Here is a 56170-nt window from a genome sequence, read left to right as displayed (position 1 = left end):
GAGTACGGGGACGACGCGGTGGCCGGATACGAAATCCTCGACGCCACCGAAACGGTCGAGGTCGTCGAGGATGAAGATGTCGAGGCCAACGTGCACGAAGTGACCATCCACGACGACGGCGTCGAAGTGATCGTCGATTTCGACGACACCGATGACAGCGACGACGACCAGGCCGTCGGCACCCCCGACGGCGGCGCCGGCTCCTGACATGACCGGGCCCGGCAGCGCCGACCCGCACATGCGCCGCGTGCCGGGCGGCGCGGTCGCCATCGACACCGCCGACGAGGCGGTGGCCATCACCACCGCCCTGGTCGATCGCGCCCGCCGCCAGCTGTGGCTGCACAGCCGCGTGCTCGACCCCGGCCTGCTCGATGCACCACCGGTGCTGGAGGCGCTGCGCCGCTTCGCCACCGCCCGCCACGACAAGCAGGTGCACCTGATCGTCCACGACGCCACGGCGATCGCCCAGGCCGGCTCACCCCTCCTGGGCCTGGTCCAGCGCCTGCCCACCGTGTTCCGCGTGCGCCAGGTGACCGACCCGATTGACCGCGCCCTGGCTTCGGCCTGCCTGCTCAACGATGCCGGCGACTACTACTTTCGTCTGAGTGGGCTGCGCTTCAACGGCGAAGCCGGGCTTGCCATGCCGGCACGTTCGCGACCGTTGCAGGACGGTTTACAGCGCGTATGGGAACGTTCGCGCGATTGCAGCGAACTGCGCGCGCTCGGCCTGTAGTCCACTTCCCGGCCCCGAACCTGTCTGGGAATGACACCACGGCCCCGCCGCGGGCCGTTCCGGTGCCCCTTCCTGTCTCGATGGGGGTACAATTTGGACCGTTAGATACCGCCCGTGCAGGGCTATTCATTTTCCCTGCCGGATCATCGAAGCCTTACCCCACAAGCGAATCCGACCCTCCATCGTGGACAATCTACTGAAGCAGTTTGCGCAGTCTTCGCAGCTCGCCGGCGGCAACGCCTCCTATATCGAGGATCTGTACGAGCAGTACCTCGTTTCTCCGGACAGTGTCGATCCCAAATGGAAGACCTACTTCGACGGCTTCAAGGGCCGCGAAGCCGGTGACATTCCGCATTCGGCCGTCATCGCCCATATCGCCGACGCTGCCAAAAACGCCGTCAAGGGCGGCGGCAACTCCGGTGCCAGCGACGAACGTGAGCGCAATGTCGGTCGCCTGATCACCGCGTACCGTTCGCGCGGCCACCTGGATGCCCGCCTGGACCCGCTGGGCCTGGCCCAGGCGGTCAATTCGCCGGACCTTGGCCTGCCGTTCCACAGCCTGTCGGAAGGTGACCTCAACGCCGAGTTCAGCACCGGCGGTGTCGGTGGCCAGCCGCGGATGAAGCTGCGCGACCTGCTGGAGCGTCTGAAGAAGACCTACACCGGCTCGATCGGTGCGGAATTCATGCACATTTCCGAGGTCGAGCAGCGCCAGTGGATCTACCAGCGCCTGGAACTGGCCGGTGGCAACTACAGCCTGGACGCGGATACCCAGCGCCGCACGCTGGAGCGCCTGACCGCCGCCGAAGGCCTGGAACGCTACCTGCATACCAAGTACGTCGGCCAGAAGCGCTTCTCGCTCGAAGGCGGCGATTCGCTGATCCCGATGATGGATACCATCATCCGTGACGCCGGCAAGGATGGCGTCAAGGACGTGGTGATCGGCATGGCCCACCGCGGCCGCCTCAACGTGCTGGTCAACACCCTCGGCAAGAACCCGCGCAAGCTGTTTGACGAGTTCGAAGGCAAGTTCGAGCACGACGAGCACGCCTCCGCCGGCGACGTGAAGTACCACATGGGCTTCTCGGCCGACGTGGCCACCGACGGTGGCCCGGTCCACCTGGCGCTGGCGTTCAACCCGTCGCACCTGGAAATCGCCGACCCGGTCGTGGCCGGTTCGGTGCGTTCGCGCCAGGAGCGCCGCAAGGACACTGCCCGCAAGCAGGTCATGCCGATCCTGATCCACGGCGACGCGGCCTTCTCCGGCCAGGGCGTGGTCATGGAACTGTTCCAGATGTCGCAGGCCCGCGGCTTCGCCGTCGGTGGCACCGTGCACATCGTGGTCAACAACCAGGTGGGCTTCACGACCTCGAACCCGGAAGACACCCGCTCGACCCGTTACGCCACCGACGTCGCCAAGATGATCGCCGCGCCCGTGCTGCACGTGAACGGTGACGATCCCGAGGCCGTGGTGTTCGCCGCGAAGCTGGCCTTCGAGTTCCGCCAGAAGTTCGCCAAGGACGTGGTCATCGACCTGATGTGCTATCGCCGTTGGGGCCACAACGAGGCCGACGAACCGGCGATCACCCAGCCGCTGATGTACCAGGTGATCCGCAAGCACCAGACCACCCGCGAGCTGTACGCCGCGCAGCTGGAACAGGCCGGCGTGATCGCCGCCGGTGCCGGCAAGGCGATGGTCGATGCCTACCGCGAGAAGCTGGACGCCGGTGAAGTCACCACCGAACTGGCCAAGGTCGAGAAGACGCCGCCCAGCAGCGCGCTGTTTGTCGATTGGCCCAAGCTGCTGGAAGGCAAGCTGTCCGACCCGGTTTCCACCAAGGTGGACCCGGCGAAGCTGAAGCAGCTGGCCGAGCTGATCAACACCGTGCCGGCCGAAGTGGAACTGCACTCACGCGTGGCCAAGGTGTACGACGACCGCCGCAAGATGGCCGCCGGCGAGATCCCGGGCGACTGGGGCTTTGCCGAGAACCTCGCCTACGCCACCCTGCTTGACGAAGGCCACGCGCTGCGCCTGGTCGGACAGGACGTCGGCCGCGGTACGTTCACCCACCGCCACGCGATCCTGCACGACCAGAAGACCGACAACTACTACCTGCCGCTGCGTCAGCTGGTGGATTCGCCGGAAAAGGCCACCGTCATTGATTCGCTGCTCAGCGAAGAAGCGGTGATGGCCTATGAGTACGGGTTCTCGACCACCGATCCCAACACCCTGTGCATCTGGGAAGGCCAGTTCGGCGATTTCGCCAACGGCGCCCAGGTGGTGATCGACCAGTTCATCGCGGCCGGCGAAGCCAAGTGGGGCCGTATCTCCGGCCTGACCCTGCTGTTGCCGCACGGGTATGAAGGGCAAGGCCCGGAACACAGCTCGGCACGTCTGGAGCGGTTCCTGCAGCTGTGCGCGCTGGAAAACATGCTGGTGGTGGTCCCGTCGACCCCGGCGCAGGCGTTCCACATGCTGCGCCGCCAGCTGCACCTCACCACCCGCAAGCCGCTGGTGGTGATGTCGCCCAAGTCGCTGCTGCGCCACAAGCTGGCCGTGTCGACCCTGGACGAGCTGGCCAACGGCGAATTCCAGCACCTGATCGGCGATGCCAAGGCGGAGGCGAAGAAGGTCAAGCGCGTGGTGCTGTGCTCGGGCAAGGTCTACTACGACCTGCTGGAAGACCAGACCAAGCGCGGCCAGGACGACGTTGCCATCATCCGCGTGGAACAGCTGTACCCGTTCCCGCGCGCGCTGCTGGCGGCCGAACTGAAAAAGTACGGCAAGGCCACCGACGTGGTGTGGACGCAGGAAGAACCGCAGAACCAGGGCGCGTGGTACCAGATCCGCCACCACCTGCAGTTCTGCCTGGCCGATGGCCAGAGCCTGCACTACGCCGGTCGCGCCCGGTCCGCCTCGCCGGCTGCCGGTCACATGGCCGACCACATCATCGAGCAGCAGAAGCTGGTCGCCGATGCACTGGTCAACCCGTTCAACGACGCGGTCGCTGAATAACTTTCCCCTCATTCCAGAAAAGACAAACCAGGAAGCCCCCGCATGGCCACCGAAGTCAAAGCCCCGGTACTGCCCGAATCCGTCGCCGACGGCACCATCGCCACCTGGCACAAGAAGGTCGGCGATGCCGTCAAGCGTGACGAAAACCTGCTCGACCTGGAAACCGACAAGGTCGTGCTGGAAGTGCCGTCGCCGGTTGATGGCGTGCTGAAGGAAATCAAGTTCGAGGTCGGCGCCACCGTGACCTCGAGCCAGGTCGTGGCGATCATCGAGGAAGGCGCCGCTGCTGCGGCTCCGGCGGCTGAAGCCAAGCCGGCGGCTGCCGCTCCGGCTCCGGCTGCTGCCCCGGCCGCTGCTGCCGCGCCGGCCCCGGCCGCGAAGTCCGCTGCCGATGCCCTGCCCCCGGGCGCGCGCTTCACCGCGATCACCGAAGGCGTGAACCCCGCTGATGTGGACGGCACCGGCCGTCGCGGTGCGGTGACCAAGGAAGACATCGTCAACTTCGCCCGCAACGGCGGTGCCGGCAAGGCCGGTGGCGCACGTCCGGAAGAACGCGTGCCGATGACCCGCATCCGCAAGCGCATCGCCGAACGCCTGATGGAGTCCAAGAACTCCACCGCCATGCTGACCACCTTCAACGAAGTCGACCTGTCCAAGGTGTCGGCTGCGCGCAAGGACCTGCAGGACGAGTTCGTCAAGGCGCACGGCATCAAGCTGGGCTTCATGAGCTTCTTCGTGAAGGCCGCCGCCAACGCGCTGCAGCGCTTCCCGCTGGTCAACGCCTCGATCGACGGCGACGACATCATCTACCACGGCTACTCGGACATCTCCATCGCGGTCTCGACCGAAAAGGGCCTGGTCACGCCGGTGCTGCGCAACGTCGAGCGCATGTCCTTCGCCGACATCGAGAAGACCATTGCCGACTACGCCAAGAAGGCCCGTGACGGCAAGCTGAGCCTGGAAGAACTGCAGGGCGGCACCTTCACCGTGACCAACGGCGGCACCTTCGGTTCGCTGCTGTCCACCCCGATCATCAACCCGCCGCAGAGCGCCATCCTGGGCATGCACGCGATCAAGGAACGTCCGATCGCCCAGAACGGCCAGGTCGTGATCGCGCCGATGATGTACCTGGCGCTGTCCTATGACCACCGCATCATCGACGGCAAGGATTCGGTGCAGTTCCTGGTGGACATCAAGAACCAGCTGGAAAACCCGGGCCGCATGCTGTTCGGCCTGTAAGACCTCCCGCCCCTCCGCGCCTGCGCGGAGGGGTTCTGGTAAAGCATCAAGGAATTTTCAATGGCTGAACAATTCGACGTTGTCGTCATCGGTGCCGGCCCGGCCGGCTACCACGCTGCCATCCGCGCCGCGCAGCTGGGTCTGAAGACCGCCTGCATCGACGCTGCCCTGGGCAAGGATGGCAAGCCGGCGCTGGGCGGGACCTGCCTGCGCGTGGGCTGCATTCCGTCCAAGGCGCTGCTGGACTCCTCGCGCCAGTTCTGGAACATGGGCCACATCTTTGGCGACCACGGCATCAGCTTCAAGGATGCCAAGATGGACGTCGAGGCGATGATTGGCCGCAAGGACAAGATCGTCAAGCAGTTCACCGGTGGCATCGGCATGCTGTTCAAGGCCAACAAGGTTGCCGCCTACTACGGTTTCGGTGAGCTGCAGCCGGGCAACGTGGTCAAGGTCACCCAGCACGACGGTTCCATCGTCGAGCTCAAGGGCACCAACGTGATCATCGCCGCCGGGTCGGATTCGATCGAACTGCCGTTCGCCAGATTCGACGGCGAAACCATCGTCGACAACGTCGGCGGCTTGGACTTCACCGAAGTCCCGGCCCGCCTGGCCGTGATCGGCGCCGGCGTGATCGGCCTGGAACTGGGCAGCGTGTGGAAGCGCCTGGGTTCGGAAGTGACCATCCTGGAAGCCCTGCCGGACTTCCTGGCCGCCGCCGATACGGAAGTGGCCAAGGTCGCCGCCAAGGAATTCAAGAAGCAGGGCCTGGACATCCGCCTGGGGGCCAAGGTCTCGAAGGCTGAAGTGACCGGCAAGGGCAAGAAGAAGGAAGTTGCCCTGACCTACACCGACGCCGAAGGCGAAAAGAGCCTGGTGGTGGACAAGCTGCTGGTGGCCGTGGGCCGCCGTGCCGCGACCAAGGGCCTGCTGGCCGAAGGGACCGGGGTCAGGATCAACGAACGCGGCCAGATCGAAGTGGACGACCACTGCCACACCGGCGTGGACGGTGTGTGGGCGGTCGGTGACTGCGTGCGCGGCCCGATGCTGGCGCACAAGGGCTTCGAAGAAGGCATCGCGGTGGCTGAACTGATCGCGGGCCTGCCGGGCCACGTGAACTTCGACACCATCCCGTGGGTCATCTACACCGAGCCGGAACTGGCTTGGGTGGGCAAGACCGAGCAGCAGCTGAAGGCCGAAGGCATCCCGTACAAGGCCGGCAGCTTCCCGTTCGCCGCCAACGGCCGTGCCGTGGCGATGATCGAGCCGGCTGGCTTCGTCAAGGTCCTGGCCCACGCCGAGACCGACCGCATCCTGGGCATGCACCTGGTCGGCGCCAACGTGTCCGAGCTGGTCCACGAAGGCGTGCTGACCATGGAGTTCAGTGGTTCGGCCGACGACCTGGCCCGCATCTGCCACGCCCACCCGTCCCTGTCGGAGGTCGTCCACGACGCCGCCATGGCCGTGAGCAAGCGCGCGATCCACAAGGCCAACTGACCGGCCCCGTGGTGATGCAACGAAAAACCCCGCCTTGGCGGGGTTTTTTGTGGGCTGCCGGGTGACCGCATCGGTAGAGTCGGTTCCCAAACGACTACCGATACCGCTGCAACGTTCGGTAACGCATGACCTCAGACGAAGGCGCCTCTCCGGCACAGGTCATGCGTCCCAGCACCGATCACCGTCCATGGCAGTCGTTTGGCAACCGACGCTACCAGGCCGGATCACGCTGCCACTCGCCCGCCGCCGAGCAGGCGGGCCGGCAGCATGAACACTGCGCCCAGGAAGGCGAACAGTGCGGAGAAGGTGATGCCGACCAGGCGCAACGGCAGGCTCAGCAGCCACACCAACGGCCAGGCCAACAGCGCCAGGATCGCCAGCGGCCAACACAGCACGAACAGCAGGCACCACACGCCGAGCGCGAACAGGGTCTTCATGACGGGTCTCCAGGCGGCACCTTGCCGCTGCGGGACCACATTGGCGCCCTCCCCAGCCGTGTTCAACCGGTTTGCGACGAAACCCCGGATCCGCCGACGAAACGCGTACCGACCAACGGTCGGTACCTACCGGCGCCCACCAACGGGCGCCCACGCGGTAGCGCACGACCGTTGGTCGTGCGCACTTCCTTCATTCGAACGAGCCGACTGAGTCATGCGATAGGTTGTCGAAGCGGGTGTACTCACCGAAGAACTTGAGCTTGCACGAGCCGGTCGGGCCGCCTCGGTGTTTGCCGATGATGATCTCGGCCAAGCCCTTGTCCGGGGAATTTTCCTTGTTGTAGTAATCGTCGCGGTAGATGAACACGATCATGTCCGCGTCCTGCTCGATTGCGCCGGATTCGCGAAGGTCGGCCATCACCGGGCGCTTGTCGGTTCGGGTTTCCAGCGAGCGGTTGAGCTGCGACAGCGCGATCACCGGCACGTTCAGTTCCTTGGCCAGGCCCTTGAGCGAACGCGAGATTTCCGAGATTTCGGTGGCGCGGTTCTCGCTGTTGCCCGGCACGCTCATCAGCTGCAGGTAGTCGATCACGATCAACCCCAGGTCGTGCTCGCGCTTGAGGCGGCGGCACTTGGACCGCAGGATCTCCGGCGACACGCCCGGCGTGTCGTCGATGAAGATCTTGGTTTCCTTCAGCATGCGGATCGCGCCGGTGACCCGGCTCCAGTCCTCGTCTTCCAGCTGGCCGGTACGCAGGCGCTGGGCATTGATGCGGCCGTTGGAGGAAATCAGGCGCATGGCCAGCTGCGATGCCGACATTTCCATCGAGAACACCGCCACGCCCTTCTTGGACTTGATGGCGGCGTACTCGGCAATGTTCAGCGCGAACGTGGTCTTGCCCATGGCCGGTCGCGCGGCCAGGATGATCAGGTCGGTCGGCTGCAGGCCGGCGGTCATCGCGTCGAAGTCCGCGTAGCCGGTGGGCAGGCCGGTGATGTTGCCGCCGTTCTCGAAGCGGTTGCGCAGCTCTTCGAAGGCGTCCTTGAGCGCGCCGGGCATCGCCACGAAATCGGTCCGGCCGCGGGCGCCCTGTTCGGCGATGGCGAACACGGACTTTTCCGCCGCCGACAGCAGTTCGCTGCTCTCGCGGCCTTCCGGCTGGAAACCATCGTTGACGATGTCGGTCCCGACTTGGATCAGCTGCCGCAGCACCGCCTTGTCGCGCACGATCTCGGCATAGGCCGAGATGTTGGCCGCCGACGGGGTGGTGCTGGCCAGCTCGATCAAATAGGCGCCATCGCCCACCAGCTCCATCTTGCCCTGCGATTCGAACCACTCGCCCAGGGTCACCGCATCGAACGGGCGGTCGCGTTCGGACAGCTCGCGGATCGCCCGGTAGATGGTCTGGTGGTCGCGTCGGTAGAAGTCGCTTTCGGTCAGCTGATCGTTGATCCGGTCGTAACTTTCCGGGGCCAGCATCAAGCCGCCCAGCACCGCCTGTTCGGCCTCGATCGAATGCGGAGGCACGCGCAGCGCGTCGATGCGCATCTCGTCGCGATCAAAGCGGTCGCCGCGGTCTTTGCGGTCGGAACGGAAGCCAGAGCGGGCGGACATGAGGGGGTGTTCTTCCTGCAGAGTGGAGCGTGGGACATGGTAGGCACGGAGCGGCCGCCACAGCCATGCACAACCCTGTGGATAAGCGGTGGATAGCGGTGGGCACCGGGCGAGGGTGGCACGACCAACGGTCGTGCCCTACCGGTTGCGGTTCCGGACGAATACCGACCATGCCGGGTAGCGCACGACCGTTGGTCGTGCGCCGGTATCCCATTATCGCAGAACCGTCCGGTTCAATGCTGACCGCCGTGGGTGGCGATCCAGGCCAGGAATTTATCGACGAAGCCCTGCAGGAAATCGCGGGTGCCTTCATTGCTGATGGTGCCGTGCCCGTCGATCAGGCCTTCCTTGAAATGAATGAACGCCTCCGGCTGGCCCAGCACCGGCATGTCCAGGTAGGCCAGGATGTTGCGCAGGTGCTGCTGGGCCAGCGCGGTGCCAATCACGCCGACGGAGGCGCCGATCACCGCAGCGGGCTTGCCGGCGAAGGCGCTGTGGCCGTAGGGGCGCGAGCCCAGGTCAATGGCGTTCTTGAGCACGCCCGGCACCGAGCGGTTGTATTCAGGGGTGACGAACAGCACCGCATCGGCCTTGCGGATCTGCTCCTTCAGGCGCAGGCCTTCGGCCGGGTAGTCCTTGTCGAAGTCCTGGTTGTACAGCGGCAGGTCGCCGATCTGCACGTACTCGAAGCTGGCCTTGCCGGCGGCCAGCTTCTCCAGCGCATGGGCCAGGGCCTGGTTGTGCGAGCCGGTACGCAGGCTGCCGACCAGCACGGCGATGGTGGGTTGGGCCATGACAGGGTCTCCGTTGGGGGAAGAGCCAGCCTAGGCCGCAGCAGCGTTGTATCGGGTGAAGGCACGATGGCGCCCGACACCCGGCGGTAGGTTCGGTTCCCAAACGAACGCACGTGATGTTGATCGGCACGGGGACGCATGACCTCGGCCGGAGAGGCGATTCCGTTCGGGGGTCATGCCCCATCGAATGCAACCACCACCACGTGCAGTCGATCGGGATGCGACCCTACCGGTGCGCGGTCAGGCGTTCACCACCGCTGCCCGCACCTGCTTCCAATGCGCCTGCCAGGCCTGGAACATCAATACGTTCCACAGGTGGGTATGCCATTTGCGCTCACCCTGCTGGAACTGCTTCCACAGCGGAACGATGGCATCCACATGGAACACCCCTTCGGCCTGCAGCCGTGCCGGATCCAGCAGTTCATCGGCCCAACCGCGCAGGTCGCCCTTCAGCCACGCGCTGACCGGCGCGCCGAAGCCGCGCTTGGGCCGGTGCACCATCTCCTGGGGCACATAACGGCCCAGCACCCGCTTCAGCATGTACTTGCTCACCCCATCGCGCTGCTTCATCGACAGCGGCAGCGACCAGGCGAATTCGGCCACGCGCCAGTCCAGCAGCGGCGCGCGCGCCTCCAGGCTGACCGCCATGCTGGTACGGTCCACCTTGCACAGCAGGTCATCGGGCAGGTAGGTGCTGAAATCGGCCAGCATCATCGCGTCGGCCGGGGAGCCGGCGCCGTGCAGCGGGTCGGCCAGGTCATAGAAGCTGCCCGCGCCGCGCGCGCCGATCACTGCCGATACCGGGTCACGCCAGCGCGAAATACGGTTGCGGTACACATCACCGATGCCGCGCGCCCCGGTTTCGGCCAGCAGCGCAGCCAATCCGCCCGTGCGTGACGCCTCGCCCTGGGTCTGCGAATGGGCCGCCATCCAGCGCCGCAGCGGTGCCGGCACCCGGCCCAGCAGCGTCCAGTTGCGCAGCGCGCGCTGGTAGCGGCTGTAGCCGAAGAACAGTTCATCGCCGCCATCGCCGGACAGCGCCACGGTCACCGCACTGCGCGCCAGTCGTGCCACCAGCGCGGTGGGCACCTGCGACGCATCGGCGAACGGCTCGTCAAACATCGCCGGCAGTTCGGGCACCACCGCCAGCGCATCGGCGCCGCTGACATACAGCTCGGTGTGGTCGGTGCCCAGGTGCGTGGCCAGGGCCTTGGCCAGCGGCGCCTCGTCGTGGTCAGAACCCTGGAACCCGATACTGAAACTGTGGACCGGCGTGGACGACTGCGACTGCATCAGCGCCGCCACCACCGATGAATCGGTACCGCCAGAGAGGAACACGCCCACCGGCACATCCGCCACCATGCGCAGCCCGACCGCATCTCGCAGCAGGGCATCGAGCTGGTTCTCGGCGTCCTCGTCGGTGCCCACGAACGGCGAGGCCAGCGCCTGCTGCATGCGCTCACGCGCGTTCCAGAACGGCAGCTGCTGCTGGTCGGGGCGGTGCGTGGCTGCACCGGCGGCCACTGCGGCGGCATCCAGGCGCAGTACCCGGCCCGGCATCAGCTTGAAACAGCGTTCGTGGATGCAGTGCGGCGCGGGAATGTAGTCCAGCCGCATCAGCAGCGTGAGCGCATCGCGGTCAATGTCGTTGTCGAACGCGGGGTGCTGCCACAGCGCCTTCAGCTCCGAACCGAACACCAGCGTGTCGCCGGCCCAGCCGTAGTACAGCGGTTTCTTGCCGACCCGGTCGCGGGCCAGCCACAGGCACTGCTCGGCGCGGTCCCACAGGGCGATGGCGAACATGCCGTTGGCGCGCTGCAGGGTCTCGTCCAGGCCCCAGGCCACGAACGCGGCCAGCAGCACTTCGGTGTCGGAATGCCCGCGGAACGCATGGCCGCGTTCCTCCAGCTCCAGGCGCAGCGCGGCAAAGTTGTAGATCTCGCCGTTGTAGGCCAGCACGTAACGGCCATCGTCGGACGCCATCGGCTGGTGGCCCAGCGGCGACAGGTCCAGGATGCTCAGCCGGCGGTGCGCCAGCGCGATCCCGCTGGCCGCGTCGGCCCACACTCCGCTGTCATCCGGCCCACGGTGTACCAGCGCATCGCCCATGCGGCGCGCCTGCTGTTCCAACGCGGCCTGCTCCCGTATCGGGGCGGCCAGCAACATTCCTGCCAGTCCACACATGCGTCAATGGTCCTGCGCCAACATCCGCGCGGCGCTTGTTACCGCATTGTCGCTTGGAAGCACGCACATTGCTGCCCCCGCCAGCGGCGTATACGTGTCGGCGCCGCAGACGCGCTGCAGCGGCAGGTGGCCCAGCCCCGCCTCGACCAGCGCGGTGATCACGCCCTCGCCCACCCCGGCGCTGTGCCGGCCCTCGTCCACCACCAGCACCCGCTGGGCGTCGGCCCCCTGTTCGGCGATGAAGCCGGCGTTGAGCGGCACCAGCCAGCGCAGGTCGACCACCCGCACCTGCCAGCCCAGTTCGGCCTCAAGAGTGCGCGCAGCACGCAGACTCATCGGCACGCCGTTGCCGTAGGTGAAGATCACCAGGTCGTTGGCCTCTGGTGCATACACGCGCCCTTCCCCGAGCACCAGCGCCTGGTCCGGCGCGGGATACGGGAACAGCCACTGGCCGTCGCCCGGCGCATGCAGGTCCTTGGTCATGTACAGCGCGATGGGCTCCAGGAACACCGCCACCCGCCCATCGACCTGGGCCAGCGCCGACAGCGTGCGCAGCATCATGGCCGCGTCATCGCCGCGCGAGGCGCAGCCGACCACCAGCCCGGGAATGTCGCGCAGCGCGGCGATCGAGTTGTCGTTGTGGAAGTGGCCGCCGAAGCCCTTCTGGTAGCCCAGCCCGGCAATGCGCACCAGCATCGGGTTGCGGTATTGGTCGTTGGAGAAGAACTGCAGCGAACAGGCCTCTCCGCGCAGCTGGTCGGCGGCGTTGTGCAGGTAGGCCAGGTACTGGATTTCCGGAACCGGCAGCATGCCCAGGTTGGCCAGGCCCTGGGCCATGCCCAGGATCATGGTTTCATCCAGCAGCGTGTTGAACACCCGACTCGGGCCGAATGCCTTCAGCAGGCCCTTGCTGACCGTGTACACCCCGCCCTTCTGCGCGACATCCTCCCCGAACAGCAGTGACGAGGGGTACTTGCACAGCAGGTCGTGCAGCGCCTGATTGATCTGGATCGCCAGGTGTCGCGGCGGCTGCCGTTCCGGCAGCTGCGCCGCGCTGCCGAACACCGCCTCGCGCGCCTCCGCCGCCGGCACGCGGCGGGCTTCGGCATGCACGGCAGCGGGCGTGTACGGCGCCAGCGGCGCCATGATCTCGGCCAGGCCGCCCAGCTTGGGCCGCTGGTCGGCCGCGTCGGCGGCGGCAAAACAGCGCGCGCGCATCGCCTCATAACGCGCCAGCACCTGGGCCGGCGTCATCCAACCGGACTCCAACGCAATCTGCGCCGAGCGCAGCAGTGGATCGGCCGCCTCTGCCGCGCACAGCTCCGGCAGCGGCCGCCATTCGATCTCGAAATCGGTCCCTGCATGGCCCATCAACCGCGTGGTGCGCAGGTGCAGGAAGGTCGGGCGTCGGGTGCGGCGGCAGTGGTCCAGCGCGCGTTGCACCTGCGCGTGGCCGCTGGCCAGGTCCAGGCCATCGGCGAAGAAGTAGTCCAGTCCGGGCCGGTGACTGAAGCTGTCGGCAATCCACCCGTCCGGCGTCTTCACCGAAATGCCGATGCCATTGTCCTCGCACACGAACAGCACCGGAGCCGGCAGGCGCTGGTAGGCGGCCCAGGCGGCGGTGTTGAACGCGGTCTGCGCGGTGGCGTGGTTGGCCGAGGCATCGCCGAAGGAGCAGATCACCACGCTGTCGTCGGGAATCGGCAGGCCATGGCCGATGCGGCGGGCGGTTTCGATGGCCAGCGCGGTGCCCAGCGCCTTCGGCAGGTGCGAGGCGATGGTCGAGGTCTGCGGCAGCACCCACAGCGGCTTGCTGCCCCATACCTTGTGGCGCCCGCCGCTGGCCGGATCGTCGCGGCTGGCGGCGAAGGACAGCGCCCCGTCCATCACCGGGTCCATGCCCGGCAGCTGGCGGAAGCGCTCGGCCATGAACGCGCCGGAGCGGTAATGCAGGAACGCCGGATCGGTGTGCCGGGCCAGCCGCGCTACCAACGCATTGCCTTCGTGGCCGGATGATCCGATGGTGTAGAAGACCTTGTTCTGCACGCGCAGCACGCGCGCCATCAGGTCCAGGTGGCGGCTGACCAGCTGCGACTCGAACAGCGCATCGAAGCCCTGCGCGTCCAGCGTGCTGCCCGGCAGGATCGGCGCATCGTCGGCGGGGCGTGGCGCAGCGTGGCCATCCCAGTGCTGCACGAAGTCGATGAAGTTGGCGTCGCAGATCTCGGCCCGGTTCAGGCCCTTCATGCGCGCGGGAATCGGATCGGGAACCACGGCAACCATGCACACCCTCCAGCTGAGCCGAACGGACGACCGCGCCGAGCATCGCCGCAATCGGCGCCGCTTGCCAAGCGCAGGTGCACAAAACAGGGCCTAGCGGCGTCTGCTTCTCCACTGGTCCCGCGACTGCCCCCAGATCTCGATCGGCTTGCCATCGTGCGGTGGCGGCAGTTCACCCATGCGCAGCAGCGTGCTGCCGAGCTTGCGCGCGACGGCCTTGGAGTTCTCATTGGCCGCGTCGATGGTGTGGATCACCTCGTCCCAGCCGAGCGTATCGAACGCCCAGTCGATCGCCGCCACCGCCGCCTCCGGTGCGTAGCCCCTGCCCCAGCTGGCGTGGCGCACGCTCCAGCCGACTTCAGTGCCCGGCCAGTCCAGCGGTTGCCACGGCCCCATGCGCCCCACCCAGTCGCCGCTGCTTTTCTCGATCACCGAAAACATCGAGAAGCCATACAGGTGCCAACTGCCCGCCAGGCAGCTGAAACTGCGCCAGGCCTGCGACGGCGCCTGCACGCCGCCCAGGTGCTGCATCACCTGCGGATCGGTGCAGAACTGCAGGAAGGCGTTGAAGTCCTCCGCGCGCGGCGGGCGCAGGATCAGCCGGTCGGTTTCCAGGCGCAGGTCGAAAATGCTCATCGGGTACCCCGTTGGTAAGCCGGGTGCCATCTTCGCAGAACGAAAGAGGCCGGCAACATGCCGGCCTCTTCGTATGTACTGCACAGCGCCCCGATTACTGGCGGGCGGTATCCAGCGCAGCGGTCTGGGTCACCAGCTGGCCATCCACGACCGGCAGACGGTCGCTGCTGGGCTTGTTGGCCATCTTGACGGTCTTTTCAACGCCGTCATAGCGGTAGGTCACGTTGTAACCGGTGACGTTGTTGGTGGTGCCCATGGCGATGCGGTTGCCCGGCTTGCTGGCCATGCGCATGGTGCCGGTGGTGCCGTCTTCATTGCGGTAGGTCACGTTATAGCCGGTGACCCTGGTCGATTCGGAAGTGGCCGTCTCGGTGTGGCACTGGCGCTCGGTGCGGTTGACCACGCGGCCACCGACGTGGCGCTTGTCCACCTGGTTGCCGATCATGCCGCCTGCGACGGCGCCGGCGGCGGTGGCGGCCTTGCGGCCGTTGCCGCCGCCCACCTGGTTGCCCAGCAGGCCACCAATGACTGCGCCGGCTACGGTGCCGCCGACGTTGCCGTCGCGTTCCGGCAGGCGCTCCTGCACCACCACGTCGTTGCAGACCTCGTGCGGGGTCTGGGTGGTGGACGTCTCGCGCACCGGCTCAGTGCCGATCACGGTGGCGTAGGCCTTTTCCTTCTGGGTCAGCGGATCAACCTTGACCACGTCGGCGTATTCCAGGCGTCCGGCCTTGTCCACGGCGAGTTCGTCGGTGCGTACACCGTCGTCGGCCAGCGGGGTGGTGTCGAGGTTCGGGCGGGTCTGGGCGGCGGTAACCGGGTCGGCGGAATTACCGCTTTTCATGAAGGCGGCGGTGGCGATGCCGCCAACCAGCAGGGCGCCTGCAGCGACCAGGGCAGTAGTAGTTGTGCTGTTCATATCCGACTCCCTGCGGACGATCCGCAACGTTCTTGATGCGGATTCCAGCATGCGCACCCTGAACGGTATCTCCACATGACGCTTACGACCCGCCTCCCCATTCAGGTTCTGTCGTTGCAGGGCTCGTGATAGCGTTTACACCACTTGTCGAGGAGAGTGCGATGCCCGGTCCCCTGCTGCTACCCGTCATGAAATGGGCGCGCGGACTGCGTTACCCCACGCTGTTCAAGATCACCGCCGCGCTGTTCGCGGTAACGCTCTTCATTCCAGACCCGATTCCGTTCGTGGATGAAATCCTGTTCGGGCTGGGCACGCTGCTGCTGGCCAACTGGAAGCGGCGCAGCGATACCCTGCCGCCGCGCTTGGACCGGCGCGACGCGTGAGCCTGGTCGACAGCCACTGCCACCTGGACGCGGACGAGTTCGACCCCGACCGCGCCCAGGTGATCGCGCGCGCGCAGGCTGCTGGCGTGCGCACCCAGCTGCTGCCGGCAGTTACCGCAGCCAGCTGGCCGAAGCTGCGCGATACCTGCCAGCTGGCGGAAGGGCTGTACCCGGCCTACGGGCTGCACCCGATGTTCCTGGACGAGCACCGGCCGGAGCACCTTGAGCAGCTGCGGGAGTGGATCGTGCGCGAGCAACCGTGCGCGGTGGGCGAATGCGGGCTGGATTTCTTCGTGGACGGGCTGGATGCCGAACTGCAGAAGTTCTACTTCGACGGCCAGTTGCGGATCGCGCGGGAGTTCGACCTGCCGGTGATCGTGCACGCCCGGCGCGCGGTGGACGCGGTGATCGCGGCAATCAAACAGGTCGGCGGATTACGCGGCGTGATCCACAGCTTCCCGGGCAGCCCGGAACAGGCCGCGCAGCTGCACAAGCTGGGTTTCCTGGTCGGGCTGGGCGGCCCGCTGACCTATGACCGCGCCCAGCGCCTGCAGCGGCTGGTGGCCCAGCTGCCGATCGAGCAGCTGCTGCTGGAAACCGATGCGCCAGACCAGCCGGACGCCGGCATCCGCGGCGAGCGCAACGAGCCGGCACGATTGACGGTGATTGCAGAAACCGTGGCGAAGTTGCGCGGAGAAACGGTGGCCGGGATTGCCGAGCAGACCTCCGCCAACGCACGCCGGCTGTTCGCCATCAGGTAGAGCCGCGCCCTGCGTGGCTTTGACCCAGGCCGACCACACGAAGAAGCTTCAGTCCTGATGTGTAGGACGCGACGGCTTTTCAGGGGTTGGACCTCCGACGGTAACGCTGCCCGTGTAACCGCCCCCACCATAACTGCCTCCGCCGATGGGTCCGGTGTAACCACCGCCTCCGGAGCCTCCGCCACCACTGCCGTTGCCGCCACCGGGTCTCGCGCCCGTAATACTCTTTCGGTCGATGGCATTCCAGTCCCTGCTGTCGGTCATCTGGTAGGTTGTACAAACCTCTCCGTTGCAGATGATGATCTTATCGCCGGGGTTTTGCTTGTAGAACGTTTTTCCATATGCCTGGTAGGCGTTTGCATTCACATAATGTCTGAGGAATGCGTCGGTCGCTACATCAGGAATCGGGCCCTGCCCCCAGCAGGTATTGCAATGCAAAGGCCCGAAGGTACTCGTTCCGGATCCGATGGACCATGCAGCGACTGCAACCGGAATCAGGCAGACTGAAACAGCAAGGACCGCGATTTTCCAAAGCTTCATGCAACTTTCCTCCATTAGATGCAGCACGTTTTCCTTAGTTCCTTCGCAGCAACCTCGGCTGACGAGATTTCAGCCGGAGTAAGGACGCTGCGAAGCTCAGCCAGCTCCGCACTTCGGGAGGGCTTGGCATCAATCTGCTGAAGTGCGAGCTTATGTGCATACGCGGCGGAGAAGTCCTTGGGCGCAAGGATGCCGCGCTGGTAGATGTTGCCAAGCGCATCCAGTGCATCCAGGCTTCCTGACTGCAGAGCGCGCTGGAGGAGGGAGACCGCCAATCTGCGGTACTCAAGTGCTCGCTCAGGGTCTGCCAAGAGGTCACCCAACGTTCCAAGCGTTGCGGCGGGATCCCGCGCATACAGCAGCTGCGCTTCAACTTCGCCTTGCTGGGCAGCCTGTTCGAGCCAGTTTTCATCCACCAGATCGCCGCTGGATAGAAGCTTGGCGCAGTTCTGAAGCTCCTTTTCCACACCGCGCATGTATTGCTGACCAAGGCCTTCCCGCGCATAGGCAAGATAGACGCCCTGGTCGCCGGGCTTCATTACCCTCCTGCATGAATCGGTGCGCAGGTGAATTTCATAGCTGGCAAGACCGCTTCCGCCTCGAGCTGCCGCCAGCCTCTGGCTGACGAACTCCAAGGCATCACCTTCAAGATCCAACGGTGGGGACTTGATGTAATAGGCACGACCCTGGATCAACTGCCTGCGCGTTGCCGACTGCGTGGACGCCGGGTTGCTGCGGTAACTGTGGCGCACCTGCGTCGCTTCTGCAGGCGCGCCGATCCGCACGGACTTGAATGATGCATCCACGACTGATTCGGAAGCTCGGAGCCAGAGATAACCGGCCCCACTTCCCACCAGCAACAACAGTGCCGCGCAAAGGACGCGCATCAGACCCTCCTTGACCACAAACAAAGCGACTCCAGATCGCTTCCAATGCCGTCAATTGTGTCTGCTTTAATCGTTAGCCTGCATCATCGAAAACCGGGCACACAGGTGAGGAATCGCCCCGCCAATTCGTAAGGCGAATACGGGGGCGAAAACGCAAGGCAGTAGCTCGATGCGCTAGACCCCGGCAGGCTTGCTCTTCAAAAGCATCTCCAGCGCCTTGCCCACCGCTGCGAACGCGAACGCACCAGTGATATGCGTGGCCGCGCCCAGCCCGGCGCCGCAGTCCAGCTTCAATGCGGCATCGGCGCCCAGCTGCGGGCGCACGCCGCACACGCTGCCATCGGCCTGCGGGTACTTCACGTTCTCCAGCGAATACACCGCCGGCACGCCGAAGTAGCGCGAGGCGTTCTTCGGGAAGTTGAAATCGCTGCGCAGCTTCTTGCGGATCAGGGCCAGCATGGCGTCGTGCTCGGTGCGCGAGACGTCACGGATGCGCACCAGGGTCGGGTCGGTGCGGCCACCGGCCGCGCCCACGGTGAGGATCGGCAATTTGCGGCGGCGGCACCAGGCAATGGTTTCCACCTTGACCCGGAAGCTGTCGCAGGCATCGATCACCAGGTCGAAATCACGGTCCAGCAGCTCGACCATGTTCGACACGGTCAGGAACGAGGCAACCGGATCAACGCTGATGTCGGGGTTGATCGCAAGGCAGCGCTCGGCCATCGCCTCGGCCTTGTTGCGCCCGTACTGCCCGGCAAGGGCCGGCAGCTGGCGGTTGGTGTTGGACACGCAGATGTCGTCGGCGTCGATCAGGGTCAGGTGCCCCACCGCCGTGCGCGCCAAGGCTTCCACCACCCACGAGCCCACCCCGCCCATGCCGACCACCGCCACCCGGCGCTGCGACAGCTGGTCTACGGTGCCCACCCCATACAACCGGTCGATGCCGGCAAAGCGTTCGCGCAATACGTCGTTCATGCCGCCTATTTTAGACGGCGCGGCGCCCGCCACGTACGTTCGTGATGCGGCCAGCGGTAGGATGCAGCGAGCCACCCACAAGGAAGCCACCCGCATGAACGCCCCCGTCCCTGCCCGACGCCCGTCCGCCGCTTACCGCTATCTGTTTGTCGCAGGCCTGGGGCTGGTGATCGGCCTGGTCGCCACGGTGATGGTGTCTCGGGCGATCCAGGCCCGCCAGGACCCGTTTCCCGGCAGCCTGATGCACGTGATGGAGCGCCAGGTGGCGCTGTTGCGCGATGCGCAGGCGCAGAACCGCTGCAGCCTGGCCGACAGCGTGCCGCGCCTGCAGACCCTGCGCTCGCTGTCCAACGATCTGGACCTGGCCTTCCCTGACCTGAAGGACAGTGCGCGGTTCCAGCAGCACGCCAGCGGCCTGCGCGCCACGCTCAATACCGCGCTCGCCGCGCCGCCCACCGACTGCGTGGCCATGGGCCAGCTGGTCGAAAAGATCCAGACCGACTGCAAGGCCTGCCACCAGGATTTCCGCTGATTCATCTGGCAGCCACGAAGCAGGCGCCGGATTGGCACGCTGTTCACGCAGCACACGACAGGATCTGCGCCATGCGCCCCAGACGCATTCACTACCACCCCTTCTGGCCAGGAGAACCACCATGAAGATCCAACTCATTGCTGCCGCTGCCGTTGCCACCGTCGCGCTGGCCGGCTGCGCCACCACCTCGCCTGGCTACGGTGGCGGTGGCGGTTACAACAGTGGCTACGGCAACAGCGCCGGTTACAACACCAACCGCTGTGCCGATTGCGGCATCGTCACCCGGATCAACCAGGTCGCTTCCGGCCGCACCGCGCCAAGCGCTACCGGCGCGATCCTCGGCGGCCTGGTCGGCGCGGTGGCGGGTCATGAAATCTCCGACCACACCGGCGGCAGCAAGGGCAACCAGAACATCGCCGCAGCCGCAGGCGCGGTCGGTGGTGCGCTGGCCGGCAACCAGATCCAGAAGAATGTGACCAGCGATACGTTCGACATCACCGTGCGCATGGATGATGGCCGGACGGTGGTGGTCAACCAGCGCGACCTGGGTGGGATCCGCGAGAATACCTACGTGCGCGTGGTCAACGGCCGGGTAGTGCTGCGCTGATCGGCTGCGTCGCCCGCTGCCGCTTCAAAGCAAAGGGCCCGCTTGCGCGGGCCCTTTCCATGTTTCGTTGACTCCGAAACAGTGAGCGCTTAGAGCGGCTTCACCTTGTCGGCCTGCAGGCCCTTCTGGCCATTGACCACTTCGAATTCAACCGCTTGGCCTTCCTTCAGGCTCTTGAAGCCCTGGGATTCAATTGCACGGAAGTGCACGAACACGTCCTCGCCGCTTTCACGGCTGATGAACCCGAAACCCTTCGCGTCATTGAACCACTTGACGGTGCCCCTCTCTGACATCTTCCTTACTCCCTGACTGACTTGTAGTTGGTTACGCCTTGTGGGCGGCTGACAAGCAAGGGGGAAGCGAGGTGCATCGATGGAGCGGATCGGAAGATCTACCATCATCAGGCCACGATCCACGGTGACCTTGCCAAGCTCAGCGCCTGCAACTTAACCCGGGCCAAACGAAAAAGCAACTGCCTTATTTCACATATGTCAACCCCAAACAGGCCACCATACTGGACAGCATGGACCCTTCATTCATCTTTTACCTGATCGCCGCGCTGCTGGTCCTGGTGGGGATCGCCGGCATCGTTCTGCCTGCCCTCCCCGGCATCCCACTGGTATTCGCAGGCCTGCTGGTGGCAGCCTGGGCTGACGGCTTCGTGCACGTGGGCTGGGTGCCGCTGACCGTGCTGGGTCTGCTCACCCTGACCTCATTCGCGGTGGACGTGCTGGCTACGGTGGTCGGCGCCAGGCGGGTGGGTGCCAGCCGCAAGGCGCTGTGGGGCACCTTCGTGGGCAGCATCGTCGGGCTGCTCTTCATGCCGATCGGGCTGTTCGTCGGCCCACTGGTTGGCGCGCTGCTCGGTGAGTACTGGCATACCCGTGAACTGGGGCGCTCGACCAAAGTGGGCCTTGCCACCTGGCTGGGTATCCTGCTGGGCCTGGCGCTCAAGCTGGCGCTGGTGATCGCCATGCTGGGCATCTTCGCATTCGCGTGGTTCTTCTGAGCCCGACCGGCTTCACGTCGCGCGCACGGGGGACACCGGCATAAACGCGCTGATCCCGTCAGTGCGGAATGTTGCGCTGGCAGGAACGTCGGGCAGCCGCCACACTGTCCGCGCTCCCCTCCATTCATCGGCCTGCCACCATGACCCACCGCCCCCGTTCGGCCCTGCTCTCTGCCCTGGCGCTGGCTACCGCCAGCCTGCCGCTGGCGGCCCAGGAAGCCGCACCGACGCCGGCATCGCCGGAAGCCTGCGCGCTGGTAGGTACCGACGTGGCCCGCCTGGCCTGCTACGACAAGCTGTTCCGGCCCACGACCGAAACCACCCAGGCGGCCGATGCCGCGGCTACCGCCGCCAAGCAGGAACGCCGGGAGGAGCGCCAGGCCGCGCGCATGCCGGATGCCCCCGCCACCGAGCGGGTCAAGCAGCGCTTGGGCGAGGTGTTCAAGAATGACGGGCACGACGCCGCACTGGCCAATGCCGGCAAGGGGTCGCTGCTGGACAGCCGCTGGGAGCTGGCCCAGGACTCCAAGCTGGGGGCGTTCCAGTTGCGTGCCTACAAGCCGGTGTACCTGCTTCCCGCGTTCTGGACCAGCGACAAGAACCAGATGCCGCAGTCGCCCAATCCGGACAATACGGTAGCCACGCCGCAGCAGCTGGACAGCAACGAGCTCAAGTTCCAGCTGAGCTTCAAGACCAAGGTCTGGGAGAACGTGTTCGGCGACAACGGCGACATCTGGGCCGGCTACACCCAGAGTTCGCGCTGGCAGGCCTATAACGCCGACAACTCGCGCCCGTTCCGCGAAACCAATTACGAGCCGGAGATCATGATGGTCTTCCGCAACGGCTATTCCATCGGCGGCTGGCGCGGGCGCATGAGCGGGATCAGCCTTACCCACATGTCCAACGGTCGCGCCGATCCGCTGTCGCGCAGCTGGAACCGGGTGATCGCCAACATCGGCCTGGACCGCGAGAACTGGGCGCTGGTGCTGCGCCCGTGGTACCGCCTGCCCGAAGACCGCGAAGACGACAACAACCCTGACATCGAGGATTACATGGGACGCGGCGATGCGACCCTGACCTGGAACCGCAACGGCCACGAGGTCTCGCTGATGGCGCGCCATTCGCTGCGCGGTGGCGATCGTTCGCACGGGGCGCTGCAGCTCGATTACGGCTTCCCGATCAGCAACCTGCTGCGCGGGCACGTGCAGGTGTTCGATGGATACGGCGAGAGCATGATCGATTACAACCACAAGGCGACATACATCGGCTTGGGTGTGTCGTTGCTGGAATGGTACTGAGTCGATCTACGGAGCCGCCTCCAGGGATGCCGATGCCGGTAGGGTCGCATCCCGATCGACGACGTGCACGGATGCACGAGTGGTGCGGCCGCAGGACGCGGAGGAGCACCACCGCCGATCGCGGCGGGTACCTCATTGGGTTATGACCTCCAACGAAGGCACGTCTCCGCCAGAGGCCAATGCGTCAAAGCACTGATTGCCTGTATCGGCAGTCGTTTGGGAACCGACCCTACGCCATTGGGTTACCGCCAGTCGGTGATGCCTTCGCGGCGGTAGACTTCGGCGAACGCCGGGCGCGCTTTGACGCGCTCGGCGTACGCCTTCAGCTCCGGCCAGGTATCACTGGGCCGGGGCATGTTGCGCGACCACCGCATCAGCATCACCAGCATGAAATCGACCACGCTGATGCGCTCGCCCAGCACATAGGGCCCCGCCTGTCGCAGATGCCCGGTGAACTGCGCCCACCCCGCTTCAAGCTGCTGGCGCGCGCCCTCACGTACCGCATCGACATTGGCGGCACCCGCCACTTCATCGGCATAGAACCAGGCTCGGTAAGCAGGTTGCAGGGTGTTGGCGCACCAGAACATCCAGCGGTAGGCCTGCGCGCGCTCAGGCGAGGCCGGCGCCGGCAGCAGCCCGGCCTCGGGATGCAGGTCGGCCAGGTGCAACGCGATAGCTGCCGCCTCGGTCAGCACCTGGTTGCCCATCACCAGCGTGGGCACGCGCCCGGCTGGGTTGAGGGCAAGGTAGTCGGCCGACTTCTGTTCGCGGGTGTCGAAATCGAGCAACACCAGCGTGTGCTCGATGCCCAGCTCGATCAGCAGCCAGTGCACCACAAGTGACGCAGTACTGGAGGATCCATACAACGTGGTGGCCATGCCCGGAACCTGCGGAAGGAGAGGTCGTGATTATGCCCGCGCAGCAGCCACCGGCAATGGATACAGATGAGCGCTGCATTGCCGTGCGCCTGTGGCTGTCGAGCCGCACGGCCGCAGCCTAGCATGCAGCGCATCTTCTGCCGCCCGATGCCGCGCCGCCATGCCCGATCCTTCCCAACTGCTCGCCTTCAGTCTGATCGCACTGGGCATGGTGCTCACCCCGGGGCCGAACATGATCTACCTGGTGTCACGATCGATCTGCCAGGGCCGCGTGGCCGGGCTGGTGTCGTTGGGCGGCATCGCGGTGGGGTTGCTGGTGTACCTGCTGTGCGCGGTGCTGGGCATCAGCGCGCTGTTCATGGCGGTGCCACATGCCTATGACACGCTGCGCGTGACCGGCGCACTGTACCTGCTGTACCTGGCCTGGCAGGCGCTGCGCCCAGGCGGGCGCTCGCCGTTCGAGCTGCGTGCGTTACCGCAGGACAGCCCGCGTCGGTTGTTTGCAATGGGCCTGTTCACCGCGCTGCTCAATCCGAAGATCGCGGTGCTGTACCTGTCGCTGCTGCCGCAGTTCATCCAGCCGCACGACCATGGCAGCGTCATGACCCAGTCGTTGTTGCTGGGCTCGCTGCAGATCGCCACCAGCATCAGCGTCAATGCCGTGATCGTGCTGGCCGCAGGCAGCATTGCCGCGTCCCTGGCCGGTCGCCCGCGCTGGCAGGTGGTGCAGCGTGCGCTGATGGGCACGGTGCTGGGAGGACTGGCGGTGCGGATGCTGGTGCGCTGAGGCGGTACCGACCCACGGTCGGTACCTGCCAGGGGGCGGTACCGACCAGGCCAAGGGTCAGGCCACTACTACTGGAAACTTGCCGATCTTCGCCTGCCATTCGCGCGGGCCGGTGATGTGCACTGATTCGCCGGTGGAATCCACCGCCACGGTCACCGGCATGTCCTGCACGGTGAATTCGTAGATTGCTTCCATGCCCAGGTCGGCGAAGCCGACCACCTTGGCCGCCTTGATCGCCTTGGAGACCAGGTAGGCCGAACCGCCCACTGCCATCAGGTAGGCCGACTTGTTGTCACGGATCGCCTCGATTGCGGCCGGGCCGCGCTCGGCCTTGCCGACCATGCCCAGCAGGCCGGTCTGTTCCAGCACCTGGCGGGTGAACTTGTCCATGCGGGTGGCAGTGGTCGGGCCGGCCGGGCCCACCACTTCGTCGCGCACCGGATCGACCGGGCCGACGTAATAGATGAAGCGGCCCTTGAGGTCGACCGGCAGCGGCTCGCCCTTGTTGAGCATGTCCACCATGCGCTTGTGCGCGGCATCGCGGCCGGTGAGCAGCTTGCCGTTGAGCAGCAGGGTCTGGCCCGGCTTCCAGCTGGCCACGTCTTCCGGGGTGATGGTATCCAGGTCGACGCGGATGCCCTTGGAGGCGTCGTAGGTGATCTGCGGCCAGTCTTCCAGCGACGGCGGGTCCAGCATCACCGGGCCGCTGCCGTCCAGGGTGAAGTGGGCGTGGCGGGTGGCGGCGCAGTTGGGGATCATCGCCACCGGCAGGTTGGCCGCATGGGTCGGGAAGTCCTTGACCTTGATGTCCAGCACCGTGGTCAGGCCGCCCAGGCCCTGCGCGCCGATGCCCAGCGCGTTGACCTTGTCGTACAGCTCCAGGCGCAGTTCTTCGGCGCGGTTGGAGGCGCCACGGGCCTTGAGTTCGTTGATGTCGATCGGCTCCATCAGCGACTCCTTGGCCAGCAGCATCGCCTTTTCAGCGGTGCCACCGATGCCGATCCCGAGCATGCCCGGCGGGCACCACCCGGCGCCCATGGTCGGCACGGTCTTGAGCACCCAGTCAACGATCGAATCGGACGGGTTGAGCATGGCGAACTTGCTCTTGGCTTCCGAACCGCCGCCCTTGGCCGCCACGATCACCTCGACGGTATCGCCCGGCACCACCTTGACGTTGACCACGCCCGGGGTGTTGTCCTTGGTGTTGGTACGCTTGCCGGCCGGGTCGGCCAGCACCGAGGCGCGCAGCTTGTTGTCCGGGTGGTTGTAGGCCCGGCGCACGCCTTCGTTGGCCATGTCTTCCACGCCCATGGTGGCGTCGTCCCAGCGCACGTTCATGCCGATTTCCAGGAACACGGTGACGATGCCGGTGTCCTGGCAGATCGGCCGGTGGCCTTCGGCGCACATCCGGGAATTGATCAGGATCTGGGCCATCGCTTCCTTCGCGGCGGGCGACTCTTCGCGCTCGTAGGCGGCGGTGAGGCTCTTGATGTAGTCGACCGGGTGGTAGTACGAGATGTACTGCAGCGCGTCGGCGATGGACTGGATGAGGTCTTCCTGCTTGATCGATGTCACGTAATGCTCGCTTGCTCGGGGCTGGCGGGGGTAAGTCGTCCATTTTAGCGCCCCGGCCCGGCGGTGGTGGGAATCACTCCCGATAACCACCCTGCGGCGGCCGCAACGGTCAAGAATCGTAACGCTCGACCCGGCTTCACAGCCATGGCAGGCACAATGGGGCCATGCCTGCTTCCCCCGCCTCTGGCGTCTCCGGCGCCAAAAACCCCAGCCTGCGCGAACGCTTCCAGGCGATGCGCAACCTCCCCCCGTTCCTGCGCCAGGTCTGGCAGACCAGCCCGGCGCTGGCCAGCGCCAGCCTGGGCCTGCGCGTGATCCGCGCATTGCTGCCTGTGGCGATGCTGTACGTGGGCAAGCTCATCATCGATGCGGCGCTGTTGCTGAGCCGGCATGAGGCCGGTTTCCCACCGTTCGGCGAGGCACTGTCCAGCGGCCTGCTCAATCCACTGCTGGCGCTGCTGGCGCTTGAATTCGGCCTGGCCATCGCCTCGGACCTGCTCGGCCGCGTCGTCAGCTACGCCGACACCCTGCTCTCGGAGCTGTTCACCAACGTCACCAGCGTGCGCCTGATGGAACACGCAGCCGAGCTGGACCTGGAGGACTTCGAGGACCCGGACCTGCAGGACAAGCTGGACCGCGCCCGGCGCCAGACCATGGGCCGGATGAACCTGATGAGCCAGCTGTTCGGCCAGGTCCAGGACGCCATCACCGTGGCCAGCCTGGCGGTTGGCCTGCTGGTGTACGCGCCGTGGCTGATCCTGCTGCTGGGCGTGGCACTGGTGCCTGCCTTCATCGGCGAATCACACTTCAACGCGGCCGGCTACAGCCTCAACTTCCAGTGGACCCCCGAGCGCCGCCAGCTGGACTACCTGCGCCAGATCGGCGCCAGCGTGGAAACGGCCAAAGAGGTGAAGATCTTCAACCTGCACCGGTTCCTGATCGACCGCTACCGGTTCCTGGCCGACAAGTTCTTCCGCGCCAACCGCGCACTGGCGCGCAAACGTGCGTTCTGGGGCACCCTGCTGGCCGCCCTGGGCACGCTCGGGTACTACACCGCCTATGCCTACATCGCCTGGCGCACGGTGCGCGGCGACTTCTCCATCGGCGACCTCACCTTCCTGGCCGGCAGCTTCCTGCGCCTGCGCCAGCTGCTGGAAGGCCTGCTGATCGGTTTCTCGCAGGTGGCCAGCCAGGCACTGTACCTGGACGATCTGTTTTCGTTCTTCCAGATCCAGCCGGAAATCCATTCGCGGCCCGACGCGGTGCCGGTGCCGCAGCCGATCACCCGGGGCTTCGTGTTCGAGAACGTGGGCTTCCAGTATCCCGACGCGGAAAGCTGGGCGGTGCGCCATCTCGATTTCGAGCTGCGCGCCGGCGAAGTGCTGGCCCTGGTCGGCGAGAACGGCGCCGGCAAGACCACGCTGGTGAAACTGCTGGCGCGGCTGTACGACCCCGACGAAGGCCGCATCCTGCTCGACGGCCGCGACCTGCGCGAATACGACCTGGACGACCTGCGCGCCAACATGGGAGTGATCTTCCAGGACTTCGTGCGCTACAACCTCAGCGCCGGCGAGAACATCGGGGTCGGCCTGGTCGAGGCGATGACTGACGACGCGCGCATCCGCGACGCCGCGCGGCGAGGCATGGCCGAGGATGTGATCGCCGGGCTGCCGCAGGGCTACGAGCAGCTGATCGGGCGCCGCTTCAAGCAGGGCGTGGACCTGTCAGGTGGGCAGTGGCAGAAGATTGCCATTGCCCGCGCCTACATGCGCGACGCGCAGGTGATGATCCTGGACGAACCCACCGCCGCGCTGGATGCGCGCGCCGAGTTCGAAGTGTTCCAGCGCTTCAAGGAGCTGTCCGACAACCGCACCGCCGTACTGATCTCGCACCGGTTTTCCTCGGTGCGCATGGCCGACCGGATCCTGGTGCTGGCCGGAGGGCGGATCGAGGCCAGCGGTACCCACGTCGAGCTGATGGCGCAGGGCGGTCGCTACGCCGAGCTGTTTGAACTGCAGGCCGCCGGCTATCGCTGAACGGGGTTCAATGAGAATTTATCTCATTTGAGATAAACTGGACGCGACAACACAGCTCAGACCCCTCCCCATGTCTTCTGCTTTCGGCGCCGAGACGGTGCTTGAGGTCCGTCACTGGACCGATGCCTACTTCAGCTTCACCACGACCCGCGACAGCGGTTTCCGCTTCGAGAACGGCCAGTTCGTGATGATCGGCCTGGAAACCGAAGCGCGGCCGCTGCTGCGCGCGTACTCCATCGCCAGCGCGAACTGGGAAGAAAACCTCGAATTCTTCAGCATCAAGGTCCAGGACGGTCCGCTGACCTCACGCCTGCAGCACATCAAGCCGGGCGACAAGGTACTGGTCGGCAGGAAGCCCACCGGCACCCTGCTGATCAGCGACCTGCACCCGGGCAGACACCTGTATCTGCTGGGCACCGGCACCGGCCTGGCGCCGTGGCTGTCGGTGATCAAGGATCCGGAAACCTATGAGCGCTTCGACAAGGTGATCCTCACCCACGGCGTGCGCTACGAAAAGGACCTGGCGTACCGCGACCTGTTCGAGAAGGAACTGCGTGAGCACGAGTTCCTGGGCGAGATGATCGGCGAAAAGCTGCTCTACTACCCGGCCGTGACCCGCGAGCCGTTCCCGAACCAGGGCCGGCTGACCTCGCTGATGGAAAGCGGCGAAATGCAGCGCACCCTGGGCCTGCCCGAGCTGAGCCCGGAAAACGACCGCGCCATGATCTGTGGCAGCCCGCAGATGCTGGCCGACCTGCGCAGCGTGCTGGACGCCCGGGGCTTCCAGACCTCGCCGCGGATCGGCACGCCCGGCCACTACGTGTTCGAGCGCGCGTTCGTCGAAAAATAAACGGCTATTCCAGCGCCGCCTCGATATCGCCGCGCAGGCTCTCCGGCTTGTCGGTCGGCGCGTAACGCTCGCGCACCTTGCCATCCCGGCCGACCAGGAACTTGCTGAAGTTCCATTTGATCGCACCGATGCCCAGCAGGCCGGACTTCTCGGCCTTGAGCCACTTCCAGAGCGGGTGGGCGTTTTCCCCGTTGACCTCGATCTTCTCCGACAGCGGGAAGTCCACGCCGTAGGTCAGTGAGCAGAAGCTGGCAATCTCCTCGGCATTGCCCGGCTCCTGGTGGCCGAACTGGTCGCAGGGGAAGCCGATCACCACCAGGCCCTGGTCGCGATACTCGCGCCACACCTTCTCCAGGCCCTCGTACTGGGGCGTGAAGCCGCATTTGCTGGCAACGTTGACCAGCAACAGCGCCTTGCCACGGTACTGGTCAAGGTCCTGCTCCTGGCCGTCCAGGTCCACGAAGGAGAAATCGAAGGCAGTGGTCATGGTCGTGCTCCGGAGGGGGTTCGGTGGATTGTAATGCCACGCCCGCCGCACATGCCTTTCGACACAAGCCCCCACCCCCCGCCCCGGGTTAACCTCGGGCACTTGTCTGACCGGAGATTACCCCTTGACCACCCGTCTTGCCCTTGCCGTCGCCGTGACCCTCGGCCTTGCCCTGCCCGCCTATTCGGCCGTTGCCGCCGCCCCTGCGGCCAGCGCCGCCCAGCAGGCCAACCCGTTCTTCGCCGACAGCCCGCTGCCGCTGCACTACCCGCAGTTCGACAAGATCAAGGACAGCGACTTTGCTCCCGCCTTCGATGCCGGCATGGCCCAGCAGCTGAAGGAAGTGGAAGCCATTGCCAACAACAAGGCCAAGCCGACCTTCGACAACACCCTCATCGCCCTGGAGAAGAGCGGTGACACCCTGGACCGCGCCACCACCGTGTTCTTCAGCCTGGTCGGCGCGGACACCAACGATGCGCGCAAGAAGCTGCAGGCCGACTACTCGGCCAAGTTCGCCGCGCACAGCGATGCGATCGCGCTGAACGGCAAGCTGTTCGCCCGCATCCAGGCCCTGTATGACACCCGCACCCAGCTCGGGCTGGACGCCGAAGGCGTGCGCCTGGTCGAGAAGTACTACGAGAGCTACGTGCGCGCCGGCGCAAAGCTCAATGACGCCGACAAGACCAAGCTCAAGGAAATGAACGCCGAGCTGGCCAACCTGGGCACGAAGTTCAGCCAGAACGTACAGAACGAAGTGAACGCCTCGGCGGTGATCGTCGACGACGTCAAGCAGCTCGACGGCCTGTCGGCCGAACAGATCGCCGCCGCCTCCGAAGCCGCCAAGGCACGCAATCTGGAGGGCAAGTATGTCATCGCCCTGCTCAACACCACCGGCCAGCCGCCGCTGACCAACCTGGCCAACCGCGACCTGCGCAAGAAGATCTACGATGCTTCGGTCACCCGTGGCAGCCGTGGTGGCGAGTTCGACAATACCGCGCTGGTCGCGCGCATCATGCAGCTGCGCGCCGACAAGGCCAAGCTGATGGGCTTCGACAACTTCGCCGCCTACAACCTGACCAACCAGACCGCCAAGACCCCCGAAGCGGTCAACGCCATGCTCGGCCAGCTGGCCCCGGCCGCGGTGGCCAACGCCAAGCGCGAAGCGGCCGACCTGCAGGCGATGATCGACAAGGAACAGAGGGCCGCCGGCAAGAAGCCCTTCCAGCTCGAGGCGTGGGACTGGGCGTACTACAGCGAGAAGGTGCGCCAGGCCAAGTACAACTTTGACGAATCCCAGCTCAAGCCGTACTTCGAGCTGAAGAACGTGCTGGAGAACGGCGTGTTCTTCGCCGCCAACCAAGAATACGGCCTGACCTTCAAGCAGCGGACCGACCTGCCCGTGTACCACGACGACGTGACCGTCTACGACGTGTTCGACGCCGACGGCAGCCAGCTGGCGATCTTCATCTTCGACCCCTACGCGCGCGCGTCCAAGCGCGGCGGTGCGTGGATGAATTCCTACGTGTCGCAGTCCAAGCTGACCGGCTTCAAGCCGGTGGTGGCCAACCACCTCAACATTCCCAAGCCGCCGGCCGGCCAGCCGACCCTGTTGACCTGGGATGAAGTGACCACCACCTTCCACGAATTCGGCCATGCCCTGCACGGCATGTTCTCGAACGTGAAGTACCCCTACTTCTCGGGCACCTCGGTGCCGCGTGACTTCGTCGAGTTCCCCTCGCAGGTCAACGAGATGTGGTCGGACAACCCGCTCATCCTGAAGAACTACGCCAAGCACTACCAGAACGGCACCGCGATGCCGCAGGCGCTGCTGGACAAGGTGATCGCCGCTGCCAAGTTCAACCAGGGCTTCGCCACCACCGAATACCTGGGTGCGGCCATGCTGGACCAGCGCTGGCACCAGATCGGCCCGGACCAGGTGCCGGCCGCCAAGGACGTGATGGCGTTCGAGCGCGCCGCGCTCGAGAAGGACGGCATCTATTACGCGCCGGTGCCGCCGCGCTACAGGACCCCGTACTTCAGCCATATCATGGGCGGCTACTCGGCCGGCTACTACGCCTACATCTGGTCGGAAGTGCTCGATGCCAACACCCAGAAGTGGTTCCGCGAGAACGGCGGCCTGAGCCGCAAGAACGGCGACCATTTCCGCGAAACCCTTCTTTCCAAGGGCGGCAGCGTGGATGCGATGCAGCTGTTCCAGAACTTCGCCGGCCACGAACCGCAGATCGAGCCGCTGCTCGAGAAGCGCGGTCTGACGGCAGAAAAGAAGTAAAACGGAACGTGCAAAAAAGAAACCGCCCGGCGAAAGCCGGGCGGTTTTTTGTTGGGCGTCATCCCGGCGGGGCCATCAACGCGGCGCGATATACCCGCCCGGCACGCCGTTCGGCGACAGCACCAGCTGCCACAGCTGCGCGTGGCGGCAGCGGAAGCTGGCCATCGAGCCGGCCAGGTAGAACCGCCACATGCGCTTGAAGCGTTCGTCGTAGCGTTGCGGGTCCAGCCGCGGCCAGGCCGCTTCCACATTGGCGCGCCACGCCTGCAGCGTGCGGTCGTAGTCGGCGCCGAAGCTGTGCCAGTCCTCCAGCACGAACAGGCCCTCATACGCCGCCGTGATCTGCGCGGCCGAGGGCAGCATCGAATTGGGGAAGATGTAACGTGCGATCCACGGATCGGTGCGATGCCGCGACAGGTTGCTGCCGATGCTGTGCAGGAGGAACAACCCGTCCGGCGCCAGGCAATGCCGTGCCATCTCGAAATAGCTGCGGTAGTTCTTGTCGCCCACGTGTTCGAACATGCCTACCGACAGGATCGCGTCGAAGGTCTCTTCGACCTCATGGTAGTCCTGCAGGCGGATCTCGACCGGCAACCCCGCGCACAGCTCGCGCGCGTACTCGGCCTGCTCCTGCGAGATGGTGATGCCCACGCCGGAAACGCCGTAGCGTTCGGCGGCGAACTTCAATGCCTCGCCCCAGCCGCAGCCGATGTCGAGCACACGTTGGCCCGGGCGTAGCCGAAGCTTGCGGCAGATCAGGTCGAGCTTGGCTTCCTGCGCGGTGTCCAGATCATCCGCGCCCGCCCAGTACCCACAACTGTAGACAAGCCGCCTGCCCAGCATCGCGCCGTAAAGATCGTTGCCCAGATCGTAATGGCGACGGCCCACCTCGAGGTTGCCGCCGCCAGCCTGCAGATTGAACAGCCGCGCCTTGAGCGCGTCACCCAGTTCTCGCCAGCCGTGTACCCGGTCGTCCAGGTGCGCCTGCATCAGATGAAGGAGAAAGCCATCCAGTGAGGCGGCATCCCACTGCCCATCCATGTAGCTTTCGCCCAACCCCAACGACCCTTGCGCGATGACACGCGGGTAGAAATGCGGATCGTGCACGTGGATGTCGTGCGGACGATCACCGTCTACGGTGACGTCCGCCTCGTGCAGCAACTCGATAACCCGTCGTTGCAGCCCCACGTCCATCGGCGGCCCCCGTCAGCCCTTGGCGAACAGCGCGGCGTAGGCCGGGGCCACGTGCGGGGCCAGCACGGCAGCCGGCACGTCCACGGTCTGGGTGCCGTCCGAGTAAGGCCCCACCTGATAAGGCGGGAACACGAACCGCACGGCGGTGATCAGCCCATTGGGGTCGGTCATCGGCTGGAACTGGCTGAAATTCTCGGCGCTGGCCCCGGTGCCATCGGCAATCATGCGGCTGGCGCTGCGCAGCGATTCCTGCAGCTGGCCCGGTTCCATGTCTTCGCTGCTCAGCCGGGTCGCCACGCGCTCCTTGAGCTGGTCGGCGATGTAATCGCTGACCACGCCCCAGCCCTTGGTGTCGGCAATCAGCTTGTCCGCGGTGAGCATGGTCTGCGTTTCGGGCAGCCACACAAAACGCGCCACCAGCGGTTCGCCATGGGCACCACCGGTGTAGCGGCTGCCATCGGCGCTTACGACCACCAGCTGCGGCGTTTCAAGTACCTTCTCGAAGCTCAGCGACAGCTCGTAGGGCATCGTCGGCTTGTCGTTGCCGAGGCCATCCACGGCCTGCTGCAGTTCGGCGCGCGCCGCCGTCGCGTAGTCCGAAAGCGCCTTGGCCAGCCCCGGGAAGCGGTTCACGTCCTGGGGGTAGCTGATGCCCACCACCGCCTGCGGGGTGTTTTCAATCACGTCCCGCAGCTCGAGCGGCGCCTCGACGGCAGCCTGCGGCGCGGTCGTTGCCGGCTGTGCGGCGGTAGTGTCGGTTACCGGTGCGACGGCGGTATCCGCCTCGCGCTTGCAGCCCGCCATCAGCACCAGCCCCACGGCCAACGCCAGCGCGCCGGTACGCAGCGCGCGACGGTTTCCTGCGATGTTCATTGCAATCCCCTTGTTGAAACCCAGCATGATGATCCTTCGTCCGTGAAAAAAACCTGTGCCTGCTACGCCAGCAGGTCCTGGTACTCGGCGTGCCGTTCGAAGAACTGCTCGGCGTAGGCGCAGGCCGGCACCACCTTGTATCTGTTGTCCCGTGCATAGCGCAGGGCGATTTTGGTCAGTTCCGCCGCGATGCCCCGGCCGGCAATGGCCTCGGGCACCTCGGTGTGGGTAATGACCATCCGCTTTCGCTGGATCCTGTAGTCCAGCAGCGCCAGTTCCCCCTGGATCCGGGCCTGGAACCGGTGGCGGGCTGGATCGTGCTCCACCTCATACGCCAATCCGGGCGGGGTGACCGAAGCCATGGCGGTGTCTCCTGCGGCACTGTCGCGATAGTGCGCAGCGTAGCGCCATGATCGCGTGAAGCCTGAACAGGGACAACTGGCGACGCTTTTTGTCACATGCAGACCTAAAGTCCGCCCGATTCAAGCCGATATCGGTTTCGGACAGGCCGCAAAAGCTGGCACGCGTTTTGCGTCACCTGTCTGCCCCATCCGTGTCCCAAGGAGCGTCACATGGACCATGCACCCGACTTCCCCCAGCCCGGCGACGCCGACAGCTCGCTGCTGGAAGGCCTGTTCCAGCTGGCCCTGAATGGCCAGACCCAAGGGTCGGAATTCGATCTGATCGACCACGAAGTGTACGCGCGGCTGCTCAGCACCTACGGTACCGACCAGCGTTTTGCTGCGTAGAAGGAGTCACGACCAACGGTCGTGATCTACCGGCACGTAACGTCACGGCAAACCCGCCGTGGCGTTACGCGCCGAAGCGCGGGTTGCTCAACTCGCGCAGGAAGTGGTCGAAGATCGCCGGGCGCATCGCAAGCATGAAGATCACGCCGAACGCGGCACCGGCAAGGTGCGCGCTGTGGTTGATGCGATCTCCGCCCTTGCGGTCCATCCAGATGCTGTAGCCCACGTAGAACGCGGCATAGATGATCGCCGGCGCCGGGATGAAGAACACGAAGATGATGCTCCACGGGCTGATCAGGATGAAGGCGAACAGCACCGCCGACACCGCGCCCGATGCGCCCAGGCTCATGTAGTTCGGGTTCTTCTGGTTCTTCAGGTAGCTGGGCAGGATCGACACCACCAGCGCACCCAGGTAGAACGCCGGGTACGTAAGGTAGCTGCCGGTGAGGTTGACCATCACCGACTCGATCTGGCCGCCGAAGAAGAACAGCGTGATCATGTTGAACGCCAGGTGCGCCAGGTCCGCGTGGATGAACCCATAGGTCACCAGTCGGTCGTACTGGCGCTTGCGGTCCACGGCCGGCGGCCACAGGATCAGGCGGTCGGCCAGCGCTCGGTTCTTGAACGCCATCCACGAGACCAGGACGGTGATGGCGATCAGCAGCAGGTTCACGGGGGTCATGGCGGTACTCAGGCAGCGCGGTAGTTGTCGACCATACGATAGCGCTTGGCATACCAACCGAAGGCCAACGCCGCCACGAAGGCGAAGCCGGCGAAGAAGAACATCAGGAACGCGGCCTCGCTGAGCCCGGTACTGGCGATCTTGTGCGTCACCGTCTCGTTGCGCACCGCCGCGTTGGACAGCAGCACCCACAGGTTGCCGATGGTGGTGGTGAGGTTCCAGAAGCTCATCACCACGCCCTTCATCGCCTGCGGCGCCTGGCTGTAAGCGAACTCCAGGCCGGTGGCCGAGACCAGCACCTCACCGAAGGTGAGCAGCGCGTACGGCAGCATCTGCCAGAAGATGGACATGACGTTGCCGCCGTCCATCATTACCTGGATACCGCCGACCACGATCCAGGCCAGGCCGCTGAAGGCGATGCCGGCGGTCATGCGGCGCAGCGCGGTCGGCTCGAACCCGAAGCGGCGCAGGGCCGGGTACAGCACCAGGTTGTTGAACGGAATCAGGATCATCACCAGCAGCGGGTTGAGCGCCTGCATCTGCGAGGCGGTGAACCACGACGGCATGGCCATCTGCTGGCCCTGCAGCACCCAGGTGGATGCCTTCTGATCGAACAGCGAGAAGAACGGCGTGGTCAGCGCGAAGATCACCAGTACGCGCAGGACCGACCGCACGCCCTCCACCGCCTCGGCCGGGTGCACCGCGCGGGCGCGGTCAAGCTGGAGCCAGGTACCGCCACCCACGCCGGCCAGCACCAGCACCAGCGCGATGCACAGGCAGATAACGATGCCCAGGCTGCCAACCAGGCCCATCGAGGCCACCGCCAGCACCGCGCCCAGGATGGCCAGGGTAAGACCCGGACGGCCCTTGCCCGGCACCTGCGCGGTCAGCGCGGTGCGCACCACGTTGCCGAACGAATGCGGGTCCTTGGCCGGCAGCGGCACCAGCACATAGCGCTTGCGACCCAGCCAGAACACGAACGTGGCCACGAACATCAGGATCCCCGGGATGCCGAACGCCCACTGCGGCCCCAGGTTCTTCAGCGCCAGCGGGATCAGCAGCGAGGCAAACAGCGAGCCGAAGTTGATGATCCAGTAGAAGGCGTCGAAGACCAGCTTGGCCAGGTGCTTGTTGCTCTGGTCGAACTGGTCGCCCATGAACGAGGCCACCAGCGGCTTGATGCCACCGGCGCCCAGCGCGATCAGCCCCAGGCCGAGGAAGAAGCCCTCGCGGCTGTTCTCGAATACCGCCAGGCAGGCATGGCCCGCGCAGTAGATCAGGCTGAACCAGAGGATGGTGTGGTATTTGCCGAAGAACCTGTCGGCCAGCCAGCCGCCCAGCAACGGGAAGAAGTACACGCCGATCATGAAGCTGTGCATGATGTCCTTGGCCTCGCCGGCCCGGCCATCGGCGGTGATCTCCTGCAGCAGCAGCGAGGTGATCAGGAACTGCACCAGGATGTTGCGCATCCCATAGAAGCTGAACCGCTCGCAGGCCTCATTGCCGATGATGTACGGAATCTGGCGCGGCATGCTTCCCTTGCCGGCGCTGGCGGCTGCGGTCGTGCTCATTCTATGGGGCTGTCCTGCGGGTTCAAAGGGCGCAAGGTTACCGGAAGGGGCACGGCGGCGCACGTTGCGGCCGAACGTGACAACCCCGCCTCGCAATGGCAGGGATCTGATTCCATTGACGGAAGTCACGGCACGTCGACGGCCCAAGCGTAAACTTATCGTTATGCGCCTCCTCCCCACGGTTGTCGCAGGACGCTGGCACGGCTGGTTCCTGCTCCTGTTGTTGACCACGCCTGCGCTCCCGGTCGCCGCCCGGCAGAGCGACGCACCGCCGCGCCTGCTCAGGATCGCTACGTTGGAACTGCCGGCTGCGGATGAGAACCAGTGGGAGCAGCGCCGCGACCAGCTGCTGCAGGTGCTGGAAGGCCTGCAGCCGGACGTGATCGCCGTGCAGCGGGTGTTGCAGACCAAGGGCGGCAACCCCGCCTGCTGGCTGGCCACCCGCCTGCGCTACAGCTGCGATTTCGTCACCGCAGACCCGCCCAGCCAGCCGCTGCGCCACGGCAGTGCCATGCTCAGCCGGCTGCCGGTGGCCGAAGACGGAGTCACCCTGCTCCATCCGCCGGGCCGGTTCAGTGCGGCGGGCATGCTGCGGGTGAACCTGCAGGACGAGCAGGTCAACATCTACGTCGCGCGGCTGCGCCCGGACCCGGACGAAGCGCGGGTGCGAGAGCACCAGACCAGTGACCTGATGACCTGGATCGGCGCGACCTCGGACGGCCTGCCCTCGCTGATTGCAGGCGACTTCTCGGCCGACACCGATGAACTGGTGCGCAGCTCGCCCGGCTTCCAGCCGGCGCGCAAGAATCCCGGCGAGCGCGTCGACCCGCCGTCAGCAGCCGGGATCGCGGGCGGTCATGGGCTGGATGTGCTGTTCCAGGTGAGCCACTTCGCCGGACAAGGCCTGCAACCGCTGAAGCTGCCCGCGCTGGAAGGCACCGATATCGGCGCCCTGCGCCTGGGCATCATCGCCACCCTGCGGCTGCAGGGTGATGCGGCTGCCCGGTAACCGCAGGGACCGATAAACGAAAAGGCCAGGCATTTCTGCCTGGCCTTAATGTTTCTCAGGTCGCCCTGTCGATCAGGCGATGGCATCCTGGTAACGACGCTCGACTTCCTTCCAGTCGACCACGTTGAAGAACGCGCCGATGTATTCCGGGCGACGGTTCTGGTACTTCAGGTAGTACGCGTGTTCCCACACGTCCAGGCCCAGGATCGGCGTGTTGCCTTCCATCAGCGGGCTGTCCTGGTTGCCGGTGCTTTCCACCACCAGCTTCCTGTCCGGGGTCACGCTCAGCCACGCCCAGCCGCTGCCGAACCGGGTCAGCGCCGCCTTGGTGAAGGCTTCCTTGAACTTCTCGAAACCGCCCAGCTGGGCGTCGATGGCCTGGCCGACGTCGCCGGTCGGGTTACCCCCGGCATTGGGCGCCATCACGGTCCAGAACAGGGTGTGGTTGGCGTGGCCGCCACCGTTGTTGCGCACCGGGCCCTGCAGGTTTTCCGGCAGCGACTTGAGCTTCTTGACCAGTTCCTCAACCGGCAGGTCGGCGTACTCGGTGCCTTCCAGTGCCGCGTTGACGTTGTTGATGTAGGTCTGGTGGTGCTTGGTGTGATGGATTTCCATGGTGGCCGCATCGATATGCGGCTCAAGCGCGTCGTAGGCGTAGGACAGCTTGGGGAGGGTGTAGGCCATGTGGTTCTCCTGGTAGCTCACTCGCCCGGCGAAGACCGGGCGTTGCGAAGTCGATGATGGGGATGGCCGCCAAGCTTACCAACCCCCACGTAAAGGAAACTTCGTCCTGCGTCGAACACATGTTATGCATCGGTGACGAATCCATCACCGCGATCGGCGGGAAGACCGCGTAGTGCCACGCCCTGCGTGGCAACCACGCAGTGTTTAGCCAAGACCCAGTACAGTAAGCCCTACTCGTCACGGCATACCCGCCCATGCGCAAACCCTTATTGCTTTTGCTTGCCATCGTGCTCCTGGTAGGTGGCCTGGCCGCGATCAAACTGGCCCAGCGCGCACCCGCGCCGCAGTTCGCGCCGTCGCTGACCCAGCCAGGTGCCGACACTGCGCCGATCGACAACGCCCCGGCCAATCCCGGCGCCACCGCGCAGCGCACCCAAGACGCCCTGCCCGCCTTCCTGCCTGCCGAAGCCCGCCAGACCATCCTCCTGATCCAGCGCGGCGGCCCCTACCCGCACCGCCAGGACGGCGGCGTTTTCAGCAACCGCGAACAGCGCCTGCCGGATCGCCCGCGCGGCTACTACCGCGAATACACCGTGGACACGCCGGGTGCCGGCAACCGCGGCGCACGCCGCATCGTGACCGGCGGCACTCCGCCGACCGGTTGGTTCTACACCGACGACCATTACGAAACCTTCCGCAGTTTCGAGGTCCCACCTGCCGGGAGCTGGCAATGAACCACGATGGATTCGAATTGAACCTGGACGACATCAACAACGCCGGCGTCTACCGGGTCACCAACGAGGACATCGCACCCTTGTCTGCGGCGATGCGCGATGCCGCGCTGCGCGTGACCACGATTGATCTGCAGGGGTGCAATGACAAGCGCACGCTGCTGGCACGCGTTGCCGCGCAGCTGGATTTCCCGCAGACGTTTGGCGGCAACTGGGACGCGCTGCTGGACTGCCTGCGCGATCTGTCGTGGCAGAAGGCCAACGGCTATGCGCTGTTCTTCAGCGATGCCGACGGGTTGGAGGAGAACGCGGAGAAGGACTTTGACACCTTCCTGGATATCCTGGCCGACGCCAGCGAAACATGGACGGAGCAGAACGTGCCCTTCTGGGCATTCGTAGCGCTGCACGAGTGACGCACCGGGGTAAGGTCGGTTCCCAAACGACCGCCGATAGCGCTGCAACGCCCGGTAACGCATTGCCTCGAACGACGTGACGGCTTTCCCCGCCGATGTTCATGCCCTACCGGCCGCGGGGCATTTCACGGCGGTTGATCGGGATGCAACCCTACCGGCGACAGCAACGGCAATAGCACCAGCGACAGCAACGGCAAAAGCACCGGCACCGGCACCGGAACCGGAACCGATGATGGCGCGGCCATCATCGACTTCCGTTGTCTTCCTGCAATTCCTTCTTGAACGGAATGTCCGGTGGCGGGCGGGCCACCGCCGGCTGGTCCTGCATGTTGGGATCGGTCAGGCCACAGCCGCCACCGAATTGCAGGATCGATACCACGCAGGAGATTTTTGAACTGGTGCCCGGGATCGGTATCTCCACGGCCTTGATGCCCTTGCGCACCCACTCGGCCAGCAGCGATTCGTTCGGCGCCCAGTATTTGTCGAACGACGTGGGCGTGTAGTCGTACGGCGGGCGCTTGAGCCACGTGCCCGACTGCGCGATGCGTTCGCGGCTCCAGCCGTCGTTCTCGCCACCAGGGGCGCCGCGTGCGCTGTCCCCGGTGCCATCCTGCTCGGGTACGCGGACGCTGCCATCTGCATTGAACAGTCCGTCGGCGGTGCGGCCAGCGCCCTGATTGGCCTGTGCGCCGCTGCGCTCGCCGGCCCTTTCGCGGACCGAGGCACCCCAATCATCCCCACGTGCGGGCGTGGCCCAGTTGCCGGGCGTGGGCGAGGGTCGCGCGGCCGCGGTACTTGCGGGCGCGGCATTCGACGCGCTGCTGCGGCTTGGCGTGGCCTGGCTGGCCGCACTCTGCGCGGGCGTGGGCGATGGCACCGAGGCCGCTGCCGATGGGGTCGCTGCGGCCGTTGCGGGGCGTGGCGTGGCGTTCGGCACCGCGCGCTCGCGTACTGCCAGCTCCGGACTGCGCCGGCGCACGGTGATTTCCCGCTGCGGCACCGGCGCGACCGTGACCGATATCGACGGCGCCGGGGTCACCTCGCGTTCGCGCACCTGCAGTTCGCGCTGAGGCAGGCTGACCTCGACCCGTGGACCGGGCACGGCCACCGGCGCCGTGGGTGCGGTGACCACGGTGACCTCACGTTCGCGCACCGCGATGTCGCGCGTGCGCAGTTGCGGCTCCACCGGGCGCACTGCCGGAGTGATCGAAGGCGGGGTTGGTGCATCCGCCATCTCCACAGTGCGTTCGCGAACCTGTGGCTCAGGCGCATCGCGCGGAATCACCCGCACTTCAGTGCGCGGTACGGTGGTGGGCGGCACCACGAAATCGCTGGTCGCTTCGGCCACGTCGGTGGCCTGGATCGGCTGCTCTACCGCAGCAGGTGCCGGGACTGCTGGGGCCGGCGTGGGCTCGGCGCTGGCGGCCGGTTCCGGCGCGGACGCCGGCGGCTGGGGCGCGGTGGCTGCGGTCGCCGCCGTTTGAGAGGCCGCAGCCTGCGAGGCCGCAGCCTGCGAGGCCGCAGCAGCTGCCGCTACTGCGCTACCGGCGCTACCGGCGCTACCGGCGCCGGGCTCGCCGCCACCACTGTCCCGGGGTGTTCCGCTGCCCAGGAATTCCACCTGGATACGGCCGCCCTCGCCGCCCTGCTCGGACTGCGCCGGCGGGCGGATCAGTGCCACCCACACCAGCAGCAGCGCGAACATGACGTGCAGCAGCACGCTTATCACGGCCGCGGTCCAGCGCATCCAGCGCTGGTCGCGCGGGGCCGGGTCCCAGGTCTGCCAGAGCAGGCGCCGCAGCGACTGCACCACGCCCAGCGCCGGCAGCCGGCCGGGGGGGCCTGGCAACGGCCGCTGGATCAGTTCGGCAATGACCTCGGTCGAACGGAACGGGCGCGGCAGCGGGGTCAGCGCACGCAACCACAGGCCCCACCCGTAGGGAAGGCCCGTGGTTTTCTCAACGATGCGTTTGTCCGGCTGGCGAGCCAGCAGCCAGTGGAGGATCTCGTCAGCCCGGCGCAGTGTCACGCAGGCCGATCAGGCAGCCGTGCCGCGGGGAATATACGGCGCATGACCGCTGTCATGGTCGGTCGCGTCGCGTACTGCGGTAATCCCGGGCACGCGGCCCATCAGGGTCTTCTCGATACCCTGCTTCAGGGTGACATCGGCCATGCCGCACCCCTGGCAGCCGCCGCCGAAGCGCAGCAGGACCACGCCGTCGGCAGATACTTCCTGCACGGCGACCTTGCCGCCATGCGAGGCCAGCTGCGGGTTGACTTCGTTTTCCACCACCCAGCGCACGCGTTCGACCAGCGAGGCGGAATCGGCCGGGGCCTCGCCCTTGATCTTCGGGGCCTTGATGGTGAGCTGCTGGCCGCCGGTGGCATTGGTGACGATGTCGATGTCGGCCCCATCCATCCAGGCCACGCTGGTGGCGGCCACGTACAGGGTGAAGCCGTCGCAGTCCACCGCCCACTCGTCGCCCAGCAGGTCGGCCGGTTCGGCGAACTCCAGGCGGGCGTCGGCGCGCGGGGTGCCAGCGTCCACGGCGCTGAGGCGCACGCCCATGCCGGGCACGGCTTCGCGCTCGATGAGCTTGCGGAAATAGGTCTGGGCAGTGTCGGAGATCTGGATCATGCGGCTATTCTAGCGGCTTACATGTTATGCGCTCATTCGGTTTATACACCGGCCGGCGCATTGTTCAGGCATACACGAGGTGGAGGATTTGATGGCCGACCTGATTCCGCTGGCGCAGGCCCGGTGCGTACCGCGCAAGGGCAGCGACCACAAGCTGGGCGAGGCCCGGATAGCCGAGCTGCTGCCGCAGGTTCCCGGCTGGGAGCTGGCCGAGCAGGGCCAGGCCCTGGTCCGGACCTTCCGCTTCTCCGACTACTACCGGACCATGGCGTTCGTGAACGCCCTGGCCTGGGTGGCCCATGCGGAAGACCACCACCCGGACCTCGGCGTGCATTACGACCGCGCCGTGGTGCGCTTTTCCACCCATGACGTGGGTGGGTTGAGCGAGAACGACTTCATCTGTGCAGCCAAGGCTTCGGGCCTGACGGAGTGATAGCGATGAACATCCAGATACGCGTGGCACTGACCGCGGCGGTGCTGTCCCTTGCCGGTTGTGGCGGGTCGTCGGAGTCGGAACCGGCGGCACCGGTGGCAGCGCCTACCGAAGTGGCCGCGGTGAAGACACCGCCGCCGGTCTACCCGATCGAGCTGGCCTGCCAGGCGATTGGCGGCACCACTACGCTGAAGGTGGTGGTGGGTACCGACGGCAAGCCCGGCCAGGTGCAGCTTGTGAGTGGCAGCGGCAACGCCCAGCTCGACGAGCAGGCGCAGAAAGCGGTGCAAGGCTGGCAGTTCAAGGCAGCCACCCGCGCCGGCCAGGCGGTGCCCACCACCATCCAGGTACCGGTGAGCTTCAACCCGCCGCAGCCCAAGCCCGACGAGTGCTTCGCCGTGGAAGAGCGCCTGCGTCGCGGCGGCTGATCAAAGGACGCTGTGGCGCATGCTGGACATCTCGAGTGAAAATGTATGGGTCGCCCTGCTGGTGACCCTGGCTGCCGGCCTGGCCACCGGCCTGGGCAGCCTGATGGTGTTGTTCTCGCGCCGCCCCAACCCCCGCCTGCTGGCCTTCGGCCTGGCCTTCGCCGGCGGCGCCATGGTGTTCGTGTCGCTGACCGAGATCCTGACCAAGGCGATCGATTCGTTCAGCCTGGCCTATGACGCGCGCGTGGGTTATGCCTATGCCACGGCAGCGTTCCTGTGCGGGGTCCTGCTGATCGTGCTGATCGATCACCTGATCCCGAACCCGCATGAAAGCCTGGACAAGCAGGACCCGATGTTCCGGGAAAACAACAAGGCCTACATCAAGCGGGTGGGCCTGCTGACGGCGGTGGCGATCACCGCGCACAACTTCCCGGAAGGCCTGGCCACGTTCTTTGCGACGCTGGAAAGCCCATCAGTGGGCATGCCGCTGGCGTTTGCGATTGCCATCCACAATATTCCCGAGGGCATTGCGATCGCGGTGCCGGTGTATTTCGCCACCCAGAACAAGTTCTACGCGTTCGGCGCCAGCCTGCTGTCGGGGCTGGCCGAGCCGATTGGTGCGGCGATCGGGTACGTGCTGTTGTCCGGGGTGCTCAACCACGCGACGTTCGGCTGGGTGTTCGGGCTTATTTCCGGGGTGATGGTGTTCCTGGCGCTGGATGAGCTGCTGCCGGCAGCCAAGCGGTACTCCAGGGGTCACGAGACGGTGTACGGTCTGGTGGCCGGCATGGCCAGCCTGGCGATCAGCCTGGTGTTGTTCAAATGGTAGGGCGTACCGACCAACGGTCGGTACCTACCGCGATCCAACCACGGTAGGCGACGACCGTTGGTCGTCGCGCGTCACCCCAACCGGTTCAACGCATCGGTCAGCTCTTCCGCCAGCGGCGCATTGAGCAGGTAGGGGGTCTTGCCGGCGTCCAGCGAGAACTCCAGCGAAGCGGCGTGCAGGAACAGGCGTTTCAGACCGATCTGGTCACGAAGCCGCTTGTTGACGTCCGGATCGCCGTATTTGTCGTCACCGGCCACCGGGTGCCCCAGGTGCTGGGCGTGCACGCGGATCTGGTGGGTGCGCCCGGTTTCGATGCGGACTTCGCAGAATGAATGGCCGCCCTTGCGCTCGAGCACGCTGAAGTGGCTGATCGATTCCTTGCCGATCGCATTGACCTGCACGTGGCGCTCGCCGCCCTGGCGCAGGCCGACGTGCAACGGGGCGTCCACGGTCATGGTGCCATCGGGCATGCGCCCCACCAGCAGGGTCAGGTAGCGCTTGCGGATGCCCGCACCGTGGTCTTCACGCAGCAGCGCCTGAAGTTCGCTCAGCGCCGAGCGCTTCTTGGCCACGATCAGCAGGCCCGAGGTGTCCCGGTCCAGCCGGTGCACCAGCTCGAGGGTCTTGCCCGGGCGCAGCGCGCGAAGCGTCTCGATGGCCCCGAAACTGATCCCGCTGCCGCCGTGGCTGGCCACGCCGGAAGGCTTGTTCAGGGCCAGCAGGCGCTCGTCTTCATAAACGATGGCGTCTTCCAGCCGCTTCATGAATGCCGCCGGCGGCCCCGCCTTGTCTCCTTCCTCAGTGAGACGAACCGGAGGCACGCGCACTTCGTCGCCCTCCACCAGCTTGCGTTCGGCCTTGGCGCGGCCGCCGTTCACACGGACCTGGCCGCTGCGCACGAGCTTGTAGACCAGACTGCGTGGCGCACCCTTCAGCTGGCCGAGCAGGAAGTTGTCCAGGCGTTGCCCGGCACGGTCGGCCGGAACAGTCAGGAGACGGACGCTGGTCTTGCCTTCAGCGGGTTTGGGGGACGGCACGGTATCGGTCATTGGCCTTTTATTCTGTTACACTCGGCGGGCGAGATAAGGGATTGATTTCGTTGGAAGTTGCTCTGGGCCAGAAGCCCGGCTTCCCTCGATTCCGGCACAGTGCGCAGCCACCGCCCCCGGGGCGGCCATGTTAGCGGCTCACCGGCAGTCCCGGCCATCGCCGGATGCCTGACACGCGTCTGCGCTGAAAAAATGTCCCTGTGGCGCTCCAGCCTGGCTGAAAGCTGCCTCCGGCCCGCAACACCCAAACCAAAACAAAATGAAGCGCTCCCGCGGCCTGCCGTGGTGTTGAAGCGCTGGAAACCCAAGCCGCCCTCCCCGCGCATGCGCGATGGGCGTGCAAGCGTGACCAGAAGCGAAACCCCATGGCGTTCCGCGCGGTAGCAGCGCGCGAGGAACGCAATATGAAGCGAATGCTGATCAACGCCACGCAGGCTGAAGAGCTGCGGGTAGCCATCGTGGATGGCCAGACGCTGTACGACATCGACATCGAACAGCCGTCCAAGGAACAGAAGAAGTCGAACATCTACAAGGGCCGCATCACGCGCCTTGAGCCCTCGCTGGAAGCGGCCTTTGTTGAATACGGCGGCGAACGCCACGGCTTCCTGCCGCTGAAGGAAATCTCCCGCGATTATTTCCAAGCCGGGGTCGACCACAACAAGGCCGGCATCCGCGAGCTGCTGCGTGAAGGCCAGGAAGTGGTGGTCCAGGTCGACAAGGAAGAGCGAGGCAACAAGGGCGCCGCCCTGACCACGTTCATCTCCCTGGCCGGCCGCTACATGGTGCTGATGCCGAACTCACCCACCGCCGGTGGCGTGTCGCGTCGCATCGAGGGCGAAGACCGCGCCGCGCTGAAGGAAGCGCTGGACAAGCTGCAGATCCCCGACGACATGGGCGTCATCATCCGCACCGCCGGCGTCGGCCGCGATGCCGAAGAGCTGCAGTGGGACCTGGACTACCTGCTGCAGGTCTGGAAGTCGATTGCCGAAGCGGCGCTGACCAAGCCGGCCCCGTTCCTGATCTACCAGGAATCGCGCCTGATCGTGCGCGCGCTGCGCGACTACCTGCGCGCCGATGTGGGCGAGATCCTGGTCGACACCCAGGAGCTGTACGACACCGCCCGCGAGTTCATGCAGCAGGTGATGCCGCAGACCCTGCGCAAGCTCAAGCATTACACCGACGACATTCCGCTGTTCAACCGCTTCCAGATCGAATCGCAGATCGAAGGCGCCTATGAGCGCAACGTCCGCCTGCCCTCGGGCGGCTCGATCGTGGTGGACCAGACCGAAGCATTGACCGCCATCGACGTGAACTCCTCGCGCGCCACCAAGGGCAGCGATATCGAGGACACCGCGTTCCAGACCAATCTGGAAGCGGCCGAGGAAGTGGCCCGCCAGCTGCGCCTGCGCGACCTGGGCGGCCTGGTGGTGATCGACTTCATCGACATGTCGTCGAACAAGCACCAGCGCGAAGTCGAGAACCGCCTGCAGAACGCGCTCAAGTACGACCGTGCGCGCGTGCAGCTGGGCCGCATTTCGCGCTTCGGCCTGATGGAGATGAGCCGCCAGCGCCTGCGCCCGAGCCTGGGCGAATCCAGCCAGATCGTCTGCCCGCGTTGCGACGGCCACGGCCGCATGCGCTCGGTGGAATCGCTGTCGCTGTCGATCATCCGCGTGGCTGAAGAGCATGCGATGAAGGAAAACACCGGGCAGGTGCTGGTCCAGGCCCCGGTCGAGATCGCCAACTACCTTCTCAACGAGAAGCGCAGCGCGCTGCGCGAGATCGAACAGCGCCATGACGCGCCGATCGTGATCGTGGCCGATGAGCAGCTGCACACCCCGCACTACGAAGTGACCCGCCTGCGTGAAAACGAACTGGGCGAGGAAAGCGGCAAGCCGAGCTACCAGCGTGGCACCCCGCGCAAGCTGCCGGTGCATGCGCTGACCAAGGCGCAGCTGAACATCCCGGTCGCTCCGGCGGTCACCAACGTCAAGCACAGCTCCCCGGCCCCGGTCCGCGAGGTTACCGAACCGGTGGCGCCTGCCCCGGCCCCGGTCGCCCCCGCGCCGGTCGCTGCCCCGGCCGCCACCGGCGTGGTCGGCTGGCTCAAGCGCATCTTCGGCGGCGAGCCGGCCCCGGCTGCCGCACCGCAGACCAACGCGCGCCCGGCCCAGGACGGCAGCCGCAACGGCCGCACCAAGGACCGCAACGGCAAGGACCGCAACGGCCGCCGCGATGAGCGTGGCGAACGTGGCCAGGGCCAGGGCCAGCAGGGCCAGGGCCGTGGCAAGGACCGTCGCGACGACCGTGGCGAACGCGCCGGCAAGGGCGAGCGCCGCGACGAGCGCCGCCAGGACGTGGCCGCACAGGCTGCCGCGCCCGCCGCTGGCCAGCCCCAGCAGGGCAAACCGCGCAACGAGCAGCAGCCCAGGGCCCCGCGCAATGAGCAGCAGCCGAAGCTGAACCAGAAACAGAAGCCCCCGCGCCAGCAGAACGAGGGCGACAAGCCCGCGCGTCAGCCGCAGCCCGACGCCGCCAAGCCGGCGCAGACCGGCGCGACGGTTGCCGATGCCGCGCTGGTAACCGCAGCGGTGGCCGTGGCCGACGCGGCGATCCCGACCACCACCGCCGCGACCCCGGCGTCCAGCATTGCAGCGGCCGACGATACCCGCCTGACCACCGTTGCGGTGGAGGGCGAGTCGGCCGAGCAGGGCGACACCCCGGCCGCCGGCGACGATGCCAGCGGCGAAGGCGCCTCGCGCCGTCGTCGTGGCCGTCGCGGTGGTCGCCGTCGTCGTCGTGGCAATGGCGAGCAGGCTGCCGGCAGCGATGGTCTGAACGATGACGGCGGTCTGGACGACGACGGCGACAGCGACGACCAGGATGGCGAGCAGGACGGTGACACCACCGTCCAGGCTGCCCGCCAGGCCGCCCGCAGCACCGAGTCGAACCCGGAGTTCGACTTCGATGACGACGGCGCTGCGCCGGCTGCTCCGGTCCAGGCCCCGCGCCCGGCCCCGGTGGCTGCCGTTGCCGCCGCTGCGCCGCTGGCCGTGGTCAGCAGCCCGGTGGTAACCGCCGGTCACAGCGAGGCCGCCCCGGCCCCGAAGGCCGAGCCGGTGGCAGAGCGCACCCCGTCCTACACCGACCGCGTGCCGTTCGTGGAATCGCCGATGCCGGCCTCCGCGCCGGTTGCCAAGGCACCGGAGGCTGCGAAGCCGGTGGTGACAGAAGCACCGAAGGCCGTTGAAGCCCCGGTCGTGGTTGAAGCGCCCAAGGCTGTTGAAGCCCCGGTCGTGACCGAAGCGCCGAAGGTTGTTGAAACGCCGGCCGTGACCGAAGCGCCGAAGGCCGTCGAAACGCCGGTCGCAGCTGAAGCGCCGAAGGCTGTCGCAGCCCCGGTCGTAACCGAAGCACCGAAGCTGATTGCAACGCCCGCCGTGACCCCGGCCCCGACCGCGCCGGCCGCCGTCGAGACCCCGAAGGCCGCCGACGCCAGCACCAGCGCACCGGTTGTCGAGCACAAGGGTCCGACCGAAGTCGGTCGTCCGGTGCAGACCAGCATGCTGGATGCAGTGGACGCCGTTCCGGCCGCGCCGGCTGCCCCGGCACCGGTGGCACGCGGTGACTCGGCGCCGGTTACGCCGGCGATGCAGAACGGCCAGCTGTTCGGCAGCGCCGGCAGCGACGCCGCACCGACCGATGCAGCCGCCCAGGCCGCGCACGCCGAAGCCCGCGAAGACATCCCGACCGATGTCGCCAAGGCCGACGATGCCGACAAGCAGGACCCGGAAAAGACCGACAAGGCCTGATCCGGTTCCAGCGGCAAGGTAACAAACAGACAGCGGCCTTCGGGCCGCTGTCTGCGTTTGGGGTCGGACTCTGGATCGCGACCGTGCTGATCGAATGATGCGGCCACGGGTAGAGTCGGTTTCCAAACGACTGCACGCATCGCTGATCGGCCCGGTAACGCATGACCTGCATCGAAGGATGCTGTTGCCGTTACATGCAGCAAAGCCGTTCCCGATCGACAGTCATGCGTTACCGCATCTGGCCGGCACCACGTGCAGTCGTTTGGGAACCGACTCTACCGGTGGCCGCACAACGCGTCGTGCGTCCTGCCGACGTTACGGTGCGAACTGCAGGCGGGTCCACACGCCGTAATGGTCCGACGCCCAGCGCCCTTCGGCGTAGGGCTGGTCGAACAGCAGCTTCGCTTCGCGGGCCAGCAGCCTGTCCTGCTGGAAGAAGATGTGGTCGATGCGCGACGGCGCATCGTAGTAGTGCCGGTTCAACGTACTGATCTCCGCCAGTTCGTTGTTCACGTGCACGCTTCCGTAGCTGTCGCCGTAGCGCTGGCGCAGCGCACTCAGATCGCCTGCATCCACCAGCGCATTGAAATCTCCCGCAATCACCACAGGTGCATCACCTGCGGTGCCTGCGATGAACTTCAACAGATCCGCCACCTGCTCGCCGCGGATGCGACTGCCGGTCTCATCCGAACGCTCGTTGAGATGGGTGGCGTAGACGTTCACCGCCTGCCCGTCCACGTCGATGCGCAGGTGTGCGACGGTGCGGTAATCGGTGAGCGGTGCCAACAGCCGCTCACCGCGCGCCAGCACCGGCCGCCGGGTCAGCAGCGCATTGCCATACCGCTTGAAGCGCCCCGGCGGATCTGTGGAAACAAACTGGTAGTCATAGCCGAGCCTGCGCGCGAGCCAAGCGGCCTGGTTGCGCACATGCGGCGTCTGGATCACTTCCTGCAGCGCGATCGCGTCGGGTTGCAACGCCTGCAGCTCGCGCAGGATCACCTGGCGTCGCTGCGGCCAGTCTTCGCGGTCATGGTGCAGGTTGAAGGTGACCATGCTCATGCCCTTCTCCACCGGCGCTGCCGCGCGCGCCGGCAGCGCCGCCAGCGCGCAGGCCAGCAGCACGCCGAGCATGCCGGGGCGCAGCACCGCCGCGGTCACGGCGCCTTGCGTTCGGCGCGCCGCACCGAGGCCGGGATCTGCACCTCCACCCTGGCCGGCACCTGGGTGATGCGCAGCTCGCCGTTGAGCCACTGCGCCGGCTCGCCGTTGATGGTGGCATCCCCCGGTTCGCCGCTGAACGGCCACGGCAGGATCACCCCGCCCTGCGGTACCAGCAGCCCGGAGGCGATCTGCAGCGTGAGCTGCCTGTCGCTGCGGGCCAGCGTGTAGCTGAGCTGTCCATTCGGGGTGCGCAACCCCTTCACCCCGACCCCGGCGCCATCCAGCCAGCGGCTGGGCACGCCGGCGGCCAGCACCAGGCTGTCATCCACGTCGCGGTTGTAGGCGAACATGTCCAGCGCCGAGCGCACGAAGTCCGACGCCACCCAGGCATGCGGCAGATCGCCGACGAAGAACGGCTTGCGCGGCGTGTGCGAGACCACTTCGGCCCACTGGTTCCAGGCCTGCGGCGCGCGGTCCCTGAAGAAGAACTCGGTGGCCTGCCAGGCGCGGTCGCGCCAGCCCAGGCGCACGAACGCGGCGACGTTGCGCCATTCGTACGGGGTGTAATCCTTCCACTCGCGCTTGCCGTCGCGGCGCTCCTCGAACTGCTTCCAGTAGCGCTCGAAGGTATTGTCCAGATACGGTTGCGGCAACCGTCCCTGCTCGCCGGCCGGAGCCAGTGCGATGGTGGTGGAGGTCGCATCGAAATCGCCCAGCTCGGCCGAACCGGGCAGGAAATCAATCTTGTGCAGGGCCGTGGCCGCCAACAGCGAGGCCTGCAGGTCGCCACGGAACTGGTCGCGCGATTCGGCGATCTGCAGCGCCTCCATCTTGCCCAGCGTGCTGGCAATGATCGCCGCATCCTTGTAGCCGCGCAGGGCCCAGAAGTTGTCCCAGTACGAGTGCATCGGCTTGGCCGAATAGCCTTCGTGGCTGATCGAGACCGGCATCATCCCGTAGAAGGCCGGATTGCGCGCGCGGTTTTCCTCGGTGCGCTCGCTCAGGCGCAGCTGCTCCATGTACTGATAGGCCCCCTGTACGTGCGGCCACATCAGTTCCAGGAAAGTGCTGTCACCGGTGTAGCGCCAGTACTCGGCGATGTTGAAGATCAGCTCGCCATGGCTGTCGTTCTCCGGCACCGGGTCGGCGCCGCGCGCGTCCACGCAGCAGGGAACCTTGCCGTTGTCGAACTGGTATGGCGCGTACCAGTTCACATACTCTCGCACCGCGTCGCTGCGGCCCATTCGCAACAGGCCTTCGGAAATCATCGCGCCATCGCGGATCCAGCTGCGCGAATATGATCGCGTGCCCGGCTGCAGGCTCGGCCCGATCCGGGAAATGAGCATGTGCGCCAGTGCGGTACGCAGCGTATCGGCCAGCGGCTTGCCGGCGGCCGGCACCTGCAGCGCCACCTGGTCCAGCTTGGTGCGCCACATCGAGGCCACCTGCTGCTGGGCCTTGTTGGCGTCGAAGTCCTTCGGCGTGGTCCACGCGCCGGTCTGCGGCAGCACGATGGCCACCTCCCTGCTCTGGCCCGGCTCCAGCCGCCAGCGGTAGAGCAGCGCGCCCGAGGCCAGCCCGGTAGCATCGCGCACTTCGGTGGCAGTGGGCAGGCTGCCGCTGGCCAGGTGGGTGACCTCCAGCTTGCCGTCGAAGGAGCTGGCGAATGCCGCGTCCGGCGCCTGCACCGGGTACACCCGCGGCGTGCCATTGACGTCGACGTGGCCAGGCTCGAAATCCAGCGTGTCGATACGGCTGACCCCGCCCACCGTGTTGAGGAACTGACGCGGCGGGTTCACCTGCCACGGCCGCACCGCCAGCGCCAGGGTGTAATCGTGCGCCACCTTGTCCGGGTTGTGCAGCGTGTAACGGCCCACCAGCTGTGCCTTGGCAGGATTGCCCTGGACGAAGCCGGTTACCTTCAAGGCAGCCTTGGGGTGGGCCCAGTCGACGCTGGCGATCGGCAGGTAGTCGTCCTGCAGCGACTGCTTCGCTTCGACGTCAGCCCAGCTGAGCACCTTCTTGTCGACCACCACGAACGGTTCAACGCTGAAGCTGGCTTTGGCCACTTCCAGCGCACCGTCTTCGCCGATCAGGGCCTGCTCGCGGCCGCCGTCCAGGCCCAGCAGCGTCCAGTACGGCTGCTCGCCGCTGAAGCCACGCGGTACGAAGCCGCGGGTCAGGTCGGCACCGACCGACTCAACGAATTCATTCGGCGTGCCTGCAAAATCCAGCGGCTTGATCGCGATATCGCGGATGCCGTAGCGCCAGCTGCTGCCGTTCTTCAGGTCAAAGCGCAGGTAGCGCGCCTCGGTATCCGGCAGTGCCAACCAGTCGCGGTCACCGCCACCACCGGCGGTGATTTCGCGCAGGGTACGCCAGTCCCGGCCATCGGCCGAGGCACGCACCACGTAGCGGGTAGCTTCCAGGCCGGGCACCCACTGGATCACCGCACCACCAAACTCGCGCACGCTGTGCAGGTCCAGGCTGATGGTCTGGTCGGGCACGCCACCGCTGATCCACACCGTGTCCGGCTTGCCATCGGCAATACGGCTCTGCAGCGCGGGGGCGGTATCGGCGATCACCGACGGCGCCAGCGCCGAGGTATCGGCCGGCGGCAGCGCCTGCAGTGTGAGACGGTCGAAGCAGACCGTGCCGCGCCCGCCGACCTTGCTGTAGATGGTGAACTCCACTGCCGCGCTCTTACGCAGGGTCTTGTCCGGGTCCGGGCCCCAGGCCTTTTCGATCTGGCGCTGGCGGTACTGCACCGGCGTCCAGGTCTTGGGGAAGGCGTAACCGGGGCGGTTGACCCACCACACGTTGTCGCCGCTGGCATCGATCAGCTTGAACTGCAGATCATTGCCGGGCGAATCACCGCGCAGCTGGAACCCGACCTGGTAATTGTCCGGCCAGGTGATGGGCAGTTCGCGGCGGATCGCCACATAGCCGGAGACCTCGTGGAAGTCATAGTCCACGCACAGCGCGCGGCCACCATTGGCGCCGGCCACACTGCGCAGCGAACCGCTGACCTGGTCGGACACCACCAGTTTCCAGGGCGCCATGTCGTCGAAGCTGTCCAGGACCTTGGGCGCCGCCGGCACTGCCGGGGGCGCGGCAGGCGCCGCCATCGACCACACCAGACCCAGACCCAGAACCCCCGCGACGACGGCACGCTTCACCCTTTCACACTCCCCAGCAGCAGACCTTGGATGTAGTAGCGCTGCAGCACCAGGAACAGTGCCAGCACCGGGACCACCGTGACCACCGCACCGGCCATCATCATTTCAACGTCCATGATGTGTTCGCGCGACAATGTGGCCAGGGCAACCGGAAGAGTGTAGTGCTCCTGGTCGGTCAGCACGATCAACGGCCACATGAAATCGTTCCAGGCGCCCATGAAGGTGAAGATGGACAGGGTGACCAGCACCGGCTTGAGCATCGGCAGCACGATCTGGAAGAAGATGCGCAGCTCCCCTGCCCCGTCAATCCGGGCCGCCTCCAACAGTTCATCCGGAATCGAACGCGCGTACTGGCGCACCAGGAAGATGCCGAACACGCTGGCCAGTGCCGGCACGATCACTCCGCCGAAGCTGTTCACCAGGCCCAGCTGCTTCATCAGCAGGAACAGCGGCAGCATGGCCACCTGCGCGGGGATCACCAGTGCGGCCAGCAGCACCTGGAAGATGCGTTCACGGCCGACGAAGCGCAGTTTGGCGAACGCATAGCCGGCCATGGTGTTGAGCAGCAGCGAGCCCAGCGTGATCGCCAGCGACACAAACAGGCTGTTGACGAAGTTGTTGGCCATCCCGGTACGGGCAAACAGTTCGTGGTAGTTGTGGGTCGTCACCGACGACGGCAGCAGCGGCGGCGGGAAATGCGCCGCCTCGCCGGTCGGCATGAACGACACCGACAGCATCCACAGCAGCGGCGCCAGGCTCACGGCGGCCAGCACCAGCAGCCCACCGTTCACCCACCACGCATGCCAGCGCGACTGGCCAATCTCACGACTCATACCAACTGCCTCTTGCGGCCGAAACGCAGCATCAGGCTGGTTACCGCCAGGATGATCAGGAACAGCAGGAACGCCACGGCCGACGCGCGGCCCAGGTTCCACCACTTGAAGCCTTCCTCGAACATGAAATACAGCACGCTCACGGTGCTCTGCAGCGGGTCGCCGCGGGTCATCACGTAGGGTTCGGCGAACAGCTGGAAGTAGCCGGACACGGTGATCACGCCCACTACCAGCAGCACCGGGCCGAGCATCGGCAGGGTGATGTGCAGGAACTGCTTCCAGCGCGATGCGCCATCGATGCGCGCCGCCTCGTACAGGTCGTGCGGGATTGCCTGCAGGCCGGCCAGGAAGATCACCATGTTGTAGCCGAAGTTCTTCCACACCGCGAACAGCATGATGGTGGGCATGGCCCAGTTCGGGTCGCCCAGCCAGTCGATCGGGCTGATCCCCAGATGGCCCAGCCCGTAGTTGACCAGTCCGTAGTTGGTATGGAACAGGTAGCGCCAGATCACCGCTACCGCCACCAGCGTGGTCACCACCGGGGCAAACAGCGCGGTGCGGAACAGCGCCTTGAAGCGTGCGGCCGGGGCATTGAGCAGCATCGCTGCGCCCAGCGACACGCCAATCGACATCGGCACGCCGACCACCACGAAATACGTGGTGTTCCACAGCGACTTCCAGAACATCGGGGTCTGCAGCAGGTCGATGTAGTTGCCCAGGCCGACGAAGCGCAGATTGCCGCCATCGGCGAGCGCGTACAGGTCGAAGTCGGTGATGCTCAGCGCCAGCGCCGAGAACACCGGCAGGCCGAAGAACACACCGATCACCAGCAGCGAGGGGCCGGCGAAGATCCAGCCGGCAAGCGAGCGCTGCTTCATGGCAGCACCTCCGGCGCGGCGCCCTGTTCGGCCTGGGTACGCTGCTCATGCATCCAGCGGCGCTTGGCCAGCACCTTGTCCACGCGGTCATCCAATCGATTCACGGCTACATCCTGATCCAGTCCACCGCGCACCACCTGCTCGGTGACGATGCGCATCTCCTGCACGATACGTTCCCACTCCAGCACCTTCGGGGTCGGCCGCACCCGCTCGAGCTGGTCGCGGAACGGCTGCGCCAGCGGGTCGTTGGCCAGCGACGGGTGTTCCCAGGTGCTGCGCCGCGGCGGCAGGTCACCGATGATGGAATGGAAGCGCTGCTGGATGTCCGGGCGCGACAGGAACTCGATCAGCTTCCACGACGCTTCCTTCTGCTGCGAGCCGCGGAAGATCACCAGGCTGGTGCCGCCGGCGATGCCGGCGCCCGGGCCGTCCGGGCCCGGCAGTGCGGCGGTGCCCCACTTGCCTTCCAGTTCCTTGGGCTGCAGCTTCTTGAACTCGCGGATGTTCCAGGGGCCGGACAGGTAGAACACGTTGAAGCCCTTGAAGAATTCATCCCACACGTTGGAGATCTGGGTTTCGGACATGCGCGGCGCCCAGCCCTGGGCGAACATGTTTTCGTAGAACGCCAGCGTGCGGCGGAAGCCGGGGCTGCGGAAGTTGCCCCGGGTATCGTGGTCGCGCAGCAGCGGGTCGGGTTGCTGCAGGGCGAAGGACAGCTGCTGCTCGAACTCATTGATCGGCATCAGCACCGCGTAGCGGTCCGGACCCTGCATTTTCTTGATCGCCGCCATCATGGTGTTCCACTCGTCCCAGGTGCGCGGCGGGTGGTCGAAACCGGCCTTGGCCAGCAGGTCCTTGCGGTAGTACAGCAGGCGCGTATCGACGTACCACGGCACCCCGACCAGCTCGCCGTTGATGACGTTGGTATCCCAGATGCCCTGGAAGTAATCGGCCGGGTCCACCACCTTCGATCTGGCCACGAACGGCGCCAGCGGAGTCAGCGTGTTGAGTTCGGCGAACTCGGGAATCCAGGTGTTGCCCAGCTGGCACACGTCCGGCAGCCCATCGGCGGCGAACGCGGTAAGCAGCTTTTCATGCGCGGCCGTCCACGGGATGTTCTGCACATCGACGTGGATGCCAGGATTGTCCGCTTCGAATTCGCGGATCAGTTCGCTGACGACTTCCGCTTCGCGGCCCATCGCCCAGAAACGCACGGTCACCCCTTCCGGTTCCTTCCGGCAGGCACTCAACAACAGGCTGCCGGCAACCAGCAGCAGAACACTCACCCACAGCTTGGGGCGCGACGACAATGGCACTGCTTACTTCCCCTGGGGCTGGTTGCGGTTCGAATTGGAATTGTTCTTCTGTTCCTGCGCGGCGGCCGCGCGGGATTCGGCGATGCCCATCGAGCGGGCCGAGGCGGCCTTCTCGTCCTTCTCCAGCACCATCGGCTGGTCTTCGCCTTCGGGGGTGAGCCAGCCGCCACTGAACCCGGCGCGCTCCAGGCCGCGGCGGATGTGCGGGTTCTTCTTCATTGTTTCCCACACGAAATCGTTTCGGTAATTGGCGATCATGGTGAGGATCGGCCCCTGGTCGATGCCGATGTAGTCACTGGCCACCCAGCCGCGGTCGGGCACGATACGCCCGGTCTTGAGCGGAATGTCGAAGTTGAAGCTGGGGTTGAACGAATCCAGGAAGCCGTAGCTGGAATACAGGTAATCGCCGTAGCGCTTGTGCATTTCCAGCGTGGCCGGAATGACTTCCTCGGGCGCGAACACC

General features: G+C 66.0%; 52 protein-coding genes (2 of these 52 only partly in view). 23 read left to right on the top strand and 29 right to left on the bottom strand.

Translation table 11 applies throughout. From position 1 onward, the window contains the following. The 5 genes from ACGFZ3_RS12760 to lpdA all read left to right on the top strand — a co-directional run. Window positions 1–207, top strand: partial view of a JmjC domain-containing protein gene (locus tag ACGFZ3_RS12760; protein WP_392921541.1) — the 3' end only. Its footprint begins 1227 nt before the window's first position; only the last 207 of its 1434 coding nucleotides appear in the window; its start codon lies beyond the left edge, outside the window; it ends in the stop codon at window positions 205–207. Between the two features lies 1 nt (window position 208). Beyond that, entirely contained in the window at window positions 209–733 is a 525-nt protein-coding gene (locus ACGFZ3_RS12755; RefSeq protein WP_392921538.1) for a hypothetical protein, read from the top strand. A gap of 184 nt (window positions 734–917) precedes the next feature. Then, window positions 918–3749 carry a 2-oxoglutarate dehydrogenase E1 component gene (locus ACGFZ3_RS12750; protein WP_392921535.1) on the top strand — a complete coding sequence of 944 codons (2832 nt, stop codon included), beginning with the start codon at window positions 918–920 and terminating at the stop codon, window positions 3747–3749. Between the two features lie 42 nt (window positions 3750–3791). Further along, on the top strand, window positions 3792–4988 hold the full coding sequence (gene sucB / locus ACGFZ3_RS12745) for a dihydrolipoyllysine-residue succinyltransferase (protein ID WP_392921532.1): 1197 nt from the start codon (window positions 3792–3794) through the stop codon (window positions 4986–4988). A 60-nt stretch (window positions 4989–5048) separates the two neighbouring features. Next, complete coding sequence (gene lpdA / locus ACGFZ3_RS12740) at window positions 5049–6485, top strand: dihydrolipoyl dehydrogenase (RefSeq protein WP_392921529.1); 1437 nt, start codon at window positions 5049–5051, stop codon at window positions 6483–6485. Window positions 6486–6709: 224 nt separating this feature from the next. Here the strand turns inward: lpdA and ACGFZ3_RS12735 are convergent, their stop codons facing one another. The 7 genes from ACGFZ3_RS12735 to ACGFZ3_RS12705 all read right to left on the bottom strand — a co-directional run bounded on the left by ACGFZ3_RS12735 (window position 6710) and on the right by ACGFZ3_RS12705 (window position 15350). Next, window positions 6710–6922 carry a hypothetical protein gene (locus ACGFZ3_RS12735; protein WP_392921526.1) on the bottom strand — a complete coding sequence of 71 codons (213 nt, stop codon included), beginning with the start codon at window positions 6920–6922 and terminating at the stop codon, window positions 6710–6712. Between the two features lie 190 nt (window positions 6923–7112). Next, window positions 7113–8537 carry a replicative DNA helicase gene (locus tag ACGFZ3_RS12730; RefSeq protein ID WP_392921523.1) on the bottom strand — a complete coding sequence of 475 codons (1425 nt, stop codon included), beginning with the start codon at window positions 8535–8537 and terminating at the stop codon, window positions 7113–7115. A gap of 233 nt (window positions 8538–8770) precedes the next feature. Next, window positions 8771–9331: an NADPH-dependent FMN reductase gene (locus tag ACGFZ3_RS12725; protein WP_392921520.1), complete on the bottom strand. Its 561-nt coding sequence runs from the start codon at window positions 9329–9331 to the stop codon at window positions 8771–8773. A 240-nt stretch (window positions 9332–9571) separates the two neighbouring features. Then, window positions 9572–11515, bottom strand: coding sequence for an asparagine synthase (glutamine-hydrolyzing) (gene asnB / locus ACGFZ3_RS12720; protein WP_392921517.1), 1944 nt, complete (start codon window positions 11513–11515; stop codon window positions 9572–9574). A 3-nt stretch (window positions 11516–11518) separates the two neighbouring features. Then, the gene (locus ACGFZ3_RS12715) at window positions 11519–13798 is read right to left on the bottom strand and encodes a thiamine pyrophosphate-dependent enzyme (protein WP_392921515.1); all 2280 of its coding nucleotides are present in this window, start codon (window positions 13796–13798) and stop codon (window positions 11519–11521) included. A gap of 90 nt (window positions 13799–13888) precedes the next feature. Next, window positions 13889–14431, bottom strand: coding sequence for a GNAT family N-acetyltransferase (locus ACGFZ3_RS12710; RefSeq protein ID WP_392921512.1), 543 nt, complete (start codon window positions 14429–14431; stop codon window positions 13889–13891). Window positions 14432–14525: 94 nt separating this feature from the next. Then, entirely contained in the window at window positions 14526–15350 is an 825-nt protein-coding gene (locus ACGFZ3_RS12705) for a glycine zipper 2TM domain-containing protein (protein WP_392921510.1), read from the bottom strand. Window positions 15351–15511: 161 nt separating this feature from the next. On the opposite strand from ACGFZ3_RS12705, the gene ACGFZ3_RS12700 reads away from it, so the two are divergent. Next, complete coding sequence (locus tag ACGFZ3_RS12700; RefSeq protein ID WP_068853007.1) at window positions 15512–15733, top strand: DUF6116 family protein; 222 nt, start codon at window positions 15512–15514, stop codon at window positions 15731–15733. Continuing rightward, a complete protein-coding gene (locus ACGFZ3_RS12695) occupies window positions 15730–16494 on the top strand; it encodes a TatD family hydrolase (RefSeq protein WP_392921507.1) in 765 nt (254 codons plus the stop codon). Before ACGFZ3_RS12700 ends, ACGFZ3_RS12695 begins: the two co-directional genes overlap by 4 nt. Before the next feature lie 48 nt (window positions 16495–16542). Here the strand turns inward: ACGFZ3_RS12695 and ACGFZ3_RS12690 are convergent, their stop codons facing one another. The 3 genes from ACGFZ3_RS12690 to ACGFZ3_RS12680 form a co-directional block, all read right to left on the bottom strand. Further along, window positions 16543–17034: a hypothetical protein gene (locus tag ACGFZ3_RS12690; RefSeq protein ID WP_392921504.1), complete on the bottom strand. Its 492-nt coding sequence runs from the start codon at window positions 17032–17034 to the stop codon at window positions 16543–16545. Window positions 17035–17048: 14 nt separating this feature from the next. Further along, window positions 17049–17921, bottom strand: coding sequence for a hypothetical protein (locus tag ACGFZ3_RS12685; RefSeq protein ID WP_392921501.1), 873 nt, complete (start codon window positions 17919–17921; stop codon window positions 17049–17051). Window positions 17922–18095: 174 nt separating this feature from the next. Continuing rightward, window positions 18096–18896 (bottom strand): ThiF family adenylyltransferase, encoded by an 801-nt coding sequence (locus ACGFZ3_RS12680; RefSeq protein WP_392921498.1) that lies wholly within the window; start codon window positions 18894–18896, stop codon window positions 18096–18098. A gap of 94 nt (window positions 18897–18990) precedes the next feature. Here ACGFZ3_RS12680 and ACGFZ3_RS12675 point away from each other — a divergent pair, with 94 nt between their 5' ends. Beyond that, window positions 18991–19428: a hypothetical protein gene (locus ACGFZ3_RS12675; protein ID WP_392921495.1), complete on the top strand. Its 438-nt coding sequence runs from the start codon at window positions 18991–18993 to the stop codon at window positions 19426–19428. A gap of 121 nt (window positions 19429–19549) precedes the next feature. Further along, window positions 19550–20035, top strand: coding sequence for a glycine zipper 2TM domain-containing protein (locus tag ACGFZ3_RS12670; RefSeq protein ID WP_392921492.1), 486 nt, complete (start codon window positions 19550–19552; stop codon window positions 20033–20035). An 89-nt stretch (window positions 20036–20124) separates the two neighbouring features. Here the strand turns inward: ACGFZ3_RS12670 and ACGFZ3_RS12665 are convergent, their stop codons facing one another. Continuing rightward, a complete protein-coding gene (locus tag ACGFZ3_RS12665) occupies window positions 20125–20328 on the bottom strand; it encodes a cold-shock protein (protein WP_392921489.1) in 204 nt (67 codons plus the stop codon). A 230-nt stretch (window positions 20329–20558) separates the two neighbouring features. Between ACGFZ3_RS12665 and ACGFZ3_RS12660 the strand changes: the two genes are divergently transcribed. Together ACGFZ3_RS12660 and ACGFZ3_RS12655 are read left to right on the top strand one after the other, a co-directional pair. Then, window positions 20559–21044 (top strand): DUF456 domain-containing protein, encoded by a 486-nt coding sequence (locus ACGFZ3_RS12660; protein ID WP_392921487.1) that lies wholly within the window; start codon window positions 20559–20561, stop codon window positions 21042–21044. Between the two features lie 140 nt (window positions 21045–21184). Then, window positions 21185–22342: a phospholipase A gene (locus ACGFZ3_RS12655; protein WP_392921485.1), complete on the top strand. Its 1158-nt coding sequence runs from the start codon at window positions 21185–21187 to the stop codon at window positions 22340–22342. A 242-nt stretch (window positions 22343–22584) separates the two neighbouring features. Here the strand turns inward: ACGFZ3_RS12655 and ACGFZ3_RS12650 are convergent, their stop codons facing one another. Next, entirely contained in the window at window positions 22585–23220 is a 636-nt protein-coding gene (locus ACGFZ3_RS12650) for a glutathione S-transferase family protein (RefSeq protein ID WP_392921482.1), read from the bottom strand. Between the two features lie 160 nt (window positions 23221–23380). Between ACGFZ3_RS12650 and ACGFZ3_RS12645 the strand changes: the two genes are divergently transcribed. Further along, entirely contained in the window at window positions 23381–24007 is a 627-nt protein-coding gene (locus tag ACGFZ3_RS12645; protein ID WP_392921479.1) for a LysE family translocator, read from the top strand. Window positions 24008–24064: 57 nt separating this feature from the next. Here the strand turns inward: ACGFZ3_RS12645 and ACGFZ3_RS12640 are convergent, their stop codons facing one another. Then, on the bottom strand, window positions 24065–25582 hold the full coding sequence (locus tag ACGFZ3_RS12640) for a fumarate hydratase (protein ID WP_392921476.1): 1518 nt from the start codon (window positions 25580–25582) through the stop codon (window positions 24065–24067). A 164-nt stretch (window positions 25583–25746) separates the two neighbouring features. Here ACGFZ3_RS12640 and ACGFZ3_RS12635 point away from each other — a divergent pair, with 164 nt between their 5' ends. Continuing rightward, entirely contained in the window at window positions 25747–27618 is a 1872-nt protein-coding gene (locus ACGFZ3_RS12635) for an ABC transporter ATP-binding protein (RefSeq protein WP_392921473.1), read from the top strand. A 70-nt stretch (window positions 27619–27688) separates the two neighbouring features. Further along, window positions 27689–28468 (top strand): ferredoxin--NADP reductase, encoded by a 780-nt coding sequence (locus ACGFZ3_RS12630; protein WP_392921471.1) that lies wholly within the window; start codon window positions 27689–27691, stop codon window positions 28466–28468. A gap of 4 nt (window positions 28469–28472) precedes the next feature. On the opposite strand, the gene ACGFZ3_RS12625 is transcribed toward ACGFZ3_RS12630, so the two are convergent. Then, window positions 28473–28955, bottom strand: a complete 483-nt coding sequence (locus ACGFZ3_RS12625; RefSeq protein WP_392921468.1) for a glutathione peroxidase — start codon at window positions 28953–28955, stop codon at window positions 28473–28475. Window positions 28956–29079: 124 nt separating this feature from the next. Between ACGFZ3_RS12625 and ACGFZ3_RS12620 the strand changes: the two genes are divergently transcribed. Beyond that, window positions 29080–31245: a M3 family metallopeptidase gene (locus ACGFZ3_RS12620; protein WP_392921466.1), complete on the top strand. Its 2166-nt coding sequence runs from the start codon at window positions 29080–29082 to the stop codon at window positions 31243–31245. A 75-nt stretch (window positions 31246–31320) separates the two neighbouring features. On the opposite strand, the gene cfa is transcribed toward ACGFZ3_RS12620, so the two are convergent. The 3 genes from cfa to ACGFZ3_RS12605 form a co-directional block, all read right to left on the bottom strand. Next, window positions 31321–32439, bottom strand: coding sequence for a cyclopropane fatty acyl phospholipid synthase (gene cfa, locus ACGFZ3_RS12615; RefSeq protein ID WP_392921463.1), 1119 nt, complete (start codon window positions 32437–32439; stop codon window positions 31321–31323). Window positions 32440–32451: 12 nt separating this feature from the next. Next, on the bottom strand, window positions 32452–33312 hold the full coding sequence (locus tag ACGFZ3_RS12610) for a PdaC/SigV domain-containing protein (RefSeq protein ID WP_392921460.1): 861 nt from the start codon (window positions 33310–33312) through the stop codon (window positions 32452–32454). 62 nt (window positions 33313–33374) lie between these two features. After that, window positions 33375–33674, bottom strand: coding sequence for a GNAT family N-acetyltransferase (locus ACGFZ3_RS12605; protein ID WP_392921457.1), 300 nt, complete (start codon window positions 33672–33674; stop codon window positions 33375–33377). A 210-nt stretch (window positions 33675–33884) separates the two neighbouring features. On the opposite strand from ACGFZ3_RS12605, the gene ACGFZ3_RS12600 reads away from it, so the two are divergent. Then, window positions 33885–34061: a hypothetical protein gene (locus ACGFZ3_RS12600; protein ID WP_392921455.1), complete on the top strand. Its 177-nt coding sequence runs from the start codon at window positions 33885–33887 to the stop codon at window positions 34059–34061. Window positions 34062–34125: 64 nt separating this feature from the next. On the opposite strand, the gene ACGFZ3_RS12595 is transcribed toward ACGFZ3_RS12600, so the two are convergent. Then, window positions 34126–34743, bottom strand: a complete 618-nt coding sequence (locus ACGFZ3_RS12595; RefSeq protein WP_392921452.1) for a rhomboid family intramembrane serine protease — start codon at window positions 34741–34743, stop codon at window positions 34126–34128. Window positions 34744–34751: 8 nt separating this feature from the next. Continuing rightward, on the bottom strand, window positions 34752–36314 hold the full coding sequence (locus ACGFZ3_RS12590) for an oligopeptide:H+ symporter (RefSeq protein ID WP_392921449.1): 1563 nt from the start codon (window positions 36312–36314) through the stop codon (window positions 34752–34754). Window positions 36315–36477: 163 nt separating this feature from the next. Here ACGFZ3_RS12590 and ACGFZ3_RS12585 point away from each other — a divergent pair, with 163 nt between their 5' ends. Beyond that, window positions 36478–37323 (top strand): endonuclease/exonuclease/phosphatase family protein, encoded by an 846-nt coding sequence (locus ACGFZ3_RS12585; protein ID WP_392921446.1) that lies wholly within the window; start codon window positions 36478–36480, stop codon window positions 37321–37323. A gap of 72 nt (window positions 37324–37395) precedes the next feature. Here the strand turns inward: ACGFZ3_RS12585 and ACGFZ3_RS12580 are convergent, their stop codons facing one another. Further along, window positions 37396–38007, bottom strand: a complete 612-nt coding sequence (locus tag ACGFZ3_RS12580) for a superoxide dismutase (RefSeq protein WP_392921443.1) — start codon at window positions 38005–38007, stop codon at window positions 37396–37398. A gap of 254 nt (window positions 38008–38261) precedes the next feature. Between ACGFZ3_RS12580 and ACGFZ3_RS12575 the strand changes: the two genes are divergently transcribed. Next, window positions 38262–38741: a ribonuclease domain-containing protein gene (locus ACGFZ3_RS12575; protein WP_392921441.1), complete on the top strand. Its 480-nt coding sequence runs from the start codon at window positions 38262–38264 to the stop codon at window positions 38739–38741. Next, a complete protein-coding gene (locus ACGFZ3_RS12570) occupies window positions 38738–39151 on the top strand; it encodes a barstar family protein (RefSeq protein ID WP_392921438.1) in 414 nt (137 codons plus the stop codon). The genes ACGFZ3_RS12575 and ACGFZ3_RS12570 overlap by 4 nt, the downstream gene beginning before the upstream one ends. 244 nt (window positions 39152–39395) lie before the next feature. On the opposite strand, the gene ACGFZ3_RS12565 is transcribed toward ACGFZ3_RS12570, so the two are convergent. Both ACGFZ3_RS12565 and ACGFZ3_RS12560 read right to left on the bottom strand, forming a co-directional pair. Beyond that, window positions 39396–41180, bottom strand: coding sequence for a hypothetical protein (locus ACGFZ3_RS12565; RefSeq protein WP_392921435.1), 1785 nt, complete (start codon window positions 41178–41180; stop codon window positions 39396–39398). Window positions 41181–41189: 9 nt separating this feature from the next. Beyond that, window positions 41190–41789 carry an NfuA family Fe-S biogenesis protein gene (locus tag ACGFZ3_RS12560; RefSeq protein ID WP_392921432.1) on the bottom strand — a complete coding sequence of 200 codons (600 nt, stop codon included), beginning with the start codon at window positions 41787–41789 and terminating at the stop codon, window positions 41190–41192. 91 nt (window positions 41790–41880) lie between these two features. On the opposite strand from ACGFZ3_RS12560, the gene ACGFZ3_RS12555 reads away from it, so the two are divergent. The 3 genes from ACGFZ3_RS12555 to zupT are packed head-to-tail and all read left to right on the top strand — an operon-like array spanning window position 41881 to window position 43479. Continuing rightward, window positions 41881–42222: a 4a-hydroxytetrahydrobiopterin dehydratase gene (locus tag ACGFZ3_RS12555; RefSeq protein ID WP_392921429.1), complete on the top strand. Its 342-nt coding sequence runs from the start codon at window positions 41881–41883 to the stop codon at window positions 42220–42222. A gap of 5 nt (window positions 42223–42227) precedes the next feature. Next, window positions 42228–42650 (top strand): energy transducer TonB, encoded by a 423-nt coding sequence (locus ACGFZ3_RS12550; protein ID WP_392921427.1) that lies wholly within the window; start codon window positions 42228–42230, stop codon window positions 42648–42650. 19 nt (window positions 42651–42669) lie between these two features. Further along, window positions 42670–43479: a zinc transporter ZupT gene (zupT, locus tag ACGFZ3_RS12545; RefSeq protein WP_392921424.1), complete on the top strand. Its 810-nt coding sequence runs from the start codon at window positions 42670–42672 to the stop codon at window positions 43477–43479. A 71-nt stretch (window positions 43480–43550) separates the two neighbouring features. Here zupT and ACGFZ3_RS12540 read toward each other — a convergent pair whose 3' ends face one another. Further along, entirely contained in the window at window positions 43551–44528 is a 978-nt protein-coding gene (locus ACGFZ3_RS12540; protein ID WP_392921421.1) for an RluA family pseudouridine synthase, read from the bottom strand. A gap of 404 nt (window positions 44529–44932) precedes the next feature. Here ACGFZ3_RS12540 and rne point away from each other — a divergent pair, with 404 nt between their 5' ends. After that, a complete protein-coding gene (gene rne, locus ACGFZ3_RS12535; protein ID WP_392921418.1) occupies window positions 44933–48340 on the top strand; it encodes a ribonuclease E in 3408 nt (1135 codons plus the stop codon). A gap of 315 nt (window positions 48341–48655) precedes the next feature. Here rne and ACGFZ3_RS12530 read toward each other — a convergent pair whose 3' ends face one another. The 6 genes in view from ACGFZ3_RS12530 to ACGFZ3_RS12505 are tightly spaced (at most 47 nt apart) and all read right to left on the bottom strand, a layout consistent with a single transcriptional unit that may run on beyond the window. Then, entirely contained in the window at window positions 48656–49471 is an 816-nt protein-coding gene (locus tag ACGFZ3_RS12530; protein WP_392922021.1) for an endonuclease/exonuclease/phosphatase family protein, read from the bottom strand. A 23-nt stretch (window positions 49472–49494) separates the two neighbouring features. Beyond that, on the bottom strand, window positions 49495–52629 hold the full coding sequence (locus tag ACGFZ3_RS12525) for a discoidin domain-containing protein (protein ID WP_392921415.1): 3135 nt from the start codon (window positions 52627–52629) through the stop codon (window positions 49495–49497). Window positions 52630–52676: 47 nt separating this feature from the next. Beyond that, on the bottom strand, window positions 52677–53513 hold the full coding sequence (locus ACGFZ3_RS12520) for a carbohydrate ABC transporter permease (protein WP_339449054.1): 837 nt from the start codon (window positions 53511–53513) through the stop codon (window positions 52677–52679). After that, on the bottom strand, window positions 53510–54391 hold the full coding sequence (locus tag ACGFZ3_RS12515) for a carbohydrate ABC transporter permease (protein WP_392921410.1): 882 nt from the start codon (window positions 54389–54391) through the stop codon (window positions 53510–53512). The genes ACGFZ3_RS12520 and ACGFZ3_RS12515 overlap by 4 nt, the downstream gene beginning before the upstream one ends. Further along, entirely contained in the window at window positions 54388–55677 is a 1290-nt protein-coding gene (locus ACGFZ3_RS12510; protein ID WP_392922018.1) for a sugar ABC transporter substrate-binding protein, read from the bottom strand. The genes ACGFZ3_RS12515 and ACGFZ3_RS12510 overlap by 4 nt, the downstream gene beginning before the upstream one ends. A gap of 33 nt (window positions 55678–55710) precedes the next feature. Then, on the bottom strand, window positions 55711–56170 hold the end of the coding sequence (locus tag ACGFZ3_RS12505) for a glucoamylase family protein (protein WP_392921408.1). 1154 nt of this gene lie beyond the right edge of the window; 460 of the gene's 1614 nt are visible here — the last part of the coding sequence; its start codon lies off the right edge, out of view; its stop codon occupies window positions 55711–55713.

Origin of the sequence: Stenotrophomonas sp. NPDC047960 (assembly GCF_043204395.1) — a bacterium.
Lineage (GTDB): Bacteria > Pseudomonadota > Gammaproteobacteria > Xanthomonadales > Xanthomonadaceae > Stenotrophomonas.
The sequence above is the reverse complement of the archived record's forward strand: the minus strand, read 5'-3'. Positions and strand labels throughout refer to the sequence as shown.

Bases quoted from the DNA above. Each gene is read 5' to 3' on its own strand.
- ACGFZ3_RS12595 (WP_392921452.1), bottom strand. From the start codon at position 34,743: ATGACCCCCGTGAACCTGCTGCTGATCGCCATCACCGTCCTGGTCTCG.
- ACGFZ3_RS12690 (WP_392921504.1), bottom strand. From the start codon at position 17,034: ATGAAGCTTTGGAAAATCGCGGTCCTTGCTGTTTCAGTCTGCCTGATT.
- ACGFZ3_RS12540 (WP_392921421.1), bottom strand. From the start codon at position 44,528: ATGACCGATACCGTGCCGTCCCCCAAACCCGCTGAAGGCAAGACCAGC.
- ACGFZ3_RS12520 (WP_339449054.1), bottom strand. From the start codon at position 53,513: ATGAGTCGTGAGATTGGCCAGTCGCGCTGGCATGCGTGGTGGGTGAAC.
- ACGFZ3_RS12570 (WP_392921438.1), top strand. From the start codon at position 38,738: ATGAACCACGATGGATTCGAATTGAACCTGGACGACATCAACAACGCC.
- ACGFZ3_RS12715 (WP_392921515.1), bottom strand. From the start codon at position 13,798: ATGGTTGCCGTGGTTCCCGATCCGATTCCCGCGCGCATGAAGGGCCTG.
- ACGFZ3_RS12755 (WP_392921538.1), top strand. From the start codon at position 209: ATGACCGGGCCCGGCAGCGCCGACCCGCACATGCGCCGCGTGCCGGGC.
- ACGFZ3_RS12525 (WP_392921415.1), bottom strand. From the start codon at position 52,629: ATGGCGGCGCCTGCCGCGCCCCCGGCAGTGCCGGCGGCGCCCAAGGTC.
- ACGFZ3_RS12655 (WP_392921485.1), top strand. From the start codon at position 21,185: ATGACCCACCGCCCCCGTTCGGCCCTGCTCTCTGCCCTGGCGCTGGCT.
- ACGFZ3_RS12600 (WP_392921455.1), top strand. From the start codon at position 33,885: ATGGACCATGCACCCGACTTCCCCCAGCCCGGCGACGCCGACAGCTCG.
- ACGFZ3_RS12515 (WP_392921410.1), bottom strand. From the start codon at position 54,391: ATGAAGCAGCGCTCGCTTGCCGGCTGGATCTTCGCCGGCCCCTCGCTG.
- ACGFZ3_RS12665 (WP_392921489.1), bottom strand. From the start codon at position 20,328: ATGTCAGAGAGGGGCACCGTCAAGTGGTTCAATGACGCGAAGGGTTTC.
- ACGFZ3_RS12625 (WP_392921468.1), bottom strand. From the start codon at position 28,955: ATGACCACTGCCTTCGATTTCTCCTTCGTGGACCTGGACGGCCAGGAG.
- sucB (WP_392921532.1), top strand. From the start codon at position 3,792: ATGGCCACCGAAGTCAAAGCCCCGGTACTGCCCGAATCCGTCGCCGAC.
- ACGFZ3_RS12630 (WP_392921471.1), top strand. From the start codon at position 27,689: ATGTCTTCTGCTTTCGGCGCCGAGACGGTGCTTGAGGTCCGTCACTGG.
- ACGFZ3_RS12675 (WP_392921495.1), top strand. From the start codon at position 18,991: ATGAACGCCCCCGTCCCTGCCCGACGCCCGTCCGCCGCTTACCGCTAT.
- ACGFZ3_RS12670 (WP_392921492.1), top strand. From the start codon at position 19,550: ATGAAGATCCAACTCATTGCTGCCGCTGCCGTTGCCACCGTCGCGCTG.
- ACGFZ3_RS12730 (WP_392921523.1), bottom strand. From the start codon at position 8,537: ATGTCCGCCCGCTCTGGCTTCCGTTCCGACCGCAAAGACCGCGGCGAC.
- ACGFZ3_RS12660 (WP_392921487.1), top strand. From the start codon at position 20,559: ATGGACCCTTCATTCATCTTTTACCTGATCGCCGCGCTGCTGGTCCTG.
- ACGFZ3_RS12710 (WP_392921512.1), bottom strand. From the start codon at position 14,431: ATGAGCATTTTCGACCTGCGCCTGGAAACCGACCGGCTGATCCTGCGC.
- ACGFZ3_RS12635 (WP_392921473.1), top strand. From the start codon at position 25,747: ATGCCTGCTTCCCCCGCCTCTGGCGTCTCCGGCGCCAAAAACCCCAGC.
- ACGFZ3_RS12650 (WP_392921482.1), bottom strand. From the start codon at position 23,220: ATGGCCACCACGTTGTATGGATCCTCCAGTACTGCGTCACTTGTGGTG.
- zupT (WP_392921424.1), top strand. From the start codon at position 42,670: ATGCTGGACATCTCGAGTGAAAATGTATGGGTCGCCCTGCTGGTGACC.
- ACGFZ3_RS12705 (WP_392921510.1), bottom strand. From the start codon at position 15,350: ATGAACAGCACAACTACTACTGCCCTGGTCGCTGCAGGCGCCCTGCTG.
- ACGFZ3_RS12685 (WP_392921501.1), bottom strand. From the start codon at position 17,921: ATGCGCGTCCTTTGCGCGGCACTGTTGTTGCTGGTGGGAAGTGGGGCC.
- ACGFZ3_RS12550 (WP_392921427.1), top strand. From the start codon at position 42,228: ATGAACATCCAGATACGCGTGGCACTGACCGCGGCGGTGCTGTCCCTT.
- ACGFZ3_RS12735 (WP_392921526.1), bottom strand. From the start codon at position 6,922: ATGAAGACCCTGTTCGCGCTCGGCGTGTGGTGCCTGCTGTTCGTGCTG.
- lpdA (WP_392921529.1), top strand. From the start codon at position 5,049: ATGGCTGAACAATTCGACGTTGTCGTCATCGGTGCCGGCCCGGCCGGC.
- ACGFZ3_RS12590 (WP_392921449.1), bottom strand. From the start codon at position 36,314: ATGAGCACGACCGCAGCCGCCAGCGCCGGCAAGGGAAGCATGCCGCGC.
- ACGFZ3_RS12680 (WP_392921498.1), bottom strand. From the start codon at position 18,896: ATGAACGACGTATTGCGCGAACGCTTTGCCGGCATCGACCGGTTGTAT.
- ACGFZ3_RS12575 (WP_392921441.1), top strand. From the start codon at position 38,262: ATGCGCAAACCCTTATTGCTTTTGCTTGCCATCGTGCTCCTGGTAGGT.
- ACGFZ3_RS12530 (WP_392922021.1), bottom strand. From the start codon at position 49,471: ATGCTCGGCGTGCTGCTGGCCTGCGCGCTGGCGGCGCTGCCGGCGCGC.
- ACGFZ3_RS12700 (WP_068853007.1), top strand. From the start codon at position 15,512: ATGCCCGGTCCCCTGCTGCTACCCGTCATGAAATGGGCGCGCGGACTG.
- ACGFZ3_RS12610 (WP_392921460.1), bottom strand. From the start codon at position 33,312: ATGAACATCGCAGGAAACCGTCGCGCGCTGCGTACCGGCGCGCTGGCG.
- asnB (WP_392921517.1), bottom strand. From the start codon at position 11,515: ATGTGTGGACTGGCAGGAATGTTGCTGGCCGCCCCGATACGGGAGCAG.
- ACGFZ3_RS12645 (WP_392921479.1), top strand. From the start codon at position 23,381: ATGCCCGATCCTTCCCAACTGCTCGCCTTCAGTCTGATCGCACTGGGC.
- ACGFZ3_RS12605 (WP_392921457.1), bottom strand. From the start codon at position 33,674: ATGGCTTCGGTCACCCCGCCCGGATTGGCGTATGAGGTGGAGCACGAT.
- cfa (WP_392921463.1), bottom strand. From the start codon at position 32,439: ATGGACGTGGGGCTGCAACGACGGGTTATCGAGTTGCTGCACGAGGCG.
- rne (WP_392921418.1), top strand. From the start codon at position 44,933: ATGAAGCGAATGCTGATCAACGCCACGCAGGCTGAAGAGCTGCGGGTA.
- ACGFZ3_RS12585 (WP_392921446.1), top strand. From the start codon at position 36,478: ATGCGCCTCCTCCCCACGGTTGTCGCAGGACGCTGGCACGGCTGGTTC.
- ACGFZ3_RS12725 (WP_392921520.1), bottom strand. From the start codon at position 9,331: ATGGCCCAACCCACCATCGCCGTGCTGGTCGGCAGCCTGCGTACCGGC.
- ACGFZ3_RS12555 (WP_392921429.1), top strand. From the start codon at position 41,881: ATGGCCGACCTGATTCCGCTGGCGCAGGCCCGGTGCGTACCGCGCAAG.
- ACGFZ3_RS12580 (WP_392921443.1), bottom strand. From the start codon at position 38,007: ATGGCCTACACCCTCCCCAAGCTGTCCTACGCCTACGACGCGCTTGAG.
- ACGFZ3_RS12560 (WP_392921432.1), bottom strand. From the start codon at position 41,789: ATGATCCAGATCTCCGACACTGCCCAGACCTATTTCCGCAAGCTCATC.